This window comes from Caulobacter sp. GW821-FHT11E11 (assembly GCF_058808315.1).
The window spans coordinates 220,013-275,097 of sequence record NZ_JBXARO010000002.1 but is presented as its reverse complement, the minus strand read 5'-3'; the positions used below and the strand labels follow the sequence as shown (position 1 = coordinate 275,097).

Here is a 55,085-nt window from a genome sequence, read left to right as displayed (position 1 = left end):
AGGAACTAATGATTTGAGCGATATCTAGGCGCGCTTCCTTTACTCCCGAAGGTAGAAATATAACCACCAACACCATGAGCGTTGTGAATATATAATAGAGCGGCACAACTCGAGAAAATCTGTTGTACGCAAACCTACCTACACCACCAGGCTTTGCGAATAGTTTCGAGCTCGAATAGTAGATAATAAAACCGCTAATCACGAAAAATATATCGACACCCTTTCCGAAAGGAACGGTCTCGATCAAAGGTTTAAAGTTGAAAAAATACTTAGCCTCCTCGGAGGCGTGAGCGATCGTGACAAGCAATGCCGCAAGCGCTCGCAGGAATTGTACAGACTTCAACTTATGCATGATCCCGCCCTCTATCCGCCCCTACTTCGGTACGGCCTTCACACACGCTTAGAACGCCCTGACAGAGCGAGGACCATGGTTGAACCTTGGATACCAAGGAATCACGCGGCATACGAATCGCCGTCTGCAACGCCCTATCTATGGATTCGTCATCTCCCGGCTCATAGCCCACCAGGAACGGAGCGTCAGGGTGCGCCATCCGCATTGGACCTACGCTCGGCAGCCGGAGATAAGCGTACTGCAAGAGCCGGTTTGAGTGGTGTACTTGGTACTCGACCCCCGGGATGTCCTTGTAGGGGGCTAGGCCGATGTCGGCGTGCTGCACGAAGGGCACTACCTCGGCGAACGGCCGTTCACCATGACTGACGATGTTTGACGCGCGCAGAGGTGCGCGTAGTCGGCCGAGAATGTGGAAACGCCAAGTCGGTCGCAACCGCGCCATCGTCAGGACAGCGTCAGCGTCGAAGTGCGACGCACCGGCGCACACGGCCTCTACCTCCCAGCGGGGAGCCAAGGGCGGCGCCTCGAACGGCGAAGAATGAGGCTGATCAAACAGGGGTGTCTCCAGCCCCATCGGGTCGAGCCCGATCTTGCCGACGTCCTCAAACCGCTTAGCCAAAACGGGGCTCGCCAAGCTAATGCGGTCGAACAGCGGCGCGTAGTCAATTTCGGCGCGGCGAACCTGAACAGGTGTCCGCATTACGCGCACGTCGTCATTAACGCGATAGACTAGCTTGCCCCCGGAATGGAGGCGCACGAGCGGCGCCAGTAGGATCGGCAGGCCGCTTTCCAGAACGACCAGATCGGCGTTGCGCGTCAGGCGACGCACAGCGGCAGTCCAGAACTTCGGGAAGATTGTGAAGATCGGCGCCGCTAAGGCGTTCAGCCATCCCTTGCGCAGGTCGATCGGATGAAACGGCGTGATCTGGAAATAGGCGTCCAGATCGTCCGCCAATTGGGTCAGTCCCTGCGGCGGCAGCGATGCACCCGTTAGGCGAACGTCACCGGTCAGTTTCGACAGGCCACTGATGCCGAACGTCACGAACCGCACATGCCAGCCTGACTTTCGCAATTCGTCGGCTAGCCAGTGCATGCTGCCGCGGCGCATCTGTTGGTAGAAGTGGCCCGTGAACAGGACGGCGACAGGCTTCTTGGATACGGAGCGGCTCAATGCCTCCCCCCCCTCGCCAGCCGCAAGAGCAACGTCTCGACCTGGGCCGCCGCGCCATCCCAGCTGAACTTGGACGCGCGCGCTCGTCCCCGCCGACGCAGGTCATCAGCCAGACCTGGCTCGTTCAGAACCCGCGCCATCGCCCGGGTGAAGGCGTCGACGTCGGTCGGCGAAGCCATCAGAGCCGCGTCACCACAGGTTTCCGGCACGGCCGCCGCGTCGGAGGCAATCACTGGACAACCAAGCGCCATGGCCTCGAGCACAGGAATGCCAAACCCCTCGTACAGCGATGGGAAGCATAGGAAAGCCGCCGACTCGTAGAGCGACCGCAATTGGCCATCATCCACAAAGCCCAGGCGCACAACGTTGGGATGGTCTGCCAGCGCCACGGTTCCGAAGACTTCGGCATCGCCGGCGCCGACAATAACCAGTTTCAGGTCCGGTCGCTCCAGCGCCTGGAAGGCCCGGATCGCGGTGACGACATTCTTGTTAGGCGTCTGATTGCCCACGCAGAGCGCGTAACGCCCCGACGTCAGGTTGTTCTTGGGCAGAACGTCCGGCTTAGCTTGGGTCAGTTGGATATGCTCGGCGGCGTTTGGCGCGATGACGAAGCGCTCGCGCGGCACACCCAACAGTTCGGAGAGCTCGCCTGCCGAGAAGTTCGAAACTGTGATCAGCCCCGCTGCACGACGCGCCAGAGCCGGGCGCAGACGCGTGTGCAGGGCGCGATAGCTTTTGCTGAATAACTCCGGCATGCGCAGCACCGCTGCATCATGGAAAGTAGAAATCTGGCGAGGATGCAGCAGCGGGCCGCTGCTAAGCAGGTTCAGGAGCACGCCGTCGCGCGCCGCCAGTAAAAGCTCTCCCTGTTCCCATACATGCCCCGACATTAAGCCGACACGGCGGACGTTGATGTGGCGCAGTCCGAGGTCACGCACGTCGCCCTTTGGGAGCAGTACAGTGACCGAGCCCAAACTGATGGCGACCTCGGTATGCGAGGCGAGACGCACATCCAGAGCCTGGACGATGCCCTCTGCCCAACGCTGCATCCCCGACCGCCGCTGAGTCAGGAAACGGCCGTTGATGTAGATGGTCAAACCGCAACCTCGACGGCACGGGTGCGACGCTTACGCGCCAGAGCCGCCCGATAGGCCGTCTCGATGTCGCGTCCCATGCGATCCTGCGCCCAAGGCGTCACGTCAGTCTCGCGTGCGCCCTTGGACAGGGCTTCAAGTTCGGCTGGTGCATCGCACAGACGCACGACCGCTGACGCTGTGTCGGCTAGGTCGTCCGCGTCGGTCACAAGGCCGTTCACGCCGGCCTTGACGATCTCCTCGATACCCGGGAGGTCGCTGACCACAGCAGGCTTGCCGCCAGCCAGATATTGCACCACCACGCGCGGCAGACCCTCCCGTTCGGAGGTCAGCACACAGACGTCGGAAAGAGCGATCAACTCCTCGGGCTTCGGATCATGCCCAAGCAGACGGACCTGGTCGCCAACGCCCAGACGCTCAGCCAGGGCGCGCGCCGGTTCCAGCTGAACGCCCTGGCCGGCGAAAAGCAGACAGATATCGTCGCGGCCACGCAGGTGCGGCGCCATTGCCTCTATGAAAGCTTCCTGGCGTTTGCGTGGCTCGAAGGCGGCCAGCGTCAGGACTATCTTAGGCCGCGCGTTGCCGGCCCAGCCGCCGATGCGGCCGCGCCAGTCCGCGACAGGCTTGGCCGAAGTGAAGCGCTCCAGCGGCATGCCCGAGCGGATCACGACGTGACGGTCGGGATCGCTGACGCCATGGTCCAGGCAGGCCTTACGCATACCTTCGCTTACGCTAATCATCACATCCGTGACCGTCGCGCAGGCGCGTTCGGCCAACACGTAGAAGAGCTTGGTAGCACCGCCGACGTTCAAGAATGGGGCGATGTGCACGGTGTGAACTACCGCCACGCCGGGCAGGCCTACGGCCGCCAGTCGTCCCAGGATGCCCGCCTTGCTCTGGTGGGTATGGACAACGTCGAAACCGTGCTCCCTGTAAAGCTTGCGCAGGCCGGCTACGGCGGCCATGTCACTCCTGGGCCTGATCGCGTGCACCATCTCGTCCAGCCGGATTAGTTTCAGGCTGGCCGGTAGAGTGTCGTAGTGCGACGGTTCGAACTCGTCGCCGTGGATGATGGAGACCTCGAAGCCCCGCTCCAACTGGTGGAGGCAGCTAGCGATCGTGTTCTCCTCCGACCCGGCCTTCAGCAGGCGCGTGATGACGTGCGCGATTTTCATGCCGCCCCCCTATAGCTGCGACGCCATTCGACGAAGCGGCGGAGGCCTTCGGCCAGCTTGATCTTGGGCTTGTAGCCGCACAGCGCCTGGAGCTTGTCGATGTTGGCGAAGGTGGCGGTGACGTCACCGGGCTGCATGGGACGGTAGATCTTCTCGGCCTCGATGCCGAGCGCGGCTTCGAGCGTGGTGATCATGTCCATCAGGCCGACGGGGTCATTGTCGCCGATGTTATAGACTTCGTGCCCGCCCTTGGCGGGCGGGTTGTCCAAAACGCCCAGAATGCCGTCGACGATGTCGTCGATATAGGTGAAGTCACGGGCCATCTTGCCCTCGCCGTACACCTCGATCGATTGGCCCTTCAGCATCTTCTCGGTGAAGCCGAAGTAGGCCATGTCCGGCCGCCCCCAAGGACCATAGACGGTGAAGAACCGCAGGCCCGACTGCGGGAAGCGATAGAGCTTGGCATAGCTCTGGCTCAGCATCTCGCACGAGCGCTTGGTGGCGGCGTAGAGCGACACCGGGCTTTCGGCCGGATCGCTCTCCTTGAAGCCGTCGCCGTTCAGCGGGCGATCGCCGTAGACGCTCGATGACGAGGCGTAGACCAGGTGCTCGACTTCGGCATGGCGACAGGCTTCCAGCACCGACAAATGGCCGGCCAGGTTGCTGCGCTCATAGGCGAACGGGTTCTCGATCGAATAGCGGACGCCAGCCTGGGCGGCCAGATGGATCACCTGCTTCGCGCCCGAAGTCTTCACCAGTTCGGCGAAGGTTTCATGCTCAGCGATGTCCATGCGGACCATCTTGAAGCCGTCACGACCTTCCAGTCGTGCGGCCCGCGCGTCCTTCAAAGCCGGGTCGTAGTAGGCGTTGAAGACGTCTACTCCGATCACCGCCACGCCGCGATCGAGCAGGCGCTCGGCCACGTGGTAGCCCACGAAGCCGGCCGCGCCGGTGACGATGATCGGGATCGTCATGACTTAGCCTCGACCGATCGAGGCGTAGGTGAAGCCGTGACGAACCATCTCGGCCGGCTTGTAGACGTTGCGCAGGTCCACGACGACCGGGGCGTTCAGCAGGCCCTTGATTCGAGCGAGGTCGAGCGCGCGGAACTGGTCCCACTCGGTCAGAATGACCAGGGCGTCGGCGCCCTCGGCCGCCTCGTAGGCGCCAGCCTTGAAGTCCACGCCCTTGAGCATGTGGGCCGCTTCCTTGGCGCCTTCCGGGTCAAACGCCTGGACCTTGGCGCCCATGGCCTGCAGGGCGGGCAGGATATCAAGGCTGGGGGCGTCGCGCATGTCGTCGGTGTTGGGCTTGAAGGTCACGCCCAGCACGCCGATCGTCTTCCCAGTCAGGTCGGTCGAACCGATGGCGTCGGCCACCTTGGTGGCCATGGCCTTCTTGCGGGCGTCGTTGACCTCGACTGTGGTCTCGATCAGGCGCGTCGGCGCGCCATACTGCTGGGCCGTGCGAACCAGGGCGATGGTGTCCTTCGGGAAGCACGAACCGCCGTAGCCGGGGCCGGCGTTCAGGAACTTGCCGCCGATGCGCTTGTCCAAGCCAATGCCCTTGGCGACCGACTGGACGTCGGCGCCAACCTTTTCGCAGAGATCGGCCATCTCGTTGATGAAGGTGATCTTCATCGCCAGGAAGGCGTTGGCGGCGTACTTGATCAGTTCGCTGGTCCGGCGGCCGGTGAAGACGATCGGGGTCTCGTTCAGGCTCAGCGGACGATAGAGGTCGCGCATCACCGCCTGGGCGCGCTCGTCCTCGGTGCCGACGACCACGCGGTCGGGGCGCTTGAAGTCTTCGATCGCCGCGCCTTCGCGCAGGAATTCGGGGTTCGAGACCACCGCGAATTGGGCGTCTGGGCGAACCCGCTTGATGATCGCCTCGACCTCGTCGCCGGTGCCGACAGGCACGGTCGACTTGGTGACCACGACGGTGAAGCCCTCGATCAGGCCGGCGATCTCTTCAGCCGCGGCGTAGACATACGACAGATCGGCGTGGCCATCGCCGCGGCGGGTCGGCGTGCCGACGGCGATGAACACCGCGTCCGCTTCCTTGATCGCCTGAGCGCCTTCCAGCGTGAAGAACAGTCGACCCTCGCGGACATTGCGGGCCACCAAGTCATCCAGGCCCGGCTCGAAGATCGGGATCTCACCCTTTTCCAGGCGCTCGATCTTGCTAGGATCCTTGTCGATGCACGTCACCACGTGACCGAAGTCGGCGAAGCACGCCCCCGACACCAGGCCCACATAACCCGTGCCAATCATCGCTACGCGCATAATTTCCCCACGATAAAGAATGCTGCCCGTCTATGCGGACAAGAAGTTCCAAAAAGGTTCATCGCCCCGTGCAAGCACACAGACCGACTTATTTATCCCTAATGACAGTTTTGCACCTCGACTCTTGAAGAGCCCAATTTTTGGTGCGGCCGGCGACTAGTCGCCGAGGCTAGTAGGCGTTCTCAGCCATCAGAAGATGGGGAACCGTCAAAAGCAGGATCTTGATGTCGCCACCGAGCGTCCAGCGCTCGATGTACTCATTGTCCGCGTCGATACGGGCCGCCATGGCTTCCAAAGCGCCGGTGCCGCCGCGCAGGCCTTTGATCTGAGCCAAGCCCGTCAGGCCCGGGCGAGCCCGGAAACGCAGGTGATAGTTGGCGATGAGCGCGCCGTACTGCTCATCATGCGCCAAGGCATGGGGACGCGGCCCGACGATCGACATGTCACCGCGCAACACGTTCAGCAGCTGCGGAAGCTCGTCGATGCTCGTCTTACGGATGATCCGGCCGACGGTCGTGATCCGATCATCGTCCCGCTTGGCTTGAACAACCTTCGCGCCATTCTCTTGGCACCGCATCGACCGAAACTTGAAGATCGTGAAGGCATGACCATTCAACCCGCCACGCGATTGCCGGAACATCACCGGCCCCCGCGACTCGAGCTTGATCAGAATGGCGACGAGAGCGAGAAGCGGTGCAAAGAACAGCAAAGCGCCGCCCGCAACTAGAATATCCATCGCTCGCTTGAGCGGATCTTTAGCGACCGGCGACAACTTAACGACGCAGGTTCGCTGTTCCGCTGACGGATTAGATACAATCAGCACGTGGTCCCCACCAGTCTATGCGCTCGGGTCTTTGCCCGAAATTTAGGAAAGCCTTTACTAAATCGCCGTTCGCTCGACAACCGTCCGCCGAGGTTGTTAACCAACCTTTTTTTGCAACGCAGCGTCTGCTGCGTGTTCAGCAGACATTTTCGCCCCACTTGCGGGCAAATTCGCTGCAAAATGCTCGGCTCTTCTTCGTCAAATTTAACGACACCATGGCTATTGGCGGTGACGAAATGCACCAGGGCGCCCAGCTTCTCTTTCCGGACAGGTTTTACGAGCGTTTCGAAGTTGGTTTGATCACTCGCACCAAGGGCCAAGACGAACGGCGCCGCCGGTAGAGGCCCAGCCGCACGCGCAAGCTAAGCCACGCGATCTAAGTGCCGAGGTCGAAGACCAGTTATCAGAAATAGAGGGGATGGCGGAGACGGAGGGATTCGAACCCTCGATACCCTTTTGAGGTATGCCGCTTTAGCAAAGCGGTGCCTTCAGCCTCTCGGCCACGTCTCCTCCTGAGAGGGAGCGGCTGGATAGCCTGTTCGCTACGGGATGACAACGGCCGATGTCGGAAAATTCCGATGTTAACGTGACGCTCAGACGGCGACGCTAGGTTGAACATGGTTTTCTCAATGAAGAGCGCCATGCCTCCTGCTTCCCAGACCCATGTTCACGCCGAAAACGCCTCGGCCTTTGTCGCTTCGACGGAGGTCGCCGGGCGCGTGGGCGGAGGCGGTGGCGGCGATCCCGGTCGGGCGCGGCGGGGGCCGTTCCGGCCTGGCCAGCTGATCCCGACGCGGGCCCGGCTGGAGACCCGCGTGCTGGCGCGCATCTTCCGCTTTATCGACATCGCGGTCGCCGCCGGGGGCGCCGTGACCCTGACGCTCGAAGGCCATCCGCTGGCCGCGGGGCTGTGGGCCGTATCGTGCCTGATCGCCTTGCGGGTCGTGGACGCCTACGCCTTTCCTCGCAAGCAGGACCTGACGCACCACCTGGGTCGCGCGGTTCTGGCGCTGGGCGCCGGACTGATGGTCGGCATGATCGCGCTGTTGGCCTCCGGCCGCGCCGACGCCGCGGCCTTCGGCGCCCTGCTGACCGCCACCGGCATTCTGGTCGGCCAACAGGCGGCGTGGTGGACCTTGATCGCCAACGGCCGCCAGCAGGGCCGCCTGACGCCCAACATCGTCGTCGTCGGCGCCACGGCCAATGCCGAGCGCCTGATCGACGCGGCCATGCGCACGGGCGAGGTCAATGTGCTGGGCGTGTTCGACGACCGCCTGGACCGCGCGCCCGAGAACATCATGGGTGTGCCGGTGCTGGGCGACACGACCGCCCTGCTCGACCACCGCATCATGCCCTATGTCGACCGCGTGGTGATCGCCGTGCAGTCGACGGCCCAGAGCCGCGTGCGGCAGCTGGTAGACAAGCTGGGCGTCCTGCCCAATCCGCTGAACCTCTTCATCGACGTGGGTGGTCAGGCCGACGACGACGCGGCCCTGGCCCGCATCGCGGCTGGCGGCGAGAACGAGCTGTCGGGCGCGTCTGCCGGCATGCGTCACGCCTGGATCAAGCGGGCTCAGGACCTGGCCGTCACGGTCGCGGGCCTGCTGGTCGCCGGTCCGGTCATGCTGATCGTCGCCGTGGCCGTGAAGCTGGACAGCCCCGGCCCGATCTTCTTCCGCCAGCGTCGCCACGGCTTCAACAACGAGGAGATCCTCGTCTGGAAGTTCCGGTCGATGCGCCACGAGATGGCCGACGCCAGCGCCGCGCGCCAGATCAGCGCCGACGACGATCGCGTCACCAAGGTCGGCAAGTTCATCCGCAAGACCAGCCTCGACGAGCTGCCGCAGCTGTTCAATGTGCTGCGCGGCGAGATGTCGATCGTCGGTCCCCGCCCGCACGCCATCGGCATGAAGACCGGCGGCGTGGAGTCGGCCAAGCTGGTCGCGCAATACGCCCACCGTCACCGCATGAAGCCCGGCCTGACTGGCTGGGCCGCCATCAAGGGCTCGCGCGGTCCCGTCGATACGGCCGAGAGCGTGCGCCTGCGCGTCGCCCTGGACGTCGAATATATCGAGCGCCAATCGTTCTGGCTGGACCTCTACGTCATCGTCATGACCATCCCCTGCCTGCTGGGGGATCGGTCGGCGGTGCGCTAGGCGGCAGGCTATGTTCTGGCGCGGGGTCCTCGGCTACCTGCCGGTCAACGTGGTGCAGGGCGTGGTGGGCTTGCTCACCATCGTCCTGTTCACGCGCGTGCTGGATCCCGCGCAGTACGGCGTCTACGCCCTGGCCTTCTCGGTCGGCAGCCTGACCCAGACGATCCTGCTGACCTGGACCGAGGCGGCCATGGCCCGCTTCCTGGCGACGCGGACGGAAGATGGCCGCCTGGCCGATCACTTCGCCACCCTGTTCAAGCTGTGGATCGGCGCGGCCGTCGTCGTGCCCCTGGCCTGCGCCATCGTAGCCCTGCTGCCGCTCAACGCGCCCTTGAAGGTCGCCGTGGTAGCGGCCCTGGCCTCGACCCTGGTCAACAGCCTGATGAAGCTGGCCCTCGAACGTCGCCGCGCGGCGGGCGAGGTGTCGGCCGCGGCCATGCTGACCATGGCCCAGAACCTGGGCGGCTTCCTCGTGGGCCTGGCCCTGGCCTTAACCGGCCTGGGCGGCGCGGCGCCGATCCTGGGCGTCGGCGTGATCTCGGCCCTGTGCGTGGTCCTGGTGCTGCCGGGCGAGCTGAAGCGGATGGCCGGCGGCAAGTTCGACAAGGGTCTCGCCAAGGCCTACGCCGCCTACGGCCTGCCGGTGTCGCTGTCGCTGATCCTGGCCCTGGTGCTGGCCAGCACCGACCGCCTGCTGCTGGGCGCGTTCCTGGATGAGGCGACGGTCGGCGTCTATCACGCCGGCTATTCGCTCGGCAGCCGCACCCTGGACGTCGTCTTCATCTGGCTGGGCATGGCCGGTGCTCCGGCCCTGATCTCGGCGCTGGAGCGCGGCGGCCAGCCGGCACTGACCGAAGCCGCGCGCGAACAGGCCGGCTTCATGACCCTATTGACCCTGCCCGCCGCCGTCGGCCTGGCGCTCGTGGCCCGTCCGCTGGCCGAGCTGATGGTCGGCGAGGATCTGCGGGTCGGCGCCAGCCACGTGACGCCCTGGATCGCCGCCAGCGGCTGGCTGTCGGGCATCACGACCTATTACCTGCTGCAGGCCTTCACCCTGGCTCGGCGCACGCCGCTGCTGATCGTCAGCATGAGCGCGCCGGCCCTGGCCAATGTGATCCTGAACCTCGTCCTGATCCCGCGCATGGGCCTGGACGGCGCCCTGTGGGCCACCATGGTCAGCTACGGCATCGGCGCCGTCGCGGCATGGTCCCTGGGTCGCCGCGCCTGCCCGCTGCCGATCCCGTGGGACGTGCTGGCCAAGGCCGGCGCGGCCTGCCTCGCCATGGCCCTGGTCGTGCGGATCCTGCCCTCGCCCGGCGGTGTCCTGGAGCTGGCCCTGAAGGCCGGCGTCGGCGCGGCCGTCTATGGCGCGATCGTGCTGGGCCTGGACGTCGGCGGCCTGCGGGCCAAGCTTTCTGTAATCCTCCACCGGAGGGCCCAAGCGTCATGACCGCGCCCATCACCGAAATCCGTATCGAGAACGCCGCCTGGGCCCAGGCGCAGCCGCGCCTGTCGGTCCTGATCCCGACCTTCCGCGACGATCCCGTCGCCCTGCTCAAGTCCCTGGACGATCCCGGCGCCGGGGCCGAGATCGTGGTGCTGGACGACGGCGGCGGCGATGACCAACTGGCCGAACGCATCGCCCGCCGGGTCGAGAAGCTGCGCGTTCCTATCCGCTTCGTGCGCCTGTCCAGCAACGAGGGCCGCGCCAAGGGCCGTAACCGCTTGGCCAGCCATGCGCGCGGCGCTCACTTCCTGTTCCTCGACAGCGACATGCTGCCCGACACCCCAGACTTCCTCTCGCGATGGGCCGCCGTGGCCGACAGCGGCGCGCCGGTGGCGTTCGGCGGCTTCACCCTGGACCAGACGCCCCCGCGACCCGAGACCGCCCTGCACCGAGCCATGGCGCTGAGGAGCGACTGCACCCCCGCCCCCGAGCGCGCCAAGGCGCCGGAGAAGCACGTCTTCACCTCCAACCTGCTGGTCCGCCGCGACGTCTTCGAGACCATCGGCTTCGACGAAGGTTTCGCCGGCTGGGGCTGGGAGGATGTCGAGTGGGCGATGCGGGTCGTGCGCCAGCATCCGATCCTGCACATCGACAACACCGCCACGCACTTAGGGTTGGACGCCGCGCCGACCATGGCCGCCAAGTACGAGCAGTCGGCGGCCAATTTCGCCCGTGTGGTGGCGAGCCACCGCGACATCGTCAGCGCCTATCCCAGCTACAAGGTGGCCAAGGCCCTAAAGCCCTTCCCGCTGCGCGGCGTGTGGCGGCCGATGCTGAAGTCGATCGCCCTGGCCGAGGCTGCTCCCGTTTCCCTTCGCGCGTTCGCCATGCGGCTGTATCGCGCGTCCCTTTATATCGAGGCCGTCTGATGCAGACTTCGTTCGAGAAGGTCGACGCCTACGAGCCCGACCGCAGCCTGAAGGGCAAGCTGCGCCGCCGCCTGATCCGCCTGGCCCACCGCCGGCCGGCCAAGGTGGCGCTGGAGCGGCCGATGGTCTCGTTCAGCTTCGACGACGCCCCCGCCACGGCCTGCGAGGCTGGCGCCACGGCGCTGGAGAAGCGTGGCCTGCTGGGCACCTATTACTTTGCCGCGGGCCTCGCCGGACGTGACGGCCCGATGGGCCGCTTCGCCACGGGCGCGGACGCCCGCCGCCTGCACGACGCCGGGCACGAGATCGCCTGTCACACCTTCTCGCACCTCGACTGTGGCCAGTCGTCCAAGGCCGTGACCCTGGCCGATGTCGACCAGAACGCCGAGAGCCTGGCCCAATGGGGCGCGCCCGATCCGGTCAGCTTCGCCTATCCCTATGGCGACGTCGGCGCGCCGGCCAAGACGGCCCTGGCAGGCCGCTTCAAGACCCTGCGCGCTTTGCACCACGGCCTGATCGCCGACGGCGCCGACCTGAACCAGGCCCCAGCCGTGGGCATCGAGGGCGAGGACGGTGAGAGCGTCGCCAACAGCTGGCTGGACAAGGCCAAGGCCCGCAAGGCTTGGCTGATCCTCTACACCCACGACGTGGCCGACGCACCTTCACAATGGGGCTGCACGACGGGCGCGCTGGAGCGACTGATCGACCGGGCGGTGGCGGAAGGCTTCGATGTCGTGACCGTCGCCGAAGGGGCCAAGCGGATCGGGCTCTAGACCTTTTCCTGGGCGCGATCCGAGAAGGCCAGCTTGGCGGCCAGGGCCACGAACACGGCCCAACGGAAGTCGTTGTACACGACCGCGATACTCTCGGTCAGGCTGACCAGGGTGAAGACGATCAGGAACGGGAAGGCCAGCATGGCCCCTCGGTCGCGAAACACTGCGATCAGGGCCACGGCCATGGTTTGCAGGTAGAAGAATCCCCAGGCGGTCAGGCCGACGACGCCCATGCCGACCAGCTGCTCGATCCACGAATTGTGGGCGTGCTGCGGAGTGAACTTGGCGTCGTGGACGATCCAGGCCAGCGGGCCCCAGCCGGACTTGTCGCTCCAAACGGCGGCGTAGCCATAGCCTAGCCATGGTCGCAGCTCGATCTGGCGGAAGGCGGCCTCCCAGATCTGGGTCCGGCCCGTCAGGGTGGCGTCCTTGCCCAGGATGCCGAAGAAGATGTCCGAAGCGAAGACGATGAACGCCAGCAGCATCAGGAAGCCCGTCACGCCGGCCCAGGTCGCCGCGGCGGCGTAGGCCGGTCCGCGCTGGCAGATCCAGACGAAGCCCAGCGCCATCAGGCCCAACATCAGCGAGGCCAGCGAGGTCTTGGACTGCGACATGATCACCAGGCCTACCGCCAGCGCCGCGAAGCCCAGCCAGACCTTGGCGTGGCGCGGGTCCAGCAGGGCCGTGGCGCACAGCAGGCAGCAGCCCAGGGCCATCATGCCGCCCAGCGAGTTCTTCTCCAGCCACAGGCCTCGCCAGGCGCCGGGGAAGAGCTCGGTCATGATGCCGATCGACGGGAAGGCGATGCAGGCGATGTAGCAGGCCACGACCAGCACGCAGAAGGTGATCGAGAACACCCGCGCCAGGTCGACCCACTTGAACCGGGAGGCCAGGGCCAGTCCCGACAGCGTGGTGCAGCCGACGGCGAAGCCCCGCCGGATCGAAACGTCAGGCTGGATCGACCAGAAGATCGACGCGGCCACGACACCCATCAGGATGATCAGGAATGGCTGCCGGATGGTGGCCCGCACCATGTTCCAGGGCCGGCCCAGGATCAGCAGGAACGCCAAGCCATAGGCCGGCAAGAAGGCCACGCGCAGCAGGCCCGAGGCGGACTCGTCGGCCTTCTCGCCGAAGATCGGCAGCTGCCAGCCGCCGGTGTAGATCAGCAGCATGACCACGGCGAAGACGATGGTCAGCAGCGAAGGCTCGAGCGTCCGGGCCTCCTGGCGGTCCCAGGCCGCGCCGGAAGCCACGCTCGTCATGGCAGGATCGCCTTCAGGAAGCCGGGCGGCTCGACCGTGACCTTGTTGAAGAACATACCCGCGCAGCGACCGCCGGCGGCGGTGAGCGCGTCACGCAGCATGGCCGGCTGGCGCACGTCGGGCTGGTCGGCCGAGACGACCATCACCGTCTGGTCCATATGCTGGGCCACGGTGGGGCCGGCATGGGAGCGATCGATGGACGGGCTGTCGACGACGATGACCTCGGCGTGCTTGCGCAGCGCCCGCCAATAGTCCGCCGACGGAATGATGTGCGCCTGCTGGCGGCCGCGCAGGGCTTCGCGGTTGAAGCGCGCGACCCACAGGCGCGGCCCGCCGACGCTGTGGCCGGTCAGGTACTTGGCGTCCGGCCACACGCCGCCCTCGGCGCGGGGCGCGGGCGGCTGGACGGTGAAGAAGACCGAGCCATCGGGCGAAGCGGCGACCGGCGGCCCCATCGGACCGAAGCGGGCCGGCTCGGAGGCCAGCTCGCGGAACTGGCTGGGGCTGTTGAGGTCCAGGTCGATCAGCCAGGTCTTGCGACCCGCGCGGCGCGAGGCGAAACGCGCGAATTCGCGGGCGACCGTCGAGGTCCCCTCGCCCCTGCGGGCGGACACGAACTGGATGACGTGCGGACGGCCGGCCGGCGGCGCGCCTAGCGCCCCCCAAAGCTCGGTCATCTCGACGTTCAAATCGACCATCTAACGAATCGCCGCGTACTCAGAAGCCCGCAACTTGCGACATTAACCCTGTCGGCGGAAGGCGACGAAACAGCTCACCGCTTGACGCCGGCGGTGGCCAGGACGGGCATGCCCAGGGTGCGCGAAGCCGATTCCGGCGTCTGCAGGCCAGGCCGCAGGAACATGCGGACCAGGCCGGCGCACAGGGCGGTGAAAGCTGCGAACATGATGGCCAGCATCAGCACCGGCTTCTTCAGGCTCTTGCCCGTGGTCGGCGCGACGGCGCGTTGGACGATGCGGATGTTGTCGCTGCTCTCGGTCGACATCTGCCGCTGGGCTTCGTCCTGCTGTTCCTTGATCGTGAAGTCGCGAACGTTCGTGGACAGGACGTCGCGGTCGCGCGACAGCTCGTTGAACTGCGGCTCCAGCCCGGCCAGGCGCAGCAGGCGGGTGTTCACGTCGGTGACCTGCTGGGCGTAGGCGGCCTGCGACTGCTGCAGGGCCGCGACCTCGGCCCGCAGATCGTTGCGGGTGGTGGTCAGGGTCTGCCAGATCGGGTTCGGGCCGCTGCGACGCGCACCCTCGCCATTGGTGCGGCCGGCGGCGAGACCGGCTTCCAGCTGGGCGATCTGGGCGTTGATGTCCTGCACCGGCGCGGCGCCAGGCGTGTAGCGGGCCAGCAGACCTTCGCGATCCAGCTTCAACGCGGCGAGCTTGGTCGAGGCCGACATGTCGATGTCGCGATAGAGGATCGCCTCGGCCGGCGTGTGCGCCAGCTCGGCCTCCACCGACGCCAGGCGGCCCACGCGGTCCTGCAGCTGGGCGTCGATCGAATACTTCTGCTGCTCGACCTGGGCCTGCAGCTGGGTCAGCGTCGTCTTCTGGGCGGTGAAGTCGCCGATGTCGTTGGTCGTCAGGAACGACTGGTAGGCCGTGTCGGCCTCGGCCAGCTTCTGCGAAAAGATGCCGCGCTGGCGCTGCAGGATATCGCTATCGCCGCCGATCAGCAGGCTGCGGCGATAGACCAGATACTCTTCGAGCAGGGTGTTGAGCACCTTCTCGGCCATTTCCGGATCGTCGCTCTGGAAGCCCAGGCGGATGATCGAGTTGTCCGGCGCGGTCTGGATCTTCAGGCTTTTGCCGATCGAGTCACGGCCTTCCATGATCAGCTTGCGCTTACCCTCGGGGGTCGCGCTGGCGTACTTGGCGGCGTGTTTCGGGAAGATCTTGGCGAAGCCGATCTTGCGGATCACCCGCTCGCGCAGCTCGCCGCTGCCCAGGATCTCGGCTTCCGACTGGATGACTTCATCGATGTTGGGCACAGCGCCACGGCCGGCGTCACCGGCGCGGGGTTCGTAAACATATTCCTGGCCCAGGCGGACGAAGAGGCTGCTCTCGGCCGTGTAGTTCTTCTTCAGCGTGGTGGCGAAGGCGAAGCCCGCGACGACGATCACGAGGAAGACGACAAGCATCAGGAATCGCTCACGCCAGAGCAGCGTGACGAAGTCGGTCGGGGCGTATTTCGGACGCGCGCCACCGAGCCCCGCGGCCATTCTAGGCGGCGAGTCGTGCGGCACGCTGGTCCAGGCGCTCGTCGACATACGAATCCAAGCGGTTCAATCTGCCTCGCACCCTGGGGCGGCCGGCCTTAAGGGTTCGTTACCCATTCCTGTTAAGACTTGTCGCATGCAACGTCGCACGCATCTCATGACGGTCAGCCTCAAGGTAGTCTGGGCCGTGGTCCTGCTGGCCGGCGGAGTTTCCGCCTGCGGCCACATCGACGCCGAGCCGATCACGCCAGGTCCCAGACCTAGCGCGAACTTCTCTAATATCGGTTACGCCGACTGGAGCGAATCCGAGCCGTCGTACCGGTTCTATCCGGGCGATGAGGTCGAGGTTTCGGTGCCGTCAGCCCCCGAACTGAGCAAGACCGCGACGGTGCAGCCGGACGGGCGGATCAGCCTGCCCCTGGCCCAGCCGGTGATGGCGGCCGATCGCACGATCGAGGAGCTGCAAGGCTCGATCAGCCAAGCCTATGCCGGCACGCTGCTGCGGCCGCAGGTTCAGGTGTCGGTCAAATCGACGCAGCCACTCAAGGTGTTCGTCGGCGGCGAGGTCAAGAACCCCGGCGTGTTCGACATGGCGGGCGACGGCGACGCTCTGCGCGCGGTCATCCAGGCCGGTGGCTTCACCAACGGCGCCAAGCGCAATCAGGTTGTGATCATTCGTCGCGGCCCCGATGGACGGGCGATGCTGCGGACGGCGGACCTGCTCTCAGGGCTGACGCGTCCCGGCGGAACGGATCTGGTGCCCCTGCGGCGTTTCGACGTCGTCTACGTGCCGCGCAGCGGCGTGTCGGAAGCGGGCCTGTTCATGCAGCAGTACTTCCGGGACCTGCTGCCCATCAGCTTCAGCTACGCGATCAACGGCAACGTCAACGGCGGCAACTGAGCCGATCCTCCCACGGGATCGGCTGGCAGTTGAGCCCGAAGATCGGGCTCAACCGTGGGCGAGCCATTCGCGAGCCTGACGCTGGGCTTCGGCGACTTCGTCGCTGGCCATCTCTTGCGACAGTTCCTTGCGGTAGGTCTTGGCTTCGATCGAACCGCGCATGGCGGCCAGATTGAACAGCATGTGGGCCGACACGTAGTCCAGCGGCGCGCCGCCCTGACCGGTCGAATACAGCAGGCCCATACGGAACAGCTCGTCGCCGGTGGACTCAGCGGTCGGCAGCGGCAGCATCACCACGGCGGCCGGCGGTTCTTGCATCATCATCATGGGTCAGTCTCCTCTCTCAAGCTCGCCCCAGCGTTTTGCCGGTTCTGAGCTTGATTGAAGGAAAGTCCCCCGCGACTGAACATATAGTTAAGCGCGCGGAGAGCATAAATGACGCACCCCGTTACTGTTTATTGACTCTGATTACTGGGTTTAAATCACAGTATACAGCCCCTTAACGAGCGCGCTGCCCAAACAGGACTCTGCGGGCCTCTTCGGCCGCTTTTCCCGACGCTTGCAGCCCTGCCGTGCGGAGTTCGGCCCCGAGCTTAAAGCCTTTCTGCACGTTTTCCCGCGCGCCGACCCGCTCGAACCATGTCCTCAAATTGGGGAACTCATCGAGAATAATGCCCTGGTTCTTCCACGGCACGATCCAAGGCCAGATCATGAAGTCGGCGATGGACAATTGGCCGCAGACGAAATCGCGGCCTTCCAGCTGCTTGTTGAGCACCCCGTACAGGCGGTGGGTCTCATTGGTGTAGCGGATGGCGCCGTAGGCGATCTGGCGCTGGTCGGCGACGATCGAGGGCGCGTACTGACGGAAGTGGTGGGTCTGGCCGGCCATCGGACCCAGGCCGCCCATCTGCCACATCACCCACTGGTCGATGTTGACGCGGTCGCGCTCGGTCTCGCCGTAGAACTGGCCGGTCTTGCGGGCCAGGTACTGCAGGATCGCCCCAGACTCGAAGACCGAGATCGGCTGGCCGTCGGGACCGTCGGGGTCGACGATGGCCGGCATGCGGTTGTTGGGGCTAATGGCCAGGAAGTCCGGCTTGAACTGCTCGCCGGTCCCGATGTTCACCGGAATCATCTCGTAGGGCAGGCCCATCTCCTCCAGGGCGATGGAGACCTTCCAGCCGTTGGGCGTGGGCCAGTAGTGCAGCTCGATCGGACGGCTCATCGGCCTTCCCTCCCCTGTCATCGTCGTTGTTACGGAACATGGTCGCGACCGTTCGCCGCGCCAAGTGTGACCTGACGAAAAGCCTGACCGCGCCGTTCAGCCTGGGTTCAGCCGAAGTCGGACATTCTGCGTTTCAAGGTCGAGGGAAGTTTCTAGGCGAGGCTCCGCAAGCATCGCCCGACCAACAGGAGAAGACGAGATGAAACGTCTGCTGCTCACCATCGCCGCCGTGGCCTCCGTGGCCGGGCCGCTGGCCTTCACGGCCACCGACGCCGCCGCCCAGGATCGCGGCCGCTGGGAACATCGTGACCGCGACCGCGGCGACCATGGCCGCGACCGGGATCGCGGCCGGGACCGTGACCGGGGTCATTGGGACCGCGATGACCGCCGTGGCGGCGGTTGGGACCGCGGCGACCGTTGGGATCGCGGCCGTCACAATGGCTACTATTATAACAATCGTTGGTCCTACGGCCCGCCGCCGGCCAACTATTACGGCCGCCCCGGCTTCCGCCCCGGATATTCGTCGTGGCAGCGCGGCGCCTATCTGCCCGGATACTATCGTGACCGGGGTTATGTGGTGAACGATTACTACCGCTACAACCTGCGCGCCCCGCCGCGTGGCTACTATTGGTACCGGACTGGCAATGACTACGTGCTCGCCGCCATCGCCAGCGGCCTGATCTTCGACGTCATCGCCAATCACTAGACCTGACAGCTTCTAAGACTACCCCGACGGCGTCCTGGGCAATGCCTGGGACGCCGTTTTGCCGCCACAAGCGCCGCAAGCTCGCCGCGTGTGCGGCCTAAACGCCAGATTGCGAAGTCATTTCGACCGCATTGCCCCGTCAGCGTTGGCCTCGCGTCACAGTCCGACGCTGCAGCAACACGGTCATGACCCAATGAAGACCCTGCGCATCACCACCGCCGCGCTCACTCTGGCTGCCGCCGCCTATGCCGGCTCCGCCCTGGCCCAGACGACGGCGCCGCAGACCACGCCCGCCGATCCGCAACCCAGCCTGACGAGCCCAGCCCCGACGACCGCGACGCCGCCGGCGAGCGATCCGTCGACCCAGGCCGCGCCGCCGGCCACCGAGAGCGCCGCTCCGGCCGACAGCGCCGGCACGCCGAGCTCGGCCACCGCCCCGGCCACCCAGGAGCCGACGGCCCCGGCCGCCGACGAGAAGACCGAGAAGAAGTCCAAGAAGCATAAGAAGCACGCCGATGACCCGGCGGCGCCCGCTCAGCCCCAATAATAAAAGTTCGCATCAACGAAGAAGGGCCCGCGGTTTCCACCGCGGGCCCTCGTCATTTCTGGATGGTCGCTTCGCCTATTCGACGACGCCGAGCTTCTTGCGCAGCAGCTCGTTGACCGTGCCGGGGTTGGCCTTGCCGCCCGTGGCCTTCATGACCTGGCCGACGAACCAGCCCAGGGCCTGCGGCTTGTCCTTCACGGCCTCGGCCTTGTCGGGATTGCTGGCGATCAGGTCGTCGATGGCCTTCTCGATGGCCCCGGTGTCGTTGATCTGCACCAGGCCGCGCTTCTCGACGATCTCCGAGGGGCGACCTTCGCCGGCCCACATGTGCTCGAAGACCTCCTTGGCGATCTTCGACGAGATGGTGCCGTTCTCGATCAGCTCGACCAGTTGGGCGATGTCCGACGACGGCAGCGGCGAGTTGGCGATCTCGTGGCCGTTCGCCGACAGCTTCGACAGCAGCTCGTTGGTCACCCAGTTGGAGACCAGCTTGGCGTCACGGCCCTTGGCTGCCGCCTCGAAGTAGTCGGCGCGATCGCTCTCGATGATCAGCACGCCGGCGTCATAGGCCGACAGGCCGTACTGGCTCTGCAGGCGCAGCTTCTTGGCGTCCGGCAGCTCCGGAAGGGTCGCTTCCAGGTCCTTCACCCAAGCCGCGTCCAGCACCAGCGGCAGCAGGTCCGGATCGGGGAAGTAGCGATAGTCGTGCGCCTCTTCCTTGCTCCGCATCGAGCGGGTCTCGAGCTTGGTCGGGTCGAACAGGCGGGTCTCCTGGTCGATCTTGCCGCCGTCTTCCAGGATCTCGATCTGGCGACGGGCCTCGTACTCGATGGCCTGCTGGATGTAGCGGTACGAGTTGACGTTCTTGATCTCGCAGCGCGTGCCCAGGTGCTTGAAGTCGCCGGTCTCGCGGAACTTCTCATAGGCGCCCGGGCGGCAGACCGAGACGTTGACGTCGGCGCGCAGGTTGCCCTTGTCCATGTCACCGTCGCAGGTGCCCAGATAGACCAGGATCGTCCGCAGCTTCTTCACGTAGGCGGCCGCCTCTTCCGAGGTGCGCATGTCGGGCTTGGAGACGATCTCCATCAGCGCCGTGCCCGCGCGGTTCAGGTCGACATAGGTGGCGTTCGGATCCTGGTCGTGCAGCGACTTGCCCGCGTCCTGTTCCAGGTGCAGGCGCTCGATGCGTACGTCGAAGGTCGTGCCGTCGTCGCGTTCGACCGTGACGACGCCCTCGCCGACGATCGGCTGGTCGAACTGGCTGATCTGATAGCCCTGCGGCAGATCCGGATAGAAGTAGTTCTTGCGGTCGAAGCGGCTCTTCAGATTGATCTGCGCCTTCAGGCCCAGGCCCGTCTTCACCGCCTGCTCGACGCAGAACTTGTTGAGGACCGGCAGCATGCCCGGCATGGCCGCGTCCACGAGGCTGACCTGCTCGTTGGGACCCGCGCCGAAACCGACGGCGGCGCCCGAGAAGAGCTTGGACTTGCTGGCGACCTGAGCGTGCACCTCGAGACCGAGGACCATTTCCCAGGGGCCGGTGCGGCCTTGGATCACTTTGGAATCTTGCGTCATGGCCGTCTCTCTACATCAAGCGGACCGGGGCCGAAAAGCTCTGGGACGTCACCGAAGGCATCTTCTGCGACCCAAAGCCAGCAAGGCTTTGTGGTCTCTTCCCGTGAGCTGAACCGTTCGATTTGCCACTTCCTTGAATAAGGCGGGATTGAGTCAAATCCGGCGCCATTGCGAGGCAAGGGAACCGCTGAGTTATCGCACCGTTCATTTCCTCGAACAGCTCACTCACGGAGGTAGAAATGCCCACCGCTTATACTACCCGCCCCACTCTGAACTTCGACGCTCCGGAACCGGTCGTCGCGGCTGATCCCAATGCTTCGGCTCTGTTTCCCGCTCAGCCGATCTATGCTCGCACCGCCAAGAAGAAGGCGAGCAACAACCTGCCGCTGATGATCGGCGTTCCGGTTCTGGCCGTCGCCGCCGGCGCCCTGATCTGGGGGATGAGCGCCAACCGCGCCGAGGCTCCGACCGATCCGGCCTCGCTGAAGACCGCCGCCGCCGAAAGCCCGCCGCCGGCCAGCGCCACGCCGGTCCCGTCGAGCACCGCCGCGACCCCGGCGCCCATCCCGCAGCCGACCGAACTGGCCGCCGCTGAGCCCGCTCCGGTCGCCCGTACGGCCCCGGCTCGCACCTCGGCTCCGGCCCGCCCGGTCGCTCGCCGCGCCGCTCCGGTCCGCGAAAGCGCCCCGGCCGCCGAAAACGCCTCGGCCAATGTCAGCGCCACGGTCCCGGCCGCTCCGGCTGCCGTGAGCGCCCCGATCGCCGAGCCGGCCCCGCTGGTCATCCCGGCCCCGGCCGCCCCGGCTCCGGCGACCCCGGCCGAACCGGTCGCGCCGATGTAATCCAAAGGGTCCCACACCCTCGATAACGAAGAAGGGCGGCTCCGCGAGGAGCCCCCCTTTTCATTTTACCACCACTTCTCGGCTTTCGCCGTGAAGCCCGCGGCCTTCTCGACCGCCCCGGCGACCGAGAACACCGTCCCCTCGTCCAGAGGCTTGCCGATGATCTGCAGGCCCAGCGGCAGGCCGTTGGCGTCGAGGCCGGCCGGCAGGGACAGGCCCGGCAGACCCGCCAGGTTCGTCGTCACCGTGAAGACGTCGTTCAGATACATGGCGATCGGGTCGTTGCTGTTCTCGCCCAGGCCGAACGCCGCGGAGGGCGCGGTCGGGGTGAGGATCGCGTCGCACTTTTCCCAGGCGTTGTCGAAGTCCTCGGCGATGCGGCGACGCACCTTCAGGGCCTTCAGATAGTAGGCGTCGTAATAGCCGGCCGACAGCACATAGGTGCCGATCATGATGCGGCGCTTGACCTCGTCGCCGAAGCCCGACGCGCGGGTCTTCTCGTAGATATCGGTCAGGTTGGCGCCGTCCTCGCGCAGGCCGTAACGCATGCCGTCATAACGAGCCAGGTTCGAGGACGCCTCGGCCGGGGCCACGATGTAGTAGGCCGGCAGGGCGTACTTGGTGTGCGGCAGGCTGATGTCGACGATCTCGCAGCCGGCCTCTTTCAGCCAGGCGATGCCGTCCTGCCAGAGCTTCTCGATCTCGGCCGGCATGTTGTCGACGCGGTATTCCTTGGGGATACCGATGCGCAGGCCCTTCACCGACTTGCCAACGAACTGGGTGAAGTCCGGCACGGCGATGTCAAGGCTGGTCGAGTCCTTGGCGTCATGGCCCGCCATCGACGTCAGCAGCAGGGCCGCGTCCTCGACGGTCTTGGCGATCGGGCCAGCCTGGTCCAGCGAGCTGGCGAAGGCGACGACGCCCCAGCGCGAGCAGCGACCGTAGGTCGGCTTGATGCCGACGGTGCCGGTGAAGGCGGCTGGCTGGCGGATGGAGCCGCCGGTGTCGGTGGCCGTCGCGCCCAGGCACAGGTCGGCGGCGACCGCGGCGGCCGAGCCACCCGAGCTACCGCCCGGCGTCAGAGCCTTGTTCGAGTTCGACGCGCGCCAAGGGTTGGTCACCGGACCGAAGTACGACGTCTCGTTGGACGAGCCCATCGCGAACTGGTCGAGGTTCAGCTTGCCCAGCATCACCGCGCCGTCGCGCCACAGCTGGCTGGTCACGGTCGACTCGTAGGTCGGCACGAAGTTCTCGAGGATCTTCGAGCAGGCCGTGGTCCGCACGCCGTCGGTGCAGAACAGGTCCTTCACGCCCAGCGGCGCGCCTTCCAGCGGGCCGGCCTCGCCCAGCGCCCGGCGGGCGTCGGACTTGGCGGCCATGTCCAGCGCCTTTTCCGGGGTCTCCAGAATGTAGGCGTTCAGGCCACGCGCGCCTTCGATGGCCTCGATGTGGGCCTTGGTCAGTTCGACCGAGGTGAATTCACGCTTGGCCAGGCCGTCGACGGCGGCCGTCAGGGTCAGCTTCGTCAGGCTCATTATTCCACGACCTTCGGCACGACGAAGAAGTTGTTGATCGACTTGGGCGCGTTGCTGGTCACGCGGGCCGGATCGCCACCCATGGTGACGACGTCCTCGCGCAGCGGCAGGCCGGCGGCCACGACGCTGGTCAGCGGCTCGACGCCGTCGGTGTCGACCTCGGCCAGCTGCTCGATCCACGTCATGATGCCGTTCAGTTCCTGAGCCAGCCCTTCCAGGCGCTCTTCGGGTTCGGCGATGCGGGCGAGCCGGGCGACCTTCCGCACCGTGGCGGCGTCAATGGCCATGAGGATCTCCTGAAATTCGAGTGCGTGGGTTAGCTGCCCACGGGCTAGGTTTCAAGCGGCGCGGCTCCTGATAAAGAGAGCCATGCCCGTTCTCGACATCGCCGACTTCGCCGCCGCCCTCCCCCAACACGCACCGATCGTGGGCCTGGACCCCGGCGAGAAGACCATCGGCGTGGCCGTCTCCGACATCACCCGCACGGTCGCCAGCCCCCTGGCCCTGATCGAAAAGACCAAGTTCAGCAAGGACGCCGAGCAGCTGTTCAAGCTGATGGACAGCCGCGGCGCCCTCGGCATCGTCGTCGGCCTGCCGATGAACATGGACGGCACGGAGGGGGTTCGGTGCCAGTCCAACCGGGCGCTGGCGAGGAACCTGCTACGCCTCAAGCCCGACCTCCCCATCACCTTCTGGGACGAGCGCCTGTCGACGGCGGCGGTGACCCGGGTGCTGATCGATGAGCATGACGTGTCTCGCAAGCGCCGGGACGAGGTCGTGGACAAGATGGCGGCCGGGTGGATCCTGCAGGGGGCGCTGGAGCGGCTGCGGGGGCTCTGATTATCCCGGTAGCTGTGGAGCGAACGGCGCCACAGCTTCCCTTCCCCCCCAAAGCCGCCTATGACGCGGGCTCATGACGGCTTCAGCCCATGACCCTGCCCGCGCGGCCATCGAGACCATCCGCGCCCGCGTCTTCGAATTCCCCAAACGCCACTTCCTGTCCGCCGGCGACCTGAACGCGCTTCAGGCCACCGACCTGCTGGACCTGGCCGACGCCTTCGTCGCCTTCAACCGGCAGACGTCCAAGAGCCTGGACCTGCTGCATGGCCGGACGCTGATGAACCTGTTCTTCGAGAACAGCACCCGCACCCAGAGCTCGTTCGAGCTGGCGGGCAAGCGGCTGGGCGCCGACGTCGTCAACATGAACCCCAAGACCTCTTCGGTGGCCAAGGGCGAGACCCTGATCGACACGGCGGTCACGTTGAACGCCATGCGGCCCGACCTGCTGGTGGTGCGCCACGCCTCGTCGGGCGCGGCCTCGCTCCTGTCGCAGAAGGTCAGCGGCCACGTCATCAACGCCGGCGACGGCCAGCACGAGCATCCGACCCAGGCCCTGCTGGACGCCCTGTCGATCCGCCGCGCCTTCGGCCGCGTCTCGGGCCTGACCGTGGCGATCTGCGGCGACGTGTTGCACAGCCGCGTGGCGCGCTCGAACGTCGCCTTGCTGCACACCCTGGGCGCCAGCGTGCGCCTGGTCGGTCCGCCCACCCTGATGCCGGCTCAGGCCGAGCGCTGGGGCGTCACCGTCCATCACGACATGAAGTCGGGCCTGGCCGGCGCCGACGTGGTCATGATGCTGCGCCTGCAGCTGGAGCGGATGCAGGGCGCCTTCGTGCCCTCGACCCGCGAATATTTCCGCTTCTACGGCCTGGACCGCGAAAAGCTGGCCCGCGCCGCGCCGGGGGCCAAGGTCATGCACCCCGGCCCCATGAACCGGGGCGTCGAGATCGACAGCGACGTGGCTGATGATCCGGCCGTCAGCCTGATCCAGGACCAGGTCGAGATGGGCGTCGCCGCCCGGATGGCGGTGCTGACCAGCCTTGCCGCGCGCATCGAAAAGGTCGGCCAATGACCGCCCCGCAGCCTCTTGCTCTCGTCAACGCCCGCTTGGTCGATCCGGAAAGCGGCTATGACGGCCCCGGCGGCGTCATCGTCTCAGAAGGCGTCATCAGCGACGTCGCCAAAGGCCGCGAGTTCGGCAAGCTGTCCAAGGCCGTGCGGGTCGTCGACTGCGGCGGCGCCTTGCTGGCGCCCGGCCTGATCGACCTGCGCGTCCGCACCGGCGAGCCCGGCGCCGAGACCAAGGAAACCCTGGCGTCGGCGGCGAAAGCCGCGGCGGCCGGCGGGGTGACCTCGATGGTCGTCCAACCCGACACGGCCCCGGCCATCGATGATCCCAGCGTCGTCGACTTCATCCTGCGCCGGGCCCGTGACATCGACAGCGCCCGCATCCTCGTGGCCGGCGCGGCGACCAAGGGCCTGGCCGGCGAGCAGATGGCCGAGATCGGCCTGATGCGCGAGGCCGGCTGCGTTTACATCACCGACGCGGGCAAACCCATTGTCGACAGCAAGGTCATGCAGCGCGTCCTGACCTACGCCAAGGGCTTCGACACGCTCTTGGCCCACCGTCCGATGGACCCGTGGCTGGCCAGGGGCGGCGCGGCGATCGGCGGCGAATTCGCCGGCCGCATGGGCCTGCCCTCGATCTCGCCGATGGCCGAGCGGATCATGCTGGAGCGCGATGTCGCCCTGCTGGAAGCCACCGGCGGCAAGCTGCTGGTCGACCAGATCACCTCGGCCCAAGCGTTGGAGACGCTTGCTCGCGCAAAGAAAAAAGGCCTGCGGATCAGCGCCTCGGTGTCGATCAACCACCTGTCCTTCAACGAGCTGGACATCGGCGACTACCGCACCTTCGCCAAGCTGAACCCGCCCCTGCGCGGCGAGGACGACCGTCAGGCGCTGATCGAGGCCCTGGCCAGCGGCCTGATCGACATCGTCGTCTCGGCCCACAACCCGGCCCCGGCCGAGGACAAGCGCCTGCCGTTCGACGAGGCCGCGCCGGGCGCCGTGGGTCTGGAAACCCTGCTGCCGGCGATGCTGTCCCTCTACCACGACGAACGCATCGCCCTGGTCGACCTGATCCGCGCCGTCACCCTCGCCCCGGCCGAACTGCTGGGCCTGCGCGGCGGTCGCATTGCGCCGGGCGCTCCGGCCGATCTGGTGCTGTGCGACATCGACGCCCCGATCATCGTCGACGCGGCGAGGCTGCTGTCCAAGTCCAAGAACTCGCCGTTCGACGGGCGCCGGCTGCAAGGCCAAGTGCTGATGACGGTGGTCGACGGCCGCGTGGTGCACCGGGCGGAGGGGTGATGGCCGCGCCGACGCAAGCCGTGAGCGCGCGTTGGCGGACTTTCGCCGTCTATGCCGTCCTGGGTCCGATCCTGGGCGCGGTGCTGCCGGCGGTCCTCGCCGTGGCTGTCCTGACCCAGAGCTACGCGGGACCGTTGTGGGGCGGCTCAGCAGTCGAATGGATATCCCTGATCGGGTCCGCCGCCCTGGAGGGCCTGATTCCGGCCGTCCTGACAGTGATTATCCTTCAGATCCTGCCAGGCAGAGCGCTCCCCCGTATTCGCAGCGCTGTCGCGTATGGGCTGATCTCGGCGATTTCCGCCCTGTTCTTGCTTCTTCCGTTCAAGAACCTCGACGAAACGGGCTATTTACTCTTCGCGGCGGCGACGGTGCTTGGCGCCAGCGGCCTCATCGCCGGCCTGCTGTGTGCGGCCGTCGTCCAGCGCTTGAGCCCGATGCACGAGAGTTCGTGAGCTGAAACGCCGCTTTTGCCCTCCCCCCGAGTCTGCACTACACCTAACGCCACAACTCTCGCTTGCGCAGCGGTTGAATTCGCGCGCAACTCGCCTTAGGGTCGAAACGTGCAAGATCTCGTCGCCGCCACCTATCTGACGCTCGCCATCACCATCGTCGGCGGCTACCTGCTCGGGTCGATCCCGTTCGGGCTTATCGCCACGCGGTTGGGCGGGGCCGGCGACATCCGGCAGATCGGCTCGGGCAATATCGGCGCGACCAACGTGCTGCGCTCGGGCCGCAAGGACCTGGCGGCCATCACCCTGCTGGGCGACGCCGGCAAGGGCGTGGTGGCGGTGCTGCTGGCGCGCTACTTGACCCACGGCAACGCGGCGGTAATCGCCCTGGCCGGTGGCGCGGCATTCCTGGGCCACCTGTTCCCGGTCTGGCTGAAGTTCAAGGGCGGCAAGGGCGTGGCCACCTTCTACGGCGTGCTGCTCAGCGCGTGCTGGCCGGTGGGCCTCGCCGCCGGCGCGACCTGGCTGGCCATGGCGTTCCTGCTGCGCATCAGCTCGCTGGCCGCCCTGACCGCCGCCGTCCTGGCCGCGCCGTTCGCCCTGGCCTTCGACCAGCCCTATCCGATGGTGGCGCTGGGCCTGTTCATGGCCGTGCTGATCTTCATCCGCCACCACGAGAACATCGCCCGCCTGCTCAAGGGCCAGGAGCCCAGGATCGGCAAGAAGAAGGACGCGGCGCCCCCGCCCGTCGCCGACGCGCCGTGACGCCGGGCCGGCTCTCGGACATCCAGCGTTTCGCCTGGCTGCGCCTGGCGCGCACCGAGACCGTCGGCCCCGTCGCTTTCGAGCACCTGATCACCCGCTACGGCACGCCCGAGCGGGCGCTTTCCGCCCTCCCCGACCTGTCCCGACGCGGTGGCCGCGCCGTGCCGCTGTCCCTGCCGCCGCGCGAGGCGATCGAGCAGGAGCTGGAAGCCGGCGCCAAGATGGGCGCGCGGCTGATCTGCGGCTGCGAGCCCGACTTCCCGCCGCGCCTGGCCGCCCTGGATCCGCCGCCGCCCGTGATCTGGGCGCTGGGTCGGGCCGAACTGCTCTCCGAACCCAGCCTGGCCATCGTCGGGGCGCGGATCGCCTCGGCGGCCGGCCAGCGTTTCGCCCGCCAGCTGGCTACGGATCTCGGAACCGCCGGCTATGTCGTGGTCTCGGGACTGGCGCGCGGCATCGACGGGGCGGCGCACGAAGGCTCCTTGACCACCGGCACGATCGCCGTGCTGGGCGGCGGGGTCGGCGACGTCTATCCGCCCGAACACGACAAGCTGCACGCGCGCCTGGCCGCCGAGGGCTGCATCGTCTCCGAAAGCGCGCCCGACCGCCGCGCCCAGGCCAAGGACTTCCCGCGCCGCAACCGCATCATCTCGGGCCTGTCGTGCGGCGTCGTGGTGGTCGAGGCCGAGCTGAAGTCCGGCTCGCTGATCACCGCCCGCCTGGCCGCCGAGCAGGGCCGCGACGTCTTCGCCGTGCCCGGCTCGCCGCTGGATCCGCGCTCCAAGGGCACCAACGACCTGATCCGCCAGGGCGCGATCCTGTGCGAGGGGGCCGAGGACGTGCTGCGCTCGTTGTCGGGCCAGATTCACCTGCGCGAACGCGATCGAGGCTACGAGGCGCAAGCTGACGCCGACATCGACCACGACGCCCTGCGTGAAAGGGTCGCCGCCCTGCTCTCGCCCACGCCCGTCTCGCGCAACGACCTGGTGCGGGCGGCCGGCGCCCCGACTTCAGCGGTCATGGCGGCCTTGGTTGAGCTCAGTCTCGCGGGCCGTGCAGAACTGCTGGACGGCGGCATGGCCGCTGGCGTCTAACGTCCTTCCGAGTCGGAGGGAGCGTCCATGGAAGCCCAGGCCATCGAAGACATGTTCGGCGTCGCCGTCGCCGCCAGCGCTGAGGGCCGGCTGGACGACGCCGAGGCCGCCTTCCGCGCCGTGCTGGTCATGAGCCCCGGCCACGACGAGGCCCTGTTCGGCCTGGGCCTGGCTCTGATGCAAACCAGGCGTTTCGCCGAAGCCGTCGAGCCGCTGGCCCTCGCCTCTGCCGCGCCGGACGCCGAGCCAATCCGCTACCAATGTCTGGCCCAGGCCCAGTTCCTGACCGGCGACTTCGCCGGCGCCGCCGCGACCTTCGCCGCCGCCGAGGCGGTCGAACCCGTGCCTGAAGGCGCCCGCCTGACCTGGGCCCGCGCCGCCGCCTATGCCGCCCTCGACGACGCCTCGGCGCAGGAGGCCCTCGACCTCTACGCCCGCATCGCCGGCCCCGACGCCGAGGATCCCGAAACGGTGGCGCGCGAGAGCTTCGGCATCCTGGTGGCCTTCCAGCGCCTGGACGCCGCCCGCGCCCTGGGCGCGTGGCTGGAGGCGCGCGACCCCGCCGACACGATCCGGGCGCACGAGCTGCGGGTGCTGGTCGAGCCGGGCATCGACAAGGCTCCGGCGTCCTACGTCGAGGCGCTGTTCGACGGTTTTGCCGAGCGTTTCGACCACCAGTTGGTCGATATGCTGGGCTACGATGCCCCCGCCCTGCTGGCCGACATGGTCGCCATCCGCCGCCAACAGTTCGACCGCATCCTGGACCTGGGCTGCGGCACGGGCCTGGCCGGGCCACACCTCAAGCGGTTCGGCGGCCGGCTGACGGGCGTCGATCTATCCTCCGGCATGCTGGCCAAGGCCGCCGAGCGCGGCGGCTACTACGCCCTGGTCCAGGACGAGGCCGTGGCCTTCCTGGAGAGCAACCCCGGCGCCTTCGACCTGATCCTTTCCGCCGACGTGCTGATCTATTTTGGCGACCTCGCGCCCTTGTTCGCCGCCGCCGCGGCGGCGCTGGCGCCAGGGGGCCTGATGGCGGTGAGCACCGAGCTGGGTCAGGACGGCTGGACCCTGCTACCTTCGGCCCGCTACGCCCATGGCGACGCCTATGTCCGGGCCAGCGCCTCCGGCTTCCGGATCCTCGAGCACCAGGAAATCCCGCTGCGTCGCGAAGGCGCGGACGTCACCGCCGGCTGCCTCTACCTGCTGGAACGCCTCTAGCCGCCGCGCCGCGCGCCCTTGGCGAACAGCAGGTCCGACCACCGCCAGTGACCGCCGCCCAGGGCGAAACGCGCGCCGCCGGGACCATCGTTCAGCGAGATCAGCACCAGGCCCCGCATCGGCTCGGCGCGACAGGCGGCGGGCGCGAAGGCGACCTCCATCATGATCATCTCGCGCAGACCGGCCAGGCCATCACCCTCCTCGCCCGTCACCCGCGCCCAGTCGCCGCTCCACACCAAGGGCGCGCGGCCTGCGCCGACCGTGGCGCTGTGAGCCCGGAGCAGCGAGGCGCGGGCCCGGGGGTTCTTGCGCAGGCCCTCCTGCAGCAGCCGGACCATGTCGCAGCCATCCCCGCCACCGCCTCCGCCACTGCCTGGACCGGCGGTCGCCGCGCCCCGCAACTCGGAATCGCCCAGGCCCATCATCGGACTGGGCGACGGATCGCGGCTGGCGACCAGGGTCGGAACATTCTTGGGCGGCGCCTTGGTCACCCGTAGCGGCGAGCGTGGCGCGGCCTTGGGCTTGTCCTTGGGCTTCTCGGGCGACGGCGGCTTGGTCGGCGCCTTCACCGGCGACTTCGGGGCGTCGTGCGGCGCGGGCGGTGGCGGAAGGGGTGGTGGCGGAGGCGGCGGGGGATCGACCAGCGACACCATGATCGACTGGGGCTCAGGCGCCGGCGGCGTCACATGGGCGGCCATCAGCACCGCCACGGCCGCAACGTGCGCGCCGAGGCTCACGACCAAGGCCACGCCCTTCCCGCCGCGTCGTTTCCAGTGCGCCATCAGTCCGCCGTGTCACAGGCCGAAGCGCCGGCCCAAGACGCGACTTGGCCACGGTCCCGCGTCAGGAACGTGGCGATTGGTAGAGCTTGAAAGGGGTTCTTAGACCGAGAGGTCGACCAACAGACCCGTCCCGGCGGCCGGCGCGGCGCGCACAGCCTGCTTCAGCCGATCGGCGATTTCCGCGCGTTCGGCGTTCGAGGTCACGGGCTTGATTTCTCGGATCGGCGAGACGTAAGCCTCGGTGGCGATCCGATTGACAGTCATGTCCATTGGCATCCGGTCACAAAACGACAGGAAGATGCTGTCACAACGGTCTTAACAACCGGCTAAGCGGCGCTGTTGCGACCGGCTTGCGTTGACAGACCCCCAGTGTAGCCCCACTTTCCCGGCGCTCGCCTCCAGGGCGATCCGCTTTTACAGCCCAGAGTCAGAATGAACGTCGTCGTCGTCGAGAGCCCGGCCAAGGCCAAGACCATCAACAAGTACCTCGGGTCCGACTACACGGTTCTCGCCTCGTACGGCCACATCCGCGACCTGCCGTCTAAGGACGGTTCGGTCGAACCGGACAACGACTTCGCCATGAGCTGGGAAGTCGACGCCAAGGCCAGCAAGCGCGTCAGCGACATCGTCGACGCCCTGAAGAAGGCCGACCGCCTCATCCTGGCCACTGACCCGGATCGTGAAGGGGAAGCGATCAGCTGGCACGTTCTGGAAGTGCTGAACAAGAAGAAGGCGCTGAAGGACAAGTCGATCCAGCGCGTCACCTTCAACGCCATCACCAAGACGTCCGTGCTGGAGGCCATGGCCAATCCGCGCGACGTCGACATGGAGCTGGTCGAGGCCTATCTGGCCCGCCGCGCCCTCGACTACCTGGTCGGCTTCACCCTCTCGCCGGTGCTGTGGCGCAAGCTGCCGGGCAGCCGCTCGGCCGGCCGCGTGCAGTCGGTCTGCCTGCGCCTGATCGTCGACCGCGAGATCGAGATCGAGCGCTTCAAGACCCAGGAATACTGGACCGTCGACGCCGACGTCTCGGCCGGCGCCGATCCGTTCCTGGCCCGCCTGGTCAAGCACGACGGCAAGAAGCTCACCAAGTTCGACCTGGGCAACGAGACCTCGGCCCTTGCCGCCAAGGCCGCCGTGGGCGCCGCCGTGTTCAAGGTCGCCGCCGTCGAGAAGAAGCCCGGCAAGCGCTCACCCGCCCCGCCCTTCACCACCTCGACGCTGCAGCAGGAAGCCGCCCGCAAGCTGGGCTTCAGCGCCCAGCGCACCATGCAGGCCGCCCAGAAGCTGTATGAAGGCATCGACATCGGCGGCGAGACCGTCGGTCTGATCACCTACATGCGGACCGACGGCGTGTCGGTCGAGCCGGAAGGCATCGCCGAGGCGCGCAGCGTGATCGGCAGCGTCTATGGCGCGCCGTACGTTCCCGAGACCCCGCGCTACTACAAGGCCAAGGCCAAGAACGCGCAGGAGGCCCACGAAGCCATCCGCCCGACCAGCCTGAACCGCAACCCCGGCTCGCTGCGCCTGGAGGGTGACCTCGGCCGCCTGTACGAGCTGATCTGGAAGCGGATGATCGCTTCGCAGATGGAAAGCGCCCGCATCGAGCGCACCACGGTCGACTTGGAAAGCGCTGACGGCCAGACCGGCATGCGCGCCACGGGCCAGGTCGTGCTCTTCCCCGGCTATCTGGCCGTCTATGAAGAAGGCCGTGACGACGAGGAAGGCGAAGACAGCGCCCGCCTGCCGATGATCGAAGAAGGCGCCGCCGCCAAGGTCATCGAGGCCCGCGCCGACCAGCACTTCACCGAACCGCCCCCGCGCTATTCGGAAGCCAGCCTGGTCAAGAAGATGGAAGAGCTGGGGATCGGCCGTCCGTCGACCTACGCCTCGGTCCTGACCGTGCTGCGCGACCGCGAATACGTGAAGATGGACAAGCAGCGCTTCGTCCCCGAGGACAAGGGCCGCCTGGTCACGGCGTTCCTGGAGCAGTTCTTCAAGCGCTACGTCGAGTACGACTTCACCGCCGCCTTGGAAGAGCAGCTCGACCTGGTGTCGGACGGCAAGCTGGACTGGAAACAGTTCCTCCGCGACTTCTGGAAGGACTTCCACGCGGCCGTCGGCGAGATCGCCGAGCTGCGCACGACCAACGTCCTGGACGCCCTGAACGAGGCCCTGGGCCCGCACATCTTCCCCGACAAGGGCGATGGTTCGAACCCGCGCCTGTGCCCGACCTGCGGCAGCGGCCAGCTGTCGCTGAAGACCGGCAAGTTCGGGGCCTTCATCGGCTGCTCGAACTATCCGGAGTGCCGCTACACCCGCCAGTTGGGCGTGTCGGAAGGCGATGGCGAGGCCGAGAGCACCGACAAGGAGCTGGGGACCAACCCGGCGACCGGCCTGGCCGTGTGGCTGAAGAACGGTCGCTTCGGTCCGTATGTCGAGGAACTGGCCGCCGCCGACAGCGGCGAGAAGCCCAAGCGCTCGTCCCTGCCCAAGGGCTGGATCGCCTCGGCCATGGACCTGGAGAAGGCCCTGCGCCTGCTCTCGCTGCCGCGTGAAGTCGGCAAGCACCCGGACGACGGCAAGGTCATCACGGCGGGCCTGGGACGCTTCGGACCGTTCGTGCTGCACGACGGCACCTACGCCAATCTGGAGAACGCCGACGAGGTGTTCGACGTCGGCCTGAACCGCGCCGTCGCCATCCTGGCCGACAAGCGCGCCGGCGGCGGACGTCCGCAGCGCGGCGCCGCGGCGGCCCTGGCCGAGCTGGGCAATCACCCCGAGGACGGCAAGCCGGTGCGCGTGCTGTCGGGTCGCTTTGGCCCCTACATCAAGCACGGCGACACCAACGCCAACGTGCCCAAGGGCAAGGACCCGGCCTCCATCACCATGGAAGAGGCCGTGGCCCTGATCGCCGAACGCGCCGCCAAGGGCGGTGGCAAGAAGCCGGCGAAGAAGGCCGCTGCGCCGAAGAAGGCCGCTGCCAAGGCTGAAGGCGACGCGCCGGCCAAGAAGACGGCCGCGAAGAAGCCCGCCGCCAAGAAACCGGCTGCGAAAAAGGCTGCTCCGAAAGCCAAGGCCGCAGCAGACACGACCGAGGACGGCGCCGCCCCCTGGGACGACGAAGCCTAATCTGTTCAGTTTGACGGCAGGGGAGTAGAGTTCAGGCATGACGACGCTGGAACGTCCCCTGCCGCTGCATGTCGTGGTGTCCGCGCTGATCCTGTGCTGCGTGGGCGGCTTCGCCATGGGCATCACCAACGCCATGAAGATCGATCACGGCGGGGCCGAGCTGTCCAAGCAGCCTCTGGCCGAGGTGTCGGGCGTGCCGGTCAAGGACGCCGCGCCCGCCCTCGCCTACGAGCCGCCGCCGGTCGAGAAGCCCAAGCCCAAGGCCGTCGAGGTCGAGACCGTCGAGCAGGAAGCGCCGATCGCCGCCCCGGTGATCGAGGCCCCACCCGTCGCCGCGCCAGCCGCCGCACCGGCCGCGCCCAAGCCGACCGAACCGACGCCGCCGCGCTCCATCGAAGATCTGTACTAGGGTCCCTGACTGGCCATCCGCCCCCGTAACGGGGTAAGGCAGGACATGGCCAAACTTCGCCCGACCAAGACTTTCAAGCCCCAATCCTCGAAAGAGAGGCCGCCCGCCGGTCTGCCTGACCGCGACACGCTGATCGCGTTCCTGCGCGACGCCGGTGAGAGCGGCAAGGCCGACATCGCACGCCACTTCGGCCTCAAGGGCGCCGACCGCCGGGCCCTGCGCGAGATGATCCGCGAGCTGGAGGCCCAGGGGGCTCTGGCCAAGCGCGGCCGCAAGGGCTTCGCCGAGGCCGGCTCCCTGCCGCCGGTGGGCGTGGCCGACGTGGTCGACCGCGATGGCGACGGCGAGCTTTACGTCAAACTGACCAAGTCCGACGACGACGTGCCGAACGTCCGCCTGGCCCCGACCAAGGGCGAGGCCGCGGCCGGCGCGCCAGGCCTGGGCGACCGCCTGCTGGTCCGCTTCGAACGCCTGGAGACCGGCGAGTTCGAAGCCAAGCTGATCAAGAAGTTGGGCCAGAGCGCCCACAAGGTGCTGGGCGTCATCCGCAAGCACCGCAAGGAAATCCGGGTCGAGCCAGTGGACCGAAAGTCCAAGGACGTGCTGGTCCTGGATCCCAGCGTCGCCCACGACTTCAAGGACGGCGATCTCGTCCTGGCCCAGGTCGGCACGCACGGCGGCCGTTATGGTCCCAAGCCCGGCAAGGTGCTGGAAGTCGTTGGCACCGAGAACGATCCCCGCGCCGCCTCGCTGATCGCCATCCATAGCCACGGCATCCCGACGGGCTTCTCCGAAGAAGCCGAACGCGAGGCCAAGACCGCCGTCGAGCCGACGCTGACGGGCCGCGAAGACCTGCGGCATCTGCCGTTCGTGACCATCGACCCGGTGGACGCCCGCGACCATGACGACGCCGTCTTCGCCCATCTCGACGAGGACGCGACCAATGTCGGCGGCTGGGTGGTCTGGGTGGCCATCGCCGACGTCGCGGCCTATGTGCGCCCCGGCTCGGCCCTGGATCGCGACGCCCGCGAGAAGGGCAACAGCGTCTACTTCCCCGACCGGGTCGAACCGATGCTGCCCGAGACTCTGTCGAACGGGCTGTGCTCGCTGCGTGAGAGTGAGAACCGCGCCACCCTGGCCGTGCGGATGGTGTTCGACAAGTCGGGCCGCAAGAAGGGCCACAAGTTCGTGCGGGGCCTGATGCGCTCGGCCGCCAAGCTCAGCTACGAGCAAGCCCAGTCGGCCATCGACGGCCAGCCGGACGACAAGTCCGGCCCGCTGCTGGAGCCGATCCTGCAGCCCCTGTGGGAAGCCTATCGGACGATGAAGATCGGCCGCGACGCCCGCTCGCCGCTGGCCATCGAGAGCGACGAGCGCCGGATCATCATCCGCGAGGGCGAGATCCTGTCGATCACCAAGCGCCCCAGCCTGGAAGCCCACAAGCTGATCGAGGAGATGATGGTGCAGGCCAATGTCTGCGCCGCCGAGAGCCTGGAAGCCAAGCGCTCGCCGCTGATCTACCGCGTGCACGACACGCCCAGCCTGGAGAAGGTGCAAAACCTCGCCGACTTCCTGCAGACGCTGGAAATCCGCTGGGACAAGGGTCAGGCCCCGCAGACCGCGCGGTTCAACAAGCTGCTGGACGAGACGCGCGAGGGTCCGAACGCGGCGATCATCAACGAGGTGGTCCTGCGCACCCAGATGCAGGCCCACTACAGCGCCGACAACATAGGCCACTTCGGCCTGAACCTGGCCAAGTACGCCCACTTCACCAGCCCCATCCGGCGTTATGCCGACCTGATCGTCCACCGGGGCCTGATCCGGGCGCTGGGCCTGGGCGACGATGGTCTCACCGATCAGGACATCGCCCAGATCAAGGACACGGCCGAGGTCATCACCCACGCCGAGCGCCGGGCCATGGCCGCCGAGCGCGACGCCACCGACCGCTACATCGCCGCCTTCCTGGCCGACCGCGTGGGCGCGACCTTCGCGGGCCGAGTCACCGGCGTCACCCGCTTTGGCTTGTTCGTGAAGCTAGCCGACACCGGCGCCGACGGCCTGGTGCCGGTCTCGACCCTGGGCGAAGAGTTCTTCGTCCACGACGAAAAGCTGCACGCCCTGGTCGGCGACCGCACCGGCCAGCGCTGGACGCTGGGCATGAACGTCGAGGTCAAGCTGGTCGAGGCCACGCCGGTGACCGGCGGCCTGCTGTTCGAGATGCTCAGCGACCCGATGCCGGCCGATCCGAACATGCCGCGTCCGCGCTTGGGGGCCAGGCGGCAGGCGGCGGTGAAGCCGCGCGGTGGCTTGCCGAAGGGCGTCCGGCGCGGGAAGCGGCGCTAGTTCGCCGCGATCGCCGCCTCGAGCTTGTCCGCCATCATCTTCTGGTCCGCCACCGATGGGTGCCAGTGGCAGGCGGCGCGGTCCATGTCGGTAATCCGCACGGCCTTGGCGCCGGTGCGGTCGGCGACCTCGGCGACGTCTTCGGCGAACGCATCGCCTGCGATCAGGAAGACCCGCGCACCGGGCCGGCTGACCTTCAGGCCCTGTACGAAGGTGATGTAGGTCTCGCGGTAGTCCTTGCGCAGCGCCGCCACGTCGGCCCAGGCCTCGCCCGCGTGCAACGGCGTCGAGAAGTCGTTCGTGCCCAGGCCGATGACCAGGACGTCCGGCTTCCAGGCGTCGTTCGCAACGCGCGGCTCAGGCTGCCCCGGGATCACGCGCGGGAGCAGGAACGGCAGCGGCTCGCCGGCCGCCACGCCGTTGTAATTGCGCACCACGCCTCGACCCGAGAAGGCTTCGATCCGGTAGTCGGCGTCCAGGCGCCCGGCCAGGATCGGTCCGAAGGCCAGGCTGGTGTCGGTCAGGTCGTGGACCTGTTGCTCGGTGCAGTCGCGGCTGGTCGAGCGCACGCCGTAGCCGACGGTGTGCGAGTCGCCGATGAACTCGATCCGGCGCGGGCGCATGGGAGCCGGCAGCGCCCTGCCCTTCTCGACGAAGAAGCCCCCGAACCGCGCCAGGCCGGTCTGGCTCTCGGTCAGCTTGTCCAGGCGCACGACGTGTTCGCCGGGACCCAGGCGATCCAGCTTCAGCCGCATATCGCCGGTCTTGGTCAGTTCGGCCTTGCGCACGCCGTCGATGCTGACGGCCAGGTGCTCGGCCTTGGTGTCGACCGCTATCTCGACCTCGGCCCCAGTGAACCGTCCTTCGAAATAGACGCCCGGCCAGCCGAAGTCGTACGCCCCGCCCGGCGCCGGCGCGACGCGTCCGCCGATGTTCAGCGGCAGCGGGGTTTGCACGATGGCGGCGGCGAGAAGCAGAGCGAGCATGTCCCCTTCTCATCCGGGATGCGCGTCGCGTCAAACCCAGCTATGCCACGCACATGCGCGCCGAAATCGAACCGTTCCACGCCATCGCCATCAGTCGCCTGGCTCACCAGCTGAAGGCCGAGGGCGCGTCGATCATCCACATGGAGTTCGGCCAGCCCTCGACCGGCGCGCCGAGCAAGGCGATCGAGACGGCACACCAGATCCTCGACGCCGAGGCCATGGGCTACTGGGAAAGCCCGCTGCTGCGCGAGCGGATCGCCCAGCGCTACCAGACCCTCTACGGCGTCACGGTCGAGCCCGAGCGGATCGTCCTGACCTGCGGGGCCTCGCCGGCCCTGGTGCTGGCGCTGTCCAGCGTGTTCACGCCCGGCGACCGCATCGCCCTGGCCCGCCCCGGCTATGTCGCCTACCGCAACAGCCTGAAGGCCCTGCACCTGGAGCCGGTTGAGATCGCCTGCGGACCGGAAGACCGCTTCCAGCTGACCGCCAAGCACTTGGCGGAACTGGACCCCGCCCCGGCCGGCGTGATCGTCGCCAGCCCCGCCAACCCGACCGGCACGATCATCGCGCCCGAGGAACTGGAGGCCATCGCCAAGGTGTGCGCCGAGCGCGGCATCCGCATCATCAGCGACGAGATCTATCACGGCCTCAGCTACACCGGCCGCACGCCCTCGATGCTGGAGTTCGCGCCCGACGCCCTGATCGTCAACAGCTTCAGCAAGTACTTCAGCATGGCCGGCTGGCGGCTGGGCTGGCTGCTGACGCCCAAGGGCGAGGACCTGGACCGCGCCCGCGCCTATGTCGGCAACCTGTTCCTGACCGCGCCGTCGCTGAGCCAGCACGCAGGCCTGGCGGCCATGGACTGCATCGACGAGCTGGAAGCCCATATCGACGTCTACCGCGCCAACCGCCAGTTGATGCTGGACGCCCTGCCGGCCCTGGGCCTGCGCAAGATCGCGCCGCCGGACGGGGCGTTCTACATCTGGGCCGACATCGGCCACCTGACGGATGACTCGCTGGGGTTCTGCCAGCAGCTGCTGCGCGACACCGGCGTGGCGACCGCGCCCGGCGTCGACTTCGACCCGGTCGAGGGCAAGCACTTCATCCGCTTCAGCTTCGCGGTCTCGACGCCCGAGGTCGAGGAAGCCCTGCGCCGCATCACCCCGTGGTTCGCTGAGAGAACGGCGGCCGAGTAATAGATCCTCCCCCTAGCGGGGGAGGTGTCGGCGCAGGCGACGGAGGGGGAAGAAGCCAGGCCAGGACAAGTTCCCCCTCCGGCGCTTCGCGCCACCTCCCCCGCTAGGGGGAGGATTTGGGCCCCTACTTCTTCTCCAAGTAATCCAGCGCCATAAACACCTCGGCCTTCACGCCGGTCTCGAACACCGCCTCATCCACGTCGAAGAACGGCGAGTGATTGGCCGGCGCCGTCGCGGCCGGCACGTCCGCCTTGCGGCCGCCCAGTTGCACGAACACCCCCGGGACCTTCTCGGCATACATCGAGAAGTCCTCGGCTCCGGTCACCAGCGCCGCCTTGTCGTCGACCTTGCCGGGCGAGGCCTTTTCCAGGCTGGCCTTGACCCAGGCCGACAGCGGCGGGTCGTTGTAGGTCACCGGATAGGGCTGGCTGAACACCGCCTCGGCCTTGGCGCCGTAGCGGTCGCCGATGCTGGCCACCGCCTTCTGCACCTTGGCGACCAGATCCTCGTGGCGGGCCTTGGAGAAGGTCCGCATGGTCCCCTCCATTTTCAGGTCCTCGGGGATGATGTTCTGGCGCATGCCCATGTTGATCACCGCGATGGTCACCACCGACGGCGAGGCGCCGACATCGACCTGGCGGGCGGCGATCTGGTTCATGGCCTGGATGATGTCGGCGGCCACGCTGGCCATGTCGACGCCAGCCCAGGGCCGCGCGCCGTGGGTCTGTCTGCCCTTCACCGTGATCGTTAGCCGGTCGGACGAAGCGTAGAAGCCCTCGGGCCGATAGTTCAGTTGGTGCGGGTCGCCGGGGCCGATGTGGACGCCGAAGATCGCGTCGACCTTGGGCTGGTCCAGCGCGCCGTCGCGGATCATCAGCTTGGCGCCGCCCTCCTCGCCGGCCTGCGGGCCTTCCTCGGCAGGCTGGAAGATCAGGACGACCGTGCCCTTGATGTCCTTCTTCATGCCGGCCAGCACCGTCGCCGTGCCCAGCAGCATGGCCACGTGGGTGTCGTGACCGCAGGCGTGCATGACGGGCACCGTGCGGCCTTCCCAGGTCGCGGTGACCTTGGAGGCGAACGGCAGGCCGGTCTTTTCCTCGACCGGCAGGGCGTCCATGTCGGCGCGCAGGGCCACGACCTTGCCGGGCTTGCCGCCCTTGAGGATGCCCACCACGCCGGTCTTGCCGACGTTCTCGCGAACCTCGAAGCCCAGGGCCTTCAGTTCCTTGGCGATCAGGGCCGAGGTGCGGACCTCCTGGTTGCCCAGCTCGGGATGCTGGTGGATGTCCCGTCGCCAGGCGATGACCTTGGGCTGGACGGCCTTGGCCGCCGCCTCGACCTGAGCCTTGGATGGCGCGGCCATCGCTTGTGAGCTTAGGGCCGGCGCGCCAACAGCCAGGCCGGCGACCAGCGCCAGCGTCGAAATCCGTCCGATCATGATAAGCCCCTCAAGAATACGACCTGACGTTACGTCGGTCTTTCCAGGCGGCGCAATCGGTCTAACCTTGCTCGCATGACCCTGCCGCCGATCGACGCGAAATTCGACACGATCAACGACGGCGCCGTGCGCGACACCGGCGCGGCGCTGAAGCCCAAGCACGCGGCCACGGTGATCATCGTCCGCACCGACGGCCCCTCGCCGCGTGTGTTGATGGGTCGCCGCAACGGCGGCCATGCCTTCATGCCCGACAAGTGGGTGTTCCCCGGCGGCCGGGTCGACAAGACCGACTACGACGCCCCCAGCGCCACCGAACTCTCGCCCGACGTCGCCGCCCGCCTGAGCCTCGAACCCCGCCATCCCAAGCCTGCCCGCCTGGCCCGCGCCCTGGCCCTGGCGGCCGTGCGCGAGACCTTCGAGGAGACAGGCCTGCTGCTGGCCCAGGAATCCCCTGTACGGCCCGGCGCGGGGCCCTGGCGGCCATTCCTGGCCCAGGGCGCCCTGCCCGACCTGGCGCCGCTGTCCTTCGTGGCCCGCGCCATCACCCCGCCCTATCGCAACCGGCGCTTCGACGCCCGGTTCTTCATGGCCCCGGCCGAGGCGCTGCTCTCCCTGGACCGCCGCCCCGACTGCGGCGAGCTGGACGAGATCGCCTGGGTCGATTTCCAGGAGGCCATGGCCCTGGACCTGCCCAACATCACCCGCTTCGTCCTTCACGAAGTCGGACAAAGGCTGGCAGAGACTGGACGACCGGCCCCCTTCATGCGCTTCCTCAATGGCAAACGGCATCTCACCCATTTGTAGGTGAGCTTCCGGGGGGAAGCACATGCTCGCCACACTGATCGCCCTGGCCCTGGCCGCCACGCCGGCCGCGCCCACGGACATCGACAAGCTGGCCTTCATCGGCGGCTGCTGGACCCTGACCCGGCCCAACGGCGCCAAGATCGAGGAACAGTGGCTGGCGCCGGCCGGCGGGGCGATGATCGGCATGAGCCGCACGGTCCGTGACGGCAAGCTGCGCGAATTCGAGTTCATGCGCATCCTGCCGGCCGCCGACGGCAAGCTGCAGTACGTGGCGATTCCCTCGGGCCAGGCCGAGTCGGCCTTCCCGGTGAAGGAGATCGGCGACAACGCCGTCACCTTCGAGAACCCGCAGCACGACTTCCCGCAGCGGATCCTGTACCGGCTGGTCGACAAGGACACCCTGGTGGCCCGGATCGAGGGCTCCGTCGGCGGTCAGGCCCGAGCGGCGGACTTTCCTTACAGGCGCTGCACCGCTGCCAATTGACTTTGAGTCATTGATGAGTATGTTCCGCGCCTCTTATTTCCAACGCGCGGGAACCTGCGCGACCACCGCAGGGATTCGACCATGGCCAAACCGGCTTCCATTAAGATCCGCCTGAACTCGACGGCGGACACCGGCTTCTTCTACGTGACCAAGAAGAACGCCCGCACCAAGACCGAAAAGATGGTGCTGAAGAAGTACGATCCGGTCATCCGCAAGCACGTCGAATTCCGCGAAGGCAAGATCAAGTAAGATCGCTTTCAGCGCAACGACACCAAGACGCCCGGCTATCGCTAGCCGGGCGTTTTTGATTCCCACCTCTCCCGTGAGGGGGAGGGTCTCTTGTTTCTACCTACCTAGCGCCCGATCCAGAGCCAGCGGAAGAACGCGAAGCTTCCCCACAGCACGGTGATGATCAGCAGCACCGGCCCGACGCAGACGGCGGCGAACGCGCCGAGCATCGCGGCCGTGGACAGCCCGCCCGACAGGTGATCGCTGGCCTGGGCGCCCAGCACGAACAGCATCACGCACGTCAAAAGGCCAAGGACCAGCCAACCGCCTGGGAACGGATGCTTCCTTGCCCGAACTCTTGCTCTCATCGCCACGCCCTCCCGCATAGGATGCATACGGAGGATGTGCGACAGGAATGTTCGAGGTCCTAAAAAAGCGCCTTAACTTTTGCTAACCACGATAAGGCGCCGCTTGGACGGTCAGGCCGCGGCGGCCAGCGCCCGCTTGGCCAGCAACCTTTCGGCCACGGCATAGGTGCGCTGGTTGTCGACATCGATGGCGTGGGCGCCGTCGGCCAGGACCACCGGCTCGACCTTGAGTCGGAAGCGACGGCCCAGGCGATTGAGCGCCCCGCGCAACGACAGCCGGCCCATCAACAACAGGGCCAGGTTGATTGGCCCCAGGGCCATGATCATCCGCATCGGCTTCTTGGCGAACTGCCCGCCGCTGCGGAAGCTCTCGGCCGCCGACGTCGCGGCGGGGCCGGCGAAGGCGTAGAGATTGCAGTTCGAATAGGCGTCGTCCCAGAACTTGTAGAACCGACGCTGGCCTTCCGGATGGGCCGCCAGCACCGACGCTTGCGTGGCCATGGCCAGGGAGACGTCGGCTCCGACCTCCAGGGCCGCCAGGACCTGCGTCACCGCGCCGGGCGTCAGCAGGACGTTGTCGGCCGTGGTCACCAGGATCGGCATGTCGCCCACGCCCTCGACGGCGGCATAGACGCTGTCGGCGAGGTTATTGGCGGCCGGGACGTAGTCGATCAGCAACTTGCCGCCGTGCGGCAGGGCCGCGTCGATCAGCGGCGCTGTGTCGGGCTCGACGACGATGCGCAGGCGGGTGAGGCCCGGCGTCGCGGCCAGGGCGTCGACCACGTAGCGCACCAGCGGCGCGCCCTGGATCGGCACGAGGTTCTTGTTCACGACCCCGGCCGCCTCGGCCAGCGGATCGACTTTCCCAGGCCGTTGCCCGGCCAGGATGACGCCCACAAAGGGAGAGTTGGCGAACGGCTTAGGCAGCGACGACATCGAGCGCTTTCTGCAGCAGGCCCTGGCGATCCAGGCTTTCGGTCAGGATGGTCTCGATCAGCTGCGCATGGCTCCAGCCCATCTGCTGGGCGGCCATCGAGATGGTCTTTCTGGACCACAGATTGCAGTTCAGATTGACCTCCAGGAACTGGACCTGGCCGGTGGCGACGTCGAGGCGGAACTCGAAGCGTCCGTAATCGAACGGCATGAACTCGCGCATCATCACCCGCGCCCGCTCCTCGGCGACGCGGCGCAGGACACCCTCCTCCAGCGGCCGGATCTCATAGGCCTGGCCCGAGGTCAGGTTGCGCTTCTCCTGATAGGTGCGCAGCTGGGCGGGGTTGATCTGCTCGACGATCTGGGTGGGCAGGACGAAGGGCTCGCCGTTCAGCGTGATGGCCGAAATCTCGATGTCGTGACCCTGGATGAACGGCTCGACGATGACGTCGTGACCTTCCTCCTGCAGGCGCTCGACCGCTTCGCGCACGCCCTGCCAGTCGAAAGCATCGCTGACGCCCCAGCTGGCCGAGGAGGCGTTGGGCTTGATCACGAAGTGGTCGCCCGGCGGCAGCAGGGCCTCGTCCAACGGCGCGCCGCGGCGATAGACGGCCCACGGCGCGGTCGGCACGCCGCGCGCGGCGGCGGCGCGCTTGGTCAGGTGCTTGTCGTCCGACAGGCCGCGCAGGATCGGGGACGCGCCCAGATACGGCAGGCCCAGGCGATTGCAGAGCAGCGGAACCAGCATCTCTGAGTTCAGGAAACCGGCCCGGTTCAGCAGCGGGAACACGAAGTCGACGTCCGAGCGCTCGAACAGCACGCTGTATTCGTCGGCGACCATCAGGTTGACCCCGATGTCCTCCAGGGTCTCGCGCATCTCGCAGTGATAGACCGCGTGCGTACCGTCCTCAGGGTGCAGCTCGCCTCGCCCCTTGGCGTGCTTGGCGATCAGCATGATGCGTAGAGCGCGCTTGGCCTCGAGCGGAAGGCTTCGCGGAGCAGCGTAGCGAGTCATCGGCAGGCCTCCCCAGGCTCGGCGGCCGGTGGGCCCCTACCCACAGCCGCCTGGATGACGAGGTTCAGAGCCTAGGCGGGCCTCGTGACGGGCTCGCTACGGTTTGATGGCAAGATGATAAGCCAGCAGCGCGCCATAGCGCCCGCCGCCCAGGCCCTGGCGCGCCGCGCGCTGGGGCATCAGCACGCCGGGCTTGCCGTTGCCCTCGATCAGCACCGGGCCGTCGGGGGTCAGGGCCACGTCCCAGCCGATCAGCGTGTAGTCGGCGAAGGCCTCGGCATGGGCGCGGCGGACCAGGCCCTTGGCGGCCGGCCAGTCGGGCAGCCGGCGACCGATGATCGTCGCGCCGGTGACGGGATGTACCGCGTGGTCGCCGCCGCCATACCCCTTGCAAGCCAGGCCCAGGGTCCCGATCGGCAGGTCGACCGCCGAGATCAGCCCGCCCGCCTTCATGTTGTCGACCCGCGCCCCGGCCACCGAGGCGAAGCGGAAGGTGGCGCTGACCGCCTCGGGCGCGCCGACCTCGTCCATCATGGTCACGATCCGCACGGTCGGCAGGGCGTCGAGCGCCAGGCCCAGCAGCGCCGGATGGGTCAGCATGCGATCCTGGACGATGAAGACGCCTCGCCCCTTCGGCAGGCGGGCGACCAGGTCGGCGGCGTCCTTGACCCGCTCCAGGATAACGACGCCGTCGCCGCCCTCCCCGTCCGCCGGCTTGAGGACAAGGTCACGGCTGGCGGGATCGGCCTTCAGGTCCAGGCGGCCGTCGCGGACGATGGCCACGGTCCGGGGCGTGGGCAGGCCGGCGGCCGCGCAACGGGCCTGGAAGCGGGCCTTGTCGGCCAGGGCGCAGCGCGCGGTCCAGCCCAGCGGGTTGATGCGCTTGTTCAGCGCCGCGTCTTCGTAGCGACGGATGTAGTCGTCCAGCTGGGCCGCGTCAGTGATGCGGAACAGGGCCAGGTCGTTCGGATCGGCGAAGCGGGCGCGGGCGATCTCGACGGCGCGGCCCCGCCAGGTGTCGTCCAGGCCGAACTTCTTCTGCACCTTGGCCGCGCGCCATGGGATCCAGGCCTTGAAGCCCAGCCCCACCACCGCGTCCAGCGCCGCCCGGATCGGGCCGCGCCGGGCCTGACGGCGGGCATAGTGCGTCTGCAGGCAGCGCGCCGACACCGGCGCCCTGACCCCGGGATAGATCCCGTAAGCCTTCTTCAGGAAGTAGAAGCTGTCGTAGCCCATGCGCCGCCCCCGGAAAGACAAGGTCTAGCGGCGGCATGTAACGGTTTTAGCAAGCTTGGCCGTAGACCAGCGGCCGGCAGACGCCGTCCACATCGGCCGGCGGCTTGACGCCCGTGACGGCGGCGATGGTCGGGGCGATGTCGACCGTGTCCAGCGGCAGCACGCGCTCGTGCGGGGTCGCGCCCTTCCACCAGAACAGGATCGGCACCCGGCGGTCATAGTCCCAGGGGCTGCCGTGGGTGGAGACATAGGTCGCCCCCGCCGTGGCCGGTACGCGGTTGGGCTTGAAGGCGATCAAAATGTCGCCCACCCGGCCCGGATAGACGCTGCGGCGCACGCGCTCGGCCACCGACAGCTCCTCGATCGCGGCGTCGGCGGGCGCCGGCTCCATCGTCAGTATGGCGTTGGAGTCGAAGGCGTCGGCGACCGCCGGGTCACGCTTGATCAGCGTCAGGGCGGCGGCGGTGATGCGGGCGCGATCGGTGATCGAGGGCGTCTTGCGGTCGGGACCCACCACGTACAGCTGGTCGATGCCGCCGTCGGCCATCACCGGCTCCCACGACAGGTTCAGCTGCGCACGCACCTCGGCGCTGAGCTTGGCCACCCACGGCTTGCCGATCACCCGCTCGCTGTCATAGCCCTCGTCATGCAGGCGCTCGACGAAGTCGGCCCCGCCGTGGTCGGCGGCCAGGGCGACCAGCACGCCGCCCTTCACCTTGTCCAGGCTCTTCAGGAAAGCGCCCAGGCGGTCGTCCAGGCGGGCGATCTGGTCGCACATCTCCGGACCGCGCGTGCCGTAGCGGTGGCCGATGAAGTCGGTGGCCGACAGGCTGATGGTCAGCACGTCGACCTGCGGGCCGTCGCCCAGACCGTAGGTCTCGCGCAGGCTCTGGGCCAGCTCCAGGGTCGCGGCGTCGGTATAGGGGCTGGCATAGAGGTCGCGCTGCTTGTCGGCGTCGCTGGTCGCGGACGCGATCGGCAGCGCCGCGCGCCACTTGCGGCCGCCGGTCTCGTAGTCGGCCTCCAGCGCCTTGCAACGCTTGGCCGAGTCCTTGGCGTAGTCCCAGGTGAACGGGTGTTTCTTGAGGTCCGCCACCAGCTTGGCGTTGAGGGCGACGACGGGCTTGAGCCGCTCCTCGGCCGTCTGGCCCTCGCGGACATAGGTCGTGAAGCCAAAGCCCGGCTGGTACCAGAACTGGCCCTCGGCGTGGTGGCCCGACATGGTGATCGCGCCGCGATCCTTGCCCGAGACGCCGAACACCCGGCTCTTGGGCGAGACCTCTTTCAGCCAGTCGCCATAGGTGGTGGCGACCATGTTGGCGGGGCTGACCGCCCTGCCCTTGGGGTCATCGGCCAGGGTCACGCTGGGATCGGCCAGGCAGTAGACCGTCTTGCCGGTCTCGCGGTCGTACCAGTCGTTGGCGCTGATGCCGGTCTTGTTGGGATGCTTGCCCGTCAGCAGGGTCGAGTGGCCCGGGCAGGTCTCGGTGAAGGCGTGCGACTGGTAGCCGTTCGGATAGACGATGCCCTGGCTCAGCGTCTTCAGGCCGCCGACGAACTCACCGCGATGCTGGGCGTAGAGATTGGCGCTGAACTGGTCGATCGAGATGACCACGACCAGCTTGGGATCGGGCTTCTGGGCGACGACCTGGGCTTGGGCGCACAAGCCCACGGAGACGGCGGCGGCGAGGACGCCGCAGGTAAGCATCTTCTTCATCCGAGCGATTTCGCCCGAACGCATCATCCGTGCAAGGACGGAAGGGTTTCAGCGGTGAAATGTGAGCGATGGCGCCCGCTCAGCCGCCACCGAAGACGAAGTCGGCCTTCCAGTAGCCGAGGTCAGGCCGCAGGATGTCGATGGCGAACGGGGCCGAGCCGTCGATCAGGTCGGCCAGCCAGGCGTCGTTGGACTTGGCCATCACCCCGACATCGGCCTTGACCGCCTCGGCCAGCAGCCAGCCGACCATGGCCGCCTTGGTCCCGATGCCGGTCGCGCCGTCGCCGCCATAGCTGGCGAAGTAGTCGACGCGCGTGTCGATCAGGGCGTGGACCTTGGCGTCGGTCGGCGCGCCGCCGAAGATGGTCTTGTAGGCCTCGCGGGTCGCCTCGAAGAGGCTCAACGCCCCGTACTTGGTCGTGAAGGCGTCCTTGCCCTCGCCGACCTTGCCCAGGTTGACCGCGAAGTTGATATAGCGGTTCTCCAGATTGAAGCTCTGGTAGTAGGCGCTGTTGAGGTTGTTGGCGTTCGGCCCGTTGGGCGAGGCCAGGTAGTCGTAGCCCGCGTCGCCCGGGACCTTTCCCGTGAAGAAAAGATAACTCAGCGTCGCCACCGAGGTCGTCAGGCTGGCGCCGGCGGTGATGATAGTCATGGCCAGGGCCTGGTTGTATGTCCCGGCCGCGACCTTGGCGTCCAGGTCGGCGACGATCATCGACTGCCCGCCACGCAGCAGGGCGTCGCCCGCAATGGCCACGGCCGATGAGCTGGCCAGACTGACCGACTTGTCGTCGAACCTCAGCGTTTCGATGCTGCGCAGCGTGTCCACGCCGTTCGGCGCGCCGGTCCGCAGGTCCTTCACCGTCCACGTGCCGTTGTCGTTCCTGGTCCAGGCATAGTTGGTGGAGGGGCCGGCATAGATCGCCGTGTCCGCGCCGATGCCGCCGTCGATCAGGTCGTCGCCGGCGAAGCCCTGGATCTCGTCATTGCCCGCCCCGCCGCGGATGACATCGGCCTTGGCGCCGCCCAGCAGCTTGTCCGACAGGATCGTGGCCGTGCCCATGTCGCTGAGGATGGCCACATCCAGGTTGCTGATCTGGTAGCGAACGTCCGTCCGGAACACGAGGCCGTTCATCAGGTCGGTGCTCAGCGGCGTGGTCTTGTTGCCGACGTGGAAGACATTACCGGCGGTCAGCGGCACAGGGCCGCCATAGAGCGCCACCGCCGCTTCGCCCACGAAATAGGGCAAGCCGTCCTTGACCTGGATCAGCCGGTCGTAGCGGCTGCCGTAGCTGCCCAGCACGAAGGTGTCGTTGTTGGTGAAGCCGTTGAACCCCAGGGCGTGGCCCAGTTCGTGGGCGATGACCTCGACCAGATTGTTCTTGTTGGCGGGCACGGATGTCCCGTTCAACGGATCGATCCAATACCAGGAGGCCAGGAAATCGCCGTCGAAGAACACCTCGATGTCGGCCGAGGCGCCGTTGGGATCGTTGCCGGTGCGCAGCTCATAGACCGTGCCGGCCGCGGCGGTGACTTGGCCGTCGACCGTGACCTCGGGCGTCGTGGTCAAAGCCCGGCCGCCGCCGCGATTGGCGTAGTTGGTGACGATGTGGAAGTCGACTTCGAGCGTCGCGTCCGACGGAGCGAGGTACGAGGCCCACATCCCCCACGCGGCCTGCACGTTCGCGATCATCGCATCGGTCTGGGCGACGTATTTCCCCGTCGGATCCGTGAACGTCACATTGATCGGCATGGTGTCAGTCCCCCGGCGGATGCCTCAGCATCACATCCATGGAGGGACTTGTCTCAACTTTTGATTGGCGTAGGCCGCGATCAGGCGGCCTTGCCGACCACCGCGTTACGACCCGAGGCCTTGGCCTGGTAGACGCCTTCGTCGGCGCGCTTCAGCAGGGCTTCGGGCGTGTCGCCCTGGCCGATCGTGGCCGAGACGCCGATCGAGATGGTCACGGTCAGCAACTCCTGGCCCTGGGCCACCTTGAAGGGCGAGCCGGAGACATTGTTGCGGATCCGCTCGGCGATGCGCAGGGCGTCGGCCAGCTGGGTGTCGGGCATGACCACCACGAACTCCTCGCCGCCGAAGCGGCACGGCAGGTCGATGGCGCGGACGTTCGAGGCCAGGCGCAGGGCGAACTCGCGCAGCACCTCGTCGCCGATGTCATGGCCGAAGGTGTCGTTGATCTTCTTGAAGAAATCGATGTCGATCAGCAGGGCCGAGACCGGCTCGCCGCCCATGGTCGCGCGCTTGACCAGTGAGTCGAGCTGGCCGGTCATGTAGCGGCGGTTGTGCAGGCCCGTCAGCTGGTCGGTGACGGCCAGTTCCAGGCTGTGATCGAGATTGTTGCGCAGATAGTCCGTGTAGCGCTTGCGCTGAATCTGCGTCTTGACGCGGGCCGACAGCTCCTGCGGGTCGACGGGACGCGACAGGATGTCGTTCACGCCGATCTCCAGCGCCTTGACCATCCGGCCGCGGTCGTCGGGATCGACCATGGCCAGGACCGGCAACTGGCGGGTGCGCTCTTCCGACCGCAGCGAGGCGGTGAAGCGCAGGCCGTCGAAGCCCTTGGCCGAGGCGTTGACGATGACCAGGTCGACCGGACCGCCGGCGCTGATCTTGGCTTTCTCGGGATCGCTCTCGATGACCGGGCGATGCTCGACGCCCAACTCGGCGGCGATGCGCTGGGCCTGGCGTTCGTTGTCGTCGACGATCAGGATGCGACCGCCCAGGCCGTCCAGGCGGGCGGCGGCGCCGGCGATCACGCCGATGCGGCGGCCCGAGGCCTCGCGCTGGCGCAGTTCGTCGATCACGAGCTTGAAACGGGTCAGGCTGCGCACGCGGGCGAACAGCATGACGTCGTCGATCGGCTTGGTCAGGAAGTCCGAAGCGCCCGATTCCAGGCCCTGGATGCGATCGCCACGCCCGTCGAGGGCCGTGATCAGCACCACCGGGATGTGGCGGGTCGTGGGATCTTCTTTCAGCTTCCGGCAGACGGTGAAGCCGTCCATGCCGGGCATCATGACGTCCAGCAGGATGATGTCGGGCAGGTCCTTGGCGGCCATCGCGAGCGCGGTGGGCCCGTCCATGGCGGTCGAGACCTCATAGTACTCAGCCGTCAGCTTGGCCTCGAGCAGGCGGACATTGGCCTCGATGTCATCGACGACGAGGATCCGGGCGCTCATACGGCGGGAACCTTGTCCAGCAGGCGCTTGATCACGTCCAGAAAGTGAACCACCGAGATCGGCTTGGAGATGTAGGCCTCGCAGCCACCCTCGCGGATGCGCTCTTCATCGCCCTTCATGGCGAAGGCCGTCACGGCCACCACCGGGATGTGGGCCAGATCGTCGTCTTCCTTGAGCCACTTGGTGACTTCCAGACCCGAGATCTCGGGCAGCTGGATGTCCATCAGAATCAAGTCGGGCTTATTCTCGCGAGCAATGGACAGCGCCGACAGACCCTCGCGGGTCTGCAGGGTCTCGTAACCCTGGGCTTCGAGCAGATCATGAAAGAGCTTCATGTTCAGCTCGTTATCCTCCACGATGAGGACCTTCTTCGTCATCCTTACCCCGACCAAACGGTCACGTGGCGACGCCTAGGGATTCGCGCCGTCTTCTAGATCCTGATGGCACGAATATCCTTAAGCCCGCGCTAATCGCGTTAAGACCCAACGATCCGAGATCATGGAACAACAGTACTCCGACCTCCAGGCCTGCGCCATTTCCTCCGCCGCGCCGCTGGTCATCGTCGATGTCGACGAGGTGCTGGCCCAGTTCATGCGCGGTTTCGGCGCCTTTGTGGAGCGCCATGGCTTCGAGCTGCGGGTCGACCGTTTCGCCCTGTTCCAGAACCTTTATCGGCCTGGAGAGACGGAACACCTCGATCTGATCGCGGGCAAGGCCCTGTTCGACGATTTCTTCCGCGACGGGGCCGACGACCTGCTGCCGGCGATCGGCGCGGCCGACGCCCTGGCCGACCTGTCGACCCGCGCGCAGGTCGTCATCCTGACCAATGCGCCCGAACACGGCCGCCTGGCGCGGATCAAGTGGTTGAAAACCCACGGCTTCGACTACCCCCTGATCATCAACAGCGGTCCCAAGGGGCCGCCTGCCGCCGAACTGTCCGATCGCACCACGGGCCCCGCCGTCTTCATCGACGACCTTTTGCCGCAGCTCGAATCGGTGGCGGAGAAAGCCCCGCGTGTCGGCCGGTTCCAGATGGTCAGCGACGAGCGCCTGCGCCCCTTCGCTCCTTCCGCCCCCGATCGTCACGCGCGCATAGACGAGTGGCCCGCCCTGAAGGCGGCGATCGAGGAGCGTCTGTTTAAATGATCCGCTTCGGCATCGACTTCGGCGGCACCAAGATCGAGGCGGCCGCCCTCGACGCTTCGGGCCAGTTCGTCGCCCGCGTTCGCAAACCCAATCCCGGGAACTACAAGGACGCGCTGGACGTCGTGGCCGAGTTGGTCAAGGACGCCGAGTGCATGGCCGGCGCGACCTGCGCGCGACTGGGGCTGGGGATCCCCGGCTCGATCTCGCCCCGCTCGGGCCTGATCCGCAACGCCAACAGCACCTATCTGAACGGCCAGCGCTTCGGCGAGGACCTGACCCAGCGCCTGGCCCGTCCGGTGCGGCTGGCCAACGACGCCAACTGCCTGGCCCTGTCGGAAGCCGCCGACGGCGCGGGCGCCGGCCAGCGCGTGGTCTTCGCGGTCATCATCGGCACCGGCTGTGGCGGCGGGGTCGTTGTCGACGGCCGGATCATCGACGGCCACAACGGCTTCGGCGGCGAGTGGGGTCACATGCCCCTCCCCTGGCCCAAGCCGGAAGAATATCCCGGCCCCGAGTGCTGGTGCGGCCGCAAGGGGTGCATGGAGAAATGGGTCGCCGGCCCGGCCTTCTCGCGCGATGCGGGCTTCCCGACCGGCCAGGCGACCATGGACGCCATCCAGTCGGGCGACGCCTCGGCCGCCGCGGCCCTGGACCGCTATGTCGACCGCTTGAGCCGAGGCCTGGCCGCGATCTGCGATGTCATCGACCCGGATGTCATCGTGCTGGGCGGCGGCATGTCGAATGTCGACGCTCTGTATGAGCGCCTGCCGGCCGCCATCGCCCCGCATGTGTTCTCGGACGTATTCGAGACGCCGGTGAAGAAGGCCGTCCACGGCGACAGCTCGGGCGTGCGCGGCGCGGTCTGGCTGTGGCCGCCGGAGGCCTAGGAGCCCTCATATGAAGTCCCTGTGCCGCGACTGCGGGTGGACGGGCGAGGCCAAGGCTTCGCGCTGTCCGTCCTGCGCCTCGCCGCGCACGATCTTCCATGAGGAGCTGGGGACCCTCTCGATCGCCCACCTGGACTGCGACGCCTTCTACGCCTCGGTCGAGAAACGCGACGATCCGAGCCTGCGCGACAAGCCGGTGATCGTCGGCGGCGGCAAGCGCGGGGTGGTCACCACCGCCTGCTACATCGCCCGCATGAGCGGCCCCCGCTCGGCCATGCCGATGTACAAGGCGCTGAAATTGTGCCCGCAGGCCGTGGTCATCAAGCCCAACTTCGCCAAGTACAAGGAAGAGAGCCGGCGGATCCACGAGAAGCTCGACAAGCTCACGCCGCTGATCCAGCCGCTGTCGCTGGACGAGGCCTGGATCGACCTGACCGGCACCGAGCGCCTGCACGGCGCGACGCCCGCCGCCATGCTGGCCAGGCTGCAGGCCGAGATCGAGCGCGACATCGGCCTGACCGTCTCGATCGGCCTGGCCCCCAACAAGTTCCTGGCCAAGATCGCCTCGGAACTGGACAAGCCGCGTGGCTTCTCGGCCATCGGCGCGGCCGAGGCCCAGAGCTTCCTGGCGAGCAAGCCGGTCAGTATCCTGCCGGGCGTCGGGCCGGCCACCGTCGCGTCCCTGGCCGAGATCGGGCTGAAGACGGTCGGCGACATCGCCGCGGCGGACCTGAAGCTGCTGGCCAAGCAACTGGGTTCCGGCGGCCTGCGCCTGCATCGCCTGGCCCACGGCCAGGACAGCCGGATGGTCGATCCCGACCAGGCCCGCAAGACAATCAGCGCCGAAACCACCTTCAACGACGATCTGCACAAACGCGAGGCGCTGGAGGACGAGCTCTGGCCGCTCTGCGAAAAGGTCGCCAAGCAGGCCCGCAAGGAAGGCGTCGCCGGCCGCGTGGCGACGCTGAAGCTGCGCACCCCCGACTTTAAGATCCACACCCGTCGCCGCACCCTGGCCGTGCCGACCCAGACGGCCCGCACCCTGTTCCAGGTGGCGCGCGAACTGCTGGCGGCCGAGAAACCGGGCCTGTCCTACCGCCTGATCGGCGCGGGCCTGACAGAGTTCGTCGACGCCGAGACCGCCGGCTCGGACATGTTCGCCGACGACGAGCGCCGCACCTTGAAGAACGAGACAGCGATCGACGCCCTGCGCGGCAAGTTCGGGGCGGCCGCCGTGGTCAGCGGACGAGCGCTGAAGGGCCGCTAGCCGAGTCGCGCTGCTTCCCCCTTGCGCGACCGATAGTCGCTAACCATTTGGGCCTCTCCCCCCGAACAGATCGATCGCGATCGATCTGTTCGTCCTCTAAAGTCAGAGCATGGCGGGCGCCGAAACCGCTCACACTTTCGGCTGCCATGCTCTGGAACCGTTCGTTGGCGGTCTTCGCTCTCCCAAATGTGAAGCCGAATTCCTGGGCGTCCCTGTGCTAAAGCGGCGCAGGCGCGTGTCAGGCTCTTCCAATGCCGCCGCGTTTCCATATCTAATTCAGGCAGGCGGGTGATTTGCTCGCCAGGAGAGAACAAGTCGATGGCCGAGCGGAAGCAAGGCGGACAAGGTAACGGCGCTGGGTCGTCGGTCGTCACGGAAGTGAAGCCGAAGACGCAAAAGCCGTCGCTTTATCGAGTTCTGATTCTCAACGACGACTACACTCCGATGGAGTTCGTGGTCTACGTTCTCGAACGGTTCTTCAACAAGTCGCGTGAAGACGCTACCCGTATCATGCTGCACGTTCACCAGAACGGCGTCGGTGTCTGCGGTGTCTACACATACGAAGTCGCAGAAACCAAGGTCGCCCAGGTCATAGACTCGGCGCGACGCCATCAGCACCCATTACAGTGCACCATGGAAAAGGACTGAGGAGCCTCCCCGTTGCCCTCTTTTTCGCGCCCCCTGGAAGAGTCCCTGCATCGCGCCGTCGCGTACGCCAATCAGCGTAAGCACGAGTACGCCACGCTGGAGCATCTTCTGCTTTCCCTCACCGATGACGAGGACGCCGCCGGCGTAATGCGGGCGTGCGATGTTGATCTCGCCGCGCTGAAGAAGAGCCTCTCGAACTATCTCGATGTCGAGCTGTCCTCGCTGGTCGTGGACGACGACGAGGACGCCAAGCCGACCGCAGGCTTCCAGCGCGTGATCCAGCGCGCGGTGATCCACGTCCAGTCGTCCGGCCGTGAAGAAGTGACCGGCGCCAATGTGCTGGTCGCCATCTTCTCCGAACGCGAGAGCCACGCCGCCTACTTCCTGCAAGAGCAGGACATGACGCGGTACGACGCGGTCAACTTCATCGCCCACGGCATCGCCAAGAAGGCCGGCGCCTCGGAAGCCAAGAGCGTCAAGGGCGCCAGCGCCGGCTCTAACCAGACCGAGGAAGACGGCGAGAAGCCCAACACCAAGACGGGCGGCGAGGCTCTGGAAGCCTATTGCGTCGACCTCAACGAAAAGGCCCGCCAGGGCAAGGTCGACCCGCTGATCGGCCGCGCGAACGAAGTGGAACGCGCGATCCAGATCCTGTGCCGTCGCACCAAGAACAACCCGCTGCTCGTGGGTGATCCCGGCGTCGGCAAGACCGCCATCGCCGAGGGCCTGGCCCGCAAGATCATCACCAACCAGGTCCCTGAAGTCCTGGCCGGCGCCACCATCTACTCGCTCGACATGGGCGCGCTGCTGGCCGGCACCCGCTATCGCGGCGACTTCGAGGAACGCGTCAAGCAGGTGGTCAAGGAACTCGAGAACCACCCCAACGCGGTGCTGTTCATCGACGAGATCCACACCGTGATCGGCGCCGGCGCGACCAGCGGCGGGGCGATGGATGCGTCGAACCTGCTGAAGCCCGCCCTGGCCTCGGGCAGCCTGCGCTGCATGGGTTCGACCACCTACAAGGAGTTCCGCCAGCACTTCGAGAAGGATCGGGCTCTGGTCCGTCGCTTCCAGAAGATCGACGTGAACGAACCGTCGGTGGAAGAC

The 55,085-nt window shown here is 67.1% G+C and carries 54 protein-coding genes, 1 tRNA gene and 2 pseudogenes (2 of these 57 running past the window's edge); 29 read left to right on the top strand and 28 right to left on the bottom strand.

What is annotated here, in order from left to right:
- The 7 genes from AC1RR5_RS05410 to AC1RR5_RS05380 all read right to left on the bottom strand — a co-directional run.
- Nucleotides 1-352, bottom strand: the 5' portion of a protein-coding gene (locus tag AC1RR5_RS05410) for an acyltransferase family protein (protein WP_492920067.1). 716 nt of this gene lie to the left of the window's left edge; the window shows 352 of its 1,068 coding nt (coding positions 1-352); its start codon is at nt 350-352; its stop codon lies beyond the left edge, outside the window.
- Nucleotides 345-1,523, bottom strand: coding sequence for a GumK N-terminal domain-containing glycosyltransferase (locus AC1RR5_RS05405; RefSeq protein WP_492920066.1), 1,179 nt, complete (start codon nt 1,521-1,523; stop codon nt 345-347). Before AC1RR5_RS05405 ends, AC1RR5_RS05410 begins: the two co-directional genes overlap by 8 nt.
- Nucleotides 1,520-2,620 carry a glycosyltransferase family 4 protein gene (locus AC1RR5_RS05400; RefSeq protein WP_492920065.1) on the bottom strand — a complete coding sequence of 367 codons (1,101 nt, stop codon included), beginning with the start codon at nt 2,618-2,620 and terminating at the stop codon, nt 1,520-1,522. The genes AC1RR5_RS05405 and AC1RR5_RS05400 overlap by 4 nt, the downstream gene beginning before the upstream one ends.
- Nucleotides 2,617-3,792 carry a glycosyltransferase gene (locus AC1RR5_RS05395; protein ID WP_492920064.1) on the bottom strand — a complete coding sequence of 392 codons (1,176 nt, stop codon included), beginning with the start codon at nt 3,790-3,792 and terminating at the stop codon, nt 2,617-2,619. The genes AC1RR5_RS05400 and AC1RR5_RS05395 overlap by 4 nt, the downstream gene beginning before the upstream one ends.
- Entirely contained in the window at nt 3,789-4,766 is a 978-nt protein-coding gene (locus AC1RR5_RS05390; protein ID WP_492920063.1) for an NAD-dependent epimerase/dehydratase family protein, read from the bottom strand. The genes AC1RR5_RS05395 and AC1RR5_RS05390 overlap by 4 nt, the downstream gene beginning before the upstream one ends.
- Nucleotides 4,767-4,769: 3 nt before the next feature.
- Nucleotides 4,770-6,077: a UDP-glucose dehydrogenase family protein gene (locus AC1RR5_RS05385; RefSeq protein ID WP_492920062.1), complete on the bottom strand. Its 1,308-nt coding sequence runs from the start codon at nt 6,075-6,077 to the stop codon at nt 4,770-4,772.
- A gap of 169 nt (nt 6,078-6,246) precedes the next feature.
- Nucleotides 6,247-6,900 (bottom strand): sugar transferase, encoded by a 654-nt coding sequence (locus AC1RR5_RS05380; RefSeq protein ID WP_492920061.1) that lies wholly within the window; start codon nt 6,898-6,900, stop codon nt 6,247-6,249.
- 17 nt (nt 6,901-6,917) lie between these two features.
- Between AC1RR5_RS05380 and AC1RR5_RS05375 the strand changes: the two genes are divergently transcribed.
- Complete coding sequence (locus AC1RR5_RS05375; protein WP_492920060.1) at nt 6,918-7,241, top strand: hypothetical protein; 324 nt, start codon at nt 6,918-6,920, stop codon at nt 7,239-7,241.
- 78 nt (nt 7,242-7,319) lie between these two features.
- Here AC1RR5_RS05375 and AC1RR5_RS05370 read toward each other — a convergent pair.
- Nucleotides 7,320-7,410 (bottom strand) — tRNA-Ser (locus tag AC1RR5_RS05370).
- Between the two features lie 131 nt (nt 7,411-7,541).
- Here AC1RR5_RS05370 and hfsE point away from each other — a divergent pair.
- Genes hfsE through hfsH form a run of 4 tightly spaced genes read left to right on the top strand, consistent with a single transcriptional unit; the run spans nt 7,542 to nt 12,205 of the window.
- Entirely contained in the window at nt 7,542-9,056 is a 1,515-nt protein-coding gene (hfsE, locus tag AC1RR5_RS05365) for a polysaccharide biosynthesis protein HfsE (RefSeq protein ID WP_492920059.1), read from the top strand.
- 10 nt (nt 9,057-9,066) lie between these two features.
- Entirely contained in the window at nt 9,067-10,506 is a 1,440-nt protein-coding gene (gene hfsF, locus AC1RR5_RS05360; RefSeq protein ID WP_492920058.1) for a polysaccharide biosynthesis protein HfsF, read from the top strand.
- Nucleotides 10,503-11,432, top strand: coding sequence for a polysaccharide biosynthesis protein HfsG (gene hfsG / locus AC1RR5_RS05355; RefSeq protein WP_492920057.1), 930 nt, complete (start codon nt 10,503-10,505; stop codon nt 11,430-11,432). Before hfsF ends, hfsG begins: the two co-directional genes overlap by 4 nt.
- Complete coding sequence (hfsH, locus tag AC1RR5_RS05350) at nt 11,432-12,205, top strand: oligosaccharide deacetylase HfsH (protein WP_492920056.1); 774 nt, start codon at nt 11,432-11,434, stop codon at nt 12,203-12,205. The genes hfsG and hfsH overlap by 1 nt, the downstream gene beginning before the upstream one ends.
- Here hfsH and AC1RR5_RS05345 read toward each other — a convergent pair.
- From AC1RR5_RS05345 to AC1RR5_RS05335, 3 genes and pseudogenes are all read right to left on the bottom strand, one after another.
- Complete coding sequence (locus AC1RR5_RS05345) at nt 12,202-13,470, bottom strand: O-antigen ligase family protein (protein ID WP_492920055.1); 1,269 nt, start codon at nt 13,468-13,470, stop codon at nt 12,202-12,204. The genes hfsH and AC1RR5_RS05345 overlap by 4 nt on opposite strands.
- On the bottom strand, nt 13,467-14,168 hold the full coding sequence (locus tag AC1RR5_RS05340) for a P-loop NTPase family protein (RefSeq protein ID WP_492920054.1): 702 nt from the start codon (nt 14,166-14,168) through the stop codon (nt 13,467-13,469). Before AC1RR5_RS05340 ends, AC1RR5_RS05345 begins: the two co-directional genes overlap by 4 nt.
- A 42-nt stretch (nt 14,169-14,210) precedes the next feature.
- Nucleotides 14,211-15,748: pseudogene (locus AC1RR5_RS05335) on the bottom strand (Wzz/FepE/Etk N-terminal domain-containing protein).
- 85 nt (nt 15,749-15,833) lie between these two features.
- On the opposite strand from AC1RR5_RS05335, the gene AC1RR5_RS05330 reads away from it, so the two are divergent.
- Nucleotides 15,834-16,598 (top strand): polysaccharide biosynthesis/export family protein, encoded by a 765-nt coding sequence (locus AC1RR5_RS05330; RefSeq protein ID WP_492920053.1) that lies wholly within the window; start codon nt 15,834-15,836, stop codon nt 16,596-16,598.
- Nucleotides 16,599-16,646: 48 nt separating this feature from the next.
- Here AC1RR5_RS05330 and AC1RR5_RS05325 read toward each other — a convergent pair whose 3' ends face one another.
- Both AC1RR5_RS05325 and AC1RR5_RS05320 read right to left on the bottom strand, forming a co-directional pair.
- Nucleotides 16,647-16,925, bottom strand: a complete 279-nt coding sequence (locus AC1RR5_RS05325; protein WP_492920052.1) for a sel1 repeat family protein — start codon at nt 16,923-16,925, stop codon at nt 16,647-16,649.
- 172 nt (nt 16,926-17,097) lie between these two features.
- A complete protein-coding gene (locus AC1RR5_RS05320) occupies nt 17,098-17,823 on the bottom strand; it encodes a glutathione S-transferase N-terminal domain-containing protein (RefSeq protein ID WP_492920051.1) in 726 nt (241 codons plus the stop codon).
- Between the two features lie 199 nt (nt 17,824-18,022).
- On the opposite strand from AC1RR5_RS05320, the gene AC1RR5_RS05315 reads away from it, so the two are divergent.
- Together AC1RR5_RS05315 and AC1RR5_RS05310 are read left to right on the top strand one after the other, a co-directional pair.
- A complete protein-coding gene (locus AC1RR5_RS05315) occupies nt 18,023-18,529 on the top strand; it encodes an RcnB family protein (RefSeq protein WP_492920050.1) in 507 nt (168 codons plus the stop codon).
- A gap of 193 nt (nt 18,530-18,722) precedes the next feature.
- A complete protein-coding gene (locus AC1RR5_RS05310) occupies nt 18,723-19,076 on the top strand; it encodes a proteophosphoglycan 5 (RefSeq protein WP_492920049.1) in 354 nt (117 codons plus the stop codon).
- 75 nt (nt 19,077-19,151) lie between these two features.
- On the opposite strand, the gene gatB is transcribed toward AC1RR5_RS05310, so the two are convergent.
- Nucleotides 19,152-20,651, bottom strand: a complete 1,500-nt coding sequence (gatB, locus tag AC1RR5_RS05305) for an Asp-tRNA(Asn)/Glu-tRNA(Gln) amidotransferase subunit GatB (RefSeq protein WP_492920048.1) — start codon at nt 20,649-20,651, stop codon at nt 19,152-19,154.
- Nucleotides 20,652-20,890: 239 nt separating this feature from the next.
- Here gatB and AC1RR5_RS05300 point away from each other — a divergent pair, with 239 nt between their 5' ends.
- On the top strand, nt 20,891-21,493 hold the full coding sequence (locus tag AC1RR5_RS05300) for a hypothetical protein (protein ID WP_492920047.1): 603 nt from the start codon (nt 20,891-20,893) through the stop codon (nt 21,491-21,493).
- A 65-nt stretch (nt 21,494-21,558) separates the two neighbouring features.
- Here AC1RR5_RS05300 and gatA read toward each other — a convergent pair whose 3' ends face one another.
- The gene (gatA, locus tag AC1RR5_RS05295; protein ID WP_492920046.1) at nt 21,559-23,028 is read right to left on the bottom strand and encodes an Asp-tRNA(Asn)/Glu-tRNA(Gln) amidotransferase subunit GatA; all 1,470 of its coding nucleotides are present in this window, start codon (nt 23,026-23,028) and stop codon (nt 21,559-21,561) included.
- Entirely contained in the window at nt 23,028-23,315 is a 288-nt protein-coding gene (gatC, locus tag AC1RR5_RS05290; RefSeq protein WP_454760669.1) for an Asp-tRNA(Asn)/Glu-tRNA(Gln) amidotransferase subunit GatC, read from the bottom strand. The genes gatA and gatC overlap by 1 nt, the downstream gene beginning before the upstream one ends.
- 82 nt (nt 23,316-23,397) lie before the next feature.
- On the opposite strand from gatC, the gene ruvX reads away from it, so the two are divergent.
- The 7 genes from ruvX to AC1RR5_RS05255 all read left to right on the top strand — a co-directional run bounded on the left by ruvX (nt 23,398) and on the right by AC1RR5_RS05255 (nt 29,764).
- Nucleotides 23,398-23,868, top strand: coding sequence for a Holliday junction resolvase RuvX (gene ruvX / locus AC1RR5_RS05285; protein WP_492920045.1), 471 nt, complete (start codon nt 23,398-23,400; stop codon nt 23,866-23,868).
- A gap of 73 nt (nt 23,869-23,941) precedes the next feature.
- Nucleotides 23,942-24,940, top strand: coding sequence for an aspartate carbamoyltransferase catalytic subunit (locus AC1RR5_RS05280; protein ID WP_492920044.1), 999 nt, complete (start codon nt 23,942-23,944; stop codon nt 24,938-24,940).
- Nucleotides 24,937-26,238, top strand: coding sequence for a dihydroorotase (pyrC, locus tag AC1RR5_RS05275; RefSeq protein ID WP_492920043.1), 1,302 nt, complete (start codon nt 24,937-24,939; stop codon nt 26,236-26,238). The genes AC1RR5_RS05280 and pyrC overlap by 4 nt, the downstream gene beginning before the upstream one ends.
- Entirely contained in the window at nt 26,238-26,690 is a 453-nt protein-coding gene (locus tag AC1RR5_RS05270; RefSeq protein ID WP_492920042.1) for a hypothetical protein, read from the top strand. The genes pyrC and AC1RR5_RS05270 overlap by 1 nt, the downstream gene beginning before the upstream one ends.
- 108 nt (nt 26,691-26,798) lie before the next feature.
- Nucleotides 26,799-27,452, top strand: a complete 654-nt coding sequence (plsY, locus tag AC1RR5_RS05265) for a glycerol-3-phosphate 1-O-acyltransferase PlsY (protein ID WP_492920041.1) — start codon at nt 26,799-26,801, stop codon at nt 27,450-27,452.
- Nucleotides 27,449-28,546 carry a DNA-processing protein DprA gene (gene dprA / locus AC1RR5_RS05260; protein ID WP_492920040.1) on the top strand — a complete coding sequence of 366 codons (1,098 nt, stop codon included), beginning with the start codon at nt 27,449-27,451 and terminating at the stop codon, nt 28,544-28,546. The genes plsY and dprA overlap by 4 nt, the downstream gene beginning before the upstream one ends.
- 27 nt (nt 28,547-28,573) lie before the next feature.
- Entirely contained in the window at nt 28,574-29,764 is a 1,191-nt protein-coding gene (locus AC1RR5_RS05255) for a methyltransferase domain-containing protein (RefSeq protein WP_492920039.1), read from the top strand.
- Here AC1RR5_RS05255 and AC1RR5_RS05250 read toward each other — a convergent pair.
- Nucleotides 29,761-30,546, bottom strand: a complete 786-nt coding sequence (locus tag AC1RR5_RS05250) for a hypothetical protein (RefSeq protein ID WP_492920038.1) — start codon at nt 30,544-30,546, stop codon at nt 29,761-29,763. The two genes, AC1RR5_RS05255 and AC1RR5_RS05250, sit on opposite strands and share 4 nt — an antisense overlap.
- A 99-nt stretch (nt 30,547-30,645) precedes the next feature.
- Entirely contained in the window at nt 30,646-30,816 is a 171-nt protein-coding gene (locus AC1RR5_RS05245) for a hypothetical protein (protein WP_297508785.1), read from the bottom strand.
- A gap of 162 nt (nt 30,817-30,978) precedes the next feature.
- On the opposite strand from AC1RR5_RS05245, the gene topA reads away from it, so the two are divergent.
- The 3 genes from topA to rnr are packed head-to-tail and all read left to right on the top strand — an operon-like array spanning nt 30,979 to nt 36,430.
- Nucleotides 30,979-33,678, top strand: a complete 2,700-nt coding sequence (gene topA, locus AC1RR5_RS05240; RefSeq protein WP_492920037.1) for a type I DNA topoisomerase — start codon at nt 30,979-30,981, stop codon at nt 33,676-33,678.
- Nucleotides 33,679-33,715: 37 nt separating this feature from the next.
- Entirely contained in the window at nt 33,716-34,087 is a 372-nt protein-coding gene (locus tag AC1RR5_RS05235; protein ID WP_492920036.1) for a hypothetical protein, read from the top strand.
- A 45-nt stretch (nt 34,088-34,132) separates the two neighbouring features.
- Nucleotides 34,133-36,430 (top strand): ribonuclease R, encoded by a 2,298-nt coding sequence (rnr, locus tag AC1RR5_RS05230; RefSeq protein WP_492920035.1) that lies wholly within the window; start codon nt 34,133-34,135, stop codon nt 36,428-36,430.
- Here the strand turns inward: rnr and AC1RR5_RS05225 are convergent.
- On the bottom strand, nt 36,427-37,416 hold the full coding sequence (locus AC1RR5_RS05225) for an SGNH/GDSL hydrolase family protein (protein ID WP_492920034.1): 990 nt from the start codon (nt 37,414-37,416) through the stop codon (nt 36,427-36,429). The two genes, rnr and AC1RR5_RS05225, sit on opposite strands and share 4 nt — an antisense overlap.
- Before the next feature lie 53 nt (nt 37,417-37,469).
- Here AC1RR5_RS05225 and AC1RR5_RS05220 point away from each other — a divergent pair, with 53 nt between their 5' ends.
- Nucleotides 37,470-38,612, top strand: a complete 1,143-nt coding sequence (locus tag AC1RR5_RS05220) for a pyridoxal phosphate-dependent aminotransferase (protein ID WP_492920033.1) — start codon at nt 37,470-37,472, stop codon at nt 38,610-38,612.
- A gap of 124 nt (nt 38,613-38,736) precedes the next feature.
- Here AC1RR5_RS05220 and AC1RR5_RS05215 read toward each other — a convergent pair whose 3' ends face one another.
- Nucleotides 38,737-40,050, bottom strand: a complete 1,314-nt coding sequence (locus AC1RR5_RS05215) for an amidohydrolase (RefSeq protein ID WP_492920032.1) — start codon at nt 40,048-40,050, stop codon at nt 38,737-38,739.
- A gap of 75 nt (nt 40,051-40,125) precedes the next feature.
- Here AC1RR5_RS05215 and AC1RR5_RS05210 point away from each other — a divergent pair, with 75 nt between their 5' ends.
- From AC1RR5_RS05210 to rpmG, 3 genes are all read left to right on the top strand, one after another.
- Entirely contained in the window at nt 40,126-40,854 is a 729-nt protein-coding gene (locus AC1RR5_RS05210) for an NUDIX hydrolase (protein ID WP_492920031.1), read from the top strand.
- A gap of 22 nt (nt 40,855-40,876) precedes the next feature.
- A complete protein-coding gene (locus AC1RR5_RS05205) occupies nt 40,877-41,338 on the top strand; it encodes a DUF6265 family protein (RefSeq protein ID WP_492920030.1) in 462 nt (153 codons plus the stop codon).
- 81 nt (nt 41,339-41,419) lie between these two features.
- On the top strand, nt 41,420-41,587 hold the full coding sequence (rpmG, locus tag AC1RR5_RS05200) for a 50S ribosomal protein L33 (RefSeq protein WP_010920317.1): 168 nt from the start codon (nt 41,420-41,422) through the stop codon (nt 41,585-41,587).
- A 104-nt stretch (nt 41,588-41,691) separates the two neighbouring features.
- Here the strand turns inward: rpmG and AC1RR5_RS05195 are convergent, their stop codons facing one another.
- The 8 genes from AC1RR5_RS05195 to divK form a co-directional block, all read right to left on the bottom strand.
- On the bottom strand, nt 41,692-41,859 hold the full coding sequence (locus tag AC1RR5_RS05195; RefSeq protein WP_492920029.1) for a hypothetical protein: 168 nt from the start codon (nt 41,857-41,859) through the stop codon (nt 41,692-41,694).
- Nucleotides 41,860-42,045: 186 nt separating this feature from the next.
- Complete coding sequence (locus tag AC1RR5_RS05190) at nt 42,046-42,870, bottom strand: NTP transferase domain-containing protein (RefSeq protein WP_492920028.1); 825 nt, start codon at nt 42,868-42,870, stop codon at nt 42,046-42,048.
- Nucleotides 42,854-43,882: a D-alanine--D-alanine ligase family protein gene (locus AC1RR5_RS05185; protein ID WP_492920027.1), complete on the bottom strand. Its 1,029-nt coding sequence runs from the start codon at nt 43,880-43,882 to the stop codon at nt 42,854-42,856. Before AC1RR5_RS05185 ends, AC1RR5_RS05190 begins: the two co-directional genes overlap by 17 nt.
- 96 nt (nt 43,883-43,978) lie before the next feature.
- Nucleotides 43,979-45,118: a sugar-transfer associated ATP-grasp domain-containing protein gene (locus AC1RR5_RS05180; RefSeq protein WP_492920026.1), complete on the bottom strand. Its 1,140-nt coding sequence runs from the start codon at nt 45,116-45,118 to the stop codon at nt 43,979-43,981.
- A gap of 46 nt (nt 45,119-45,164) precedes the next feature.
- Nucleotides 45,165-46,826 carry an alkaline phosphatase PhoY gene (gene phoY / locus AC1RR5_RS05175; protein WP_492920568.1) on the bottom strand — a complete coding sequence of 554 codons (1,662 nt, stop codon included), beginning with the start codon at nt 46,824-46,826 and terminating at the stop codon, nt 45,165-45,167.
- 88 nt (nt 46,827-46,914) lie between these two features.
- Nucleotides 46,915-48,585: a hypothetical protein gene (locus AC1RR5_RS05170; protein WP_492920025.1), complete on the bottom strand. Its 1,671-nt coding sequence runs from the start codon at nt 48,583-48,585 to the stop codon at nt 46,915-46,917.
- Nucleotides 48,586-48,665: 80 nt separating this feature from the next.
- Nucleotides 48,666-50,030 carry a PleD family two-component system response regulator gene (locus AC1RR5_RS05165; protein ID WP_492920024.1) on the bottom strand — a complete coding sequence of 455 codons (1,365 nt, stop codon included), beginning with the start codon at nt 50,028-50,030 and terminating at the stop codon, nt 48,666-48,668.
- Entirely contained in the window at nt 50,027-50,407 is a 381-nt protein-coding gene (gene divK / locus AC1RR5_RS05160) for a cell-cycle response regulator DivK (protein ID WP_492920023.1), read from the bottom strand. Before divK ends, AC1RR5_RS05165 begins: the two co-directional genes overlap by 4 nt.
- A gap of 121 nt (nt 50,408-50,528) precedes the next feature.
- Between divK and AC1RR5_RS05155 the strand changes: the two genes are divergently transcribed.
- From AC1RR5_RS05155 to clpA, 6 genes and pseudogenes are all read left to right on the top strand, one after another.
- Complete coding sequence (locus AC1RR5_RS05155; protein WP_492920022.1) at nt 50,529-51,176, top strand: hypothetical protein; 648 nt, start codon at nt 50,529-50,531, stop codon at nt 51,174-51,176.
- A complete protein-coding gene (locus AC1RR5_RS05150; RefSeq protein ID WP_492920021.1) occupies nt 51,173-52,063 on the top strand; it encodes an ROK family protein in 891 nt (296 codons plus the stop codon). Before AC1RR5_RS05155 ends, AC1RR5_RS05150 begins: the two co-directional genes overlap by 4 nt.
- A gap of 10 nt (nt 52,064-52,073) precedes the next feature.
- Complete coding sequence (locus AC1RR5_RS05145; RefSeq protein ID WP_492920020.1) at nt 52,074-53,330, top strand: DNA polymerase IV; 1,257 nt, start codon at nt 52,074-52,076, stop codon at nt 53,328-53,330.
- A gap of 151 nt (nt 53,331-53,481) precedes the next feature.
- Nucleotides 53,482-53,622 (top strand): annotated as a pseudogene (locus AC1RR5_RS05140) (hypothetical protein); the annotation flags it as partial.
- Nucleotides 53,623-53,648: 26 nt separating this feature from the next.
- On the top strand, nt 53,649-53,978 hold the full coding sequence (clpS, locus tag AC1RR5_RS05135; RefSeq protein WP_099576690.1) for an ATP-dependent Clp protease adapter ClpS: 330 nt from the start codon (nt 53,649-53,651) through the stop codon (nt 53,976-53,978).
- 12 nt (nt 53,979-53,990) lie between these two features.
- On the top strand, nt 53,991-55,085 hold the 5' portion of the coding sequence (gene clpA / locus AC1RR5_RS05130) for an ATP-dependent Clp protease ATP-binding subunit ClpA (protein ID WP_492920019.1). The gene runs 1,239 nt beyond the window's last position; 1,095 of the gene's 2,334 nt are visible here — the first part of the coding sequence; the start codon lies at nt 53,991-53,993; its stop codon lies off the right edge, out of view.

Excerpts from the sequence above, each read along its gene's own strand:
- AC1RR5_RS05395 (WP_492920064.1), bottom strand. The coding sequence starts at position 3,792 with ATGAAAATCGCGCACGTCATCACGCGCCTGCTGAAGGCCGGGTCGGAG.
- AC1RR5_RS05390 (WP_492920063.1), bottom strand. The coding sequence starts at position 4,766 with ATGACGATCCCGATCATCGTCACCGGCGCGGCCGGCTTCGTGGGCTAC.
- AC1RR5_RS05385 (WP_492920062.1), bottom strand. The coding sequence starts at position 6,077 with ATGCGCGTAGCGATGATTGGCACGGGTTATGTGGGCCTGGTGTCGGGG.
- AC1RR5_RS05375 (WP_492920060.1), top strand. The coding sequence starts at position 6,918 with ATGCGCTCGGGTCTTTGCCCGAAATTTAGGAAAGCCTTTACTAAATCG.
- hfsE (WP_492920059.1), top strand. The coding sequence starts at position 7,542 with ATGCCTCCTGCTTCCCAGACCCATGTTCACGCCGAAAACGCCTCGGCC.
- hfsF (WP_492920058.1), top strand. The coding sequence starts at position 9,067 with ATGTTCTGGCGCGGGGTCCTCGGCTACCTGCCGGTCAACGTGGTGCAG.
- hfsG (WP_492920057.1), top strand. The coding sequence starts at position 10,503 with ATGACCGCGCCCATCACCGAAATCCGTATCGAGAACGCCGCCTGGGCC.
- hfsH (WP_492920056.1), top strand. The coding sequence starts at position 11,432 with ATGCAGACTTCGTTCGAGAAGGTCGACGCCTACGAGCCCGACCGCAGC.
- AC1RR5_RS05345 (WP_492920055.1), bottom strand. The coding sequence starts at position 13,470 with ATGACGAGCGTGGCTTCCGGCGCGGCCTGGGACCGCCAGGAGGCCCGG.
- AC1RR5_RS05340 (WP_492920054.1), bottom strand. The coding sequence starts at position 14,168 with ATGGTCGATTTGAACGTCGAGATGACCGAGCTTTGGGGGGCGCTAGGC.
- AC1RR5_RS05330 (WP_492920053.1), top strand. The coding sequence starts at position 15,834 with ATGCAACGTCGCACGCATCTCATGACGGTCAGCCTCAAGGTAGTCTGG.
- AC1RR5_RS05325 (WP_492920052.1), bottom strand. The coding sequence starts at position 16,925 with ATGATGATGATGCAAGAACCGCCGGCCGCCGTGGTGATGCTGCCGCTG.
- AC1RR5_RS05320 (WP_492920051.1), bottom strand. The coding sequence starts at position 17,823 with ATGAGCCGTCCGATCGAGCTGCACTACTGGCCCACGCCCAACGGCTGG.
- AC1RR5_RS05315 (WP_492920050.1), top strand. The coding sequence starts at position 18,023 with ATGAAACGTCTGCTGCTCACCATCGCCGCCGTGGCCTCCGTGGCCGGG.
- AC1RR5_RS05310 (WP_492920049.1), top strand. The coding sequence starts at position 18,723 with ATGAAGACCCTGCGCATCACCACCGCCGCGCTCACTCTGGCTGCCGCC.
- gatB (WP_492920048.1), bottom strand. The coding sequence starts at position 20,651 with ATGACGCAAGATTCCAAAGTGATCCAAGGCCGCACCGGCCCCTGGGAA.
- AC1RR5_RS05300 (WP_492920047.1), top strand. The coding sequence starts at position 20,891 with ATGCCCACCGCTTATACTACCCGCCCCACTCTGAACTTCGACGCTCCG.
- gatA (WP_492920046.1), bottom strand. The coding sequence starts at position 23,028 with ATGAGCCTGACGAAGCTGACCCTGACGGCCGCCGTCGACGGCCTGGCC.
- gatC (WP_454760669.1), bottom strand. The coding sequence starts at position 23,315 with ATGGCCATTGACGCCGCCACGGTGCGGAAGGTCGCCCGGCTCGCCCGC.
- ruvX (WP_492920045.1), top strand. The coding sequence starts at position 23,398 with ATGCCCGTTCTCGACATCGCCGACTTCGCCGCCGCCCTCCCCCAACAC.
- AC1RR5_RS05280 (WP_492920044.1), top strand. The coding sequence starts at position 23,942 with ATGACGGCTTCAGCCCATGACCCTGCCCGCGCGGCCATCGAGACCATC.
- pyrC (WP_492920043.1), top strand. The coding sequence starts at position 24,937 with ATGACCGCCCCGCAGCCTCTTGCTCTCGTCAACGCCCGCTTGGTCGAT.
- AC1RR5_RS05270 (WP_492920042.1), top strand. The coding sequence starts at position 26,238 with ATGGCCGCGCCGACGCAAGCCGTGAGCGCGCGTTGGCGGACTTTCGCC.
- AC1RR5_RS05255 (WP_492920039.1), top strand. The coding sequence starts at position 28,574 with ATGGAAGCCCAGGCCATCGAAGACATGTTCGGCGTCGCCGTCGCCGCC.
- AC1RR5_RS05250 (WP_492920038.1), bottom strand. The coding sequence starts at position 30,546 with ATGGCGCACTGGAAACGACGCGGCGGGAAGGGCGTGGCCTTGGTCGTG.
- AC1RR5_RS05245 (WP_297508785.1), bottom strand. The coding sequence starts at position 30,816 with ATGGACATGACTGTCAATCGGATCGCCACCGAGGCTTACGTCTCGCCG.
- topA (WP_492920037.1), top strand. The coding sequence starts at position 30,979 with ATGAACGTCGTCGTCGTCGAGAGCCCGGCCAAGGCCAAGACCATCAAC.
- AC1RR5_RS05235 (WP_492920036.1), top strand. The coding sequence starts at position 33,716 with ATGACGACGCTGGAACGTCCCCTGCCGCTGCATGTCGTGGTGTCCGCG.
- rnr (WP_492920035.1), top strand. The coding sequence starts at position 34,133 with ATGGCCAAACTTCGCCCGACCAAGACTTTCAAGCCCCAATCCTCGAAA.
- AC1RR5_RS05225 (WP_492920034.1), bottom strand. The coding sequence starts at position 37,416 with ATGCTCGCTCTGCTTCTCGCCGCCGCCATCGTGCAAACCCCGCTGCCG.
- AC1RR5_RS05220 (WP_492920033.1), top strand. The coding sequence starts at position 37,470 with ATGCGCGCCGAAATCGAACCGTTCCACGCCATCGCCATCAGTCGCCTG.
- AC1RR5_RS05215 (WP_492920032.1), bottom strand. The coding sequence starts at position 40,050 with ATGATCGGACGGATTTCGACGCTGGCGCTGGTCGCCGGCCTGGCTGTT.
- AC1RR5_RS05210 (WP_492920031.1), top strand. The coding sequence starts at position 40,126 with ATGACCCTGCCGCCGATCGACGCGAAATTCGACACGATCAACGACGGC.
- AC1RR5_RS05205 (WP_492920030.1), top strand. The coding sequence starts at position 40,877 with ATGCTCGCCACACTGATCGCCCTGGCCCTGGCCGCCACGCCGGCCGCG.
- rpmG (WP_010920317.1), top strand. The coding sequence starts at position 41,420 with ATGGCCAAACCGGCTTCCATTAAGATCCGCCTGAACTCGACGGCGGAC.
- AC1RR5_RS05195 (WP_492920029.1), bottom strand. The coding sequence starts at position 41,859 with ATGCTGTTCGTGCTGGGCGCCCAGGCCAGCGATCACCTGTCGGGCGGG.
- AC1RR5_RS05190 (WP_492920028.1), bottom strand. The coding sequence starts at position 42,870 with ATGTCGTCGCTGCCTAAGCCGTTCGCCAACTCTCCCTTTGTGGGCGTC.
- AC1RR5_RS05185 (WP_492920027.1), bottom strand. The coding sequence starts at position 43,882 with ATGACTCGCTACGCTGCTCCGCGAAGCCTTCCGCTCGAGGCCAAGCGC.
- AC1RR5_RS05180 (WP_492920026.1), bottom strand. The coding sequence starts at position 45,118 with ATGGGCTACGACAGCTTCTACTTCCTGAAGAAGGCTTACGGGATCTAT.
- phoY (WP_492920568.1), bottom strand. The coding sequence starts at position 46,826 with ATGCTTACCTGCGGCGTCCTCGCCGCCGCCGTCTCCGTGGGCTTGTGC.
- AC1RR5_RS05170 (WP_492920025.1), bottom strand. The coding sequence starts at position 48,585 with ATGCCGATCAATGTGACGTTCACGGATCCGACGGGGAAATACGTCGCC.
- AC1RR5_RS05165 (WP_492920024.1), bottom strand. The coding sequence starts at position 50,030 with ATGAGCGCCCGGATCCTCGTCGTCGATGACATCGAGGCCAATGTCCGC.
- divK (WP_492920023.1), bottom strand. The coding sequence starts at position 50,407 with ATGACGAAGAAGGTCCTCATCGTGGAGGATAACGAGCTGAACATGAAG.
- AC1RR5_RS05155 (WP_492920022.1), top strand. The coding sequence starts at position 50,529 with ATGGAACAACAGTACTCCGACCTCCAGGCCTGCGCCATTTCCTCCGCC.
- AC1RR5_RS05150 (WP_492920021.1), top strand. The coding sequence starts at position 51,173 with ATGATCCGCTTCGGCATCGACTTCGGCGGCACCAAGATCGAGGCGGCC.
- AC1RR5_RS05145 (WP_492920020.1), top strand. The coding sequence starts at position 52,074 with ATGAAGTCCCTGTGCCGCGACTGCGGGTGGACGGGCGAGGCCAAGGCT.
- clpS (WP_099576690.1), top strand. The coding sequence starts at position 53,649 with ATGGCCGAGCGGAAGCAAGGCGGACAAGGTAACGGCGCTGGGTCGTCG.